This is a genomic window from Streptomyces sp. NBC_01275 (assembly GCF_026340655.1).
Taxonomy (GTDB): domain Bacteria; phylum Actinomycetota; class Actinomycetes; order Streptomycetales; family Streptomycetaceae; genus Streptomyces.
This window is the reverse complement of the sequence record NZ_JAPEOZ010000001.1, coordinates 2179352-2236315: the sequence shown is the minus strand read 5'-3', so window position 1 is coordinate 2236315 and position 56964 is coordinate 2179352. Positions and strand designations below refer to the sequence as shown.

52 protein-coding genes and 2 pseudogenes (2 of these 54 only partly in view) are annotated in these 56964 nt (G+C 72.1%); 30 read left to right on the top strand and 24 right to left on the bottom strand.

All coding sequences use genetic code 11. The annotated features are described in order from the left end of the window. The 4 genes from OG562_RS09605 to OG562_RS09590 form a co-directional block, all read right to left on the bottom strand. Positions 1 to 227: the start of a Tat pathway signal sequence domain protein gene (locus tag OG562_RS09605; protein WP_266395858.1), read on the bottom strand. Its footprint begins 526 nt before the window's first position; only the first 227 of its 753 coding nucleotides appear in the window; the start codon lies at positions 225 to 227; its stop codon lies off the left edge, out of view. Then, a complete protein-coding gene (locus tag OG562_RS09600; RefSeq protein WP_266395856.1) occupies positions 224 to 574 on the bottom strand; it encodes a hypothetical protein in 351 nt (116 codons plus the stop codon). The genes OG562_RS09605 and OG562_RS09600 overlap by 4 nt, the downstream gene beginning before the upstream one ends. Positions 575 to 856: 282 nt before the next feature. Further along, positions 857 to 1345: a hotdog fold thioesterase gene (locus OG562_RS09595; protein ID WP_266395854.1), complete on the bottom strand. Its 489-nt coding sequence runs from the start codon at positions 1343 to 1345 to the stop codon at positions 857 to 859. Positions 1346 to 1403: 58 nt separating this feature from the next. Continuing rightward, entirely contained in the window at positions 1404 to 3683 is a 2280-nt protein-coding gene (locus OG562_RS09590) for an FdhF/YdeP family oxidoreductase (protein WP_266395853.1), read from the bottom strand. 337 nt (positions 3684 to 4020) lie between these two features. Here OG562_RS09590 and polA point away from each other — a divergent pair, with 337 nt between their 5' ends. Beyond that, complete coding sequence (gene polA / locus OG562_RS09585) at positions 4021 to 6753, top strand: DNA polymerase I (RefSeq protein WP_266395852.1); 2733 nt, start codon at positions 4021 to 4023, stop codon at positions 6751 to 6753. A 374-nt stretch (positions 6754 to 7127) separates the two neighbouring features. Then, complete coding sequence (locus OG562_RS09580; RefSeq protein ID WP_266395851.1) at positions 7128 to 7595, top strand: hypothetical protein; 468 nt, start codon at positions 7128 to 7130, stop codon at positions 7593 to 7595. On the opposite strand, the gene OG562_RS09575 is transcribed toward OG562_RS09580, so the two are convergent. After that, positions 7561 to 8472: a DUF4184 family protein gene (locus OG562_RS09575; RefSeq protein ID WP_266395850.1), complete on the bottom strand. Its 912-nt coding sequence runs from the start codon at positions 8470 to 8472 to the stop codon at positions 7561 to 7563. The genes OG562_RS09580 and OG562_RS09575 overlap by 35 nt on opposite strands. 315 nt (positions 8473 to 8787) lie before the next feature. Here OG562_RS09575 and OG562_RS09570 point away from each other — a divergent pair, with 315 nt between their 5' ends. The 3 genes from OG562_RS09570 (at position 8788) to OG562_RS09560 (ending at position 11870) form a co-directional block, all read left to right on the top strand. Next, complete coding sequence (locus OG562_RS09570; protein ID WP_266395849.1) at positions 8788 to 10542, top strand: lytic transglycosylase domain-containing protein; 1755 nt, start codon at positions 8788 to 8790, stop codon at positions 10540 to 10542. 131 nt (positions 10543 to 10673) lie between these two features. Then, the gene (locus tag OG562_RS09565) at positions 10674 to 10808 is read left to right on the top strand and encodes an SPW_0924 family protein (RefSeq protein ID WP_266395848.1); all 135 of its coding nucleotides are present in this window, start codon (positions 10674 to 10676) and stop codon (positions 10806 to 10808) included. Between the two features lie 69 nt (positions 10809 to 10877). After that, positions 10878 to 11870 carry a DUF3068 domain-containing protein gene (locus OG562_RS09560; protein ID WP_266395846.1) on the top strand — a complete coding sequence of 331 codons (993 nt, stop codon included), beginning with the start codon at positions 10878 to 10880 and terminating at the stop codon, positions 11868 to 11870. Here the strand turns inward: OG562_RS09560 and hrpB are convergent. Together hrpB and OG562_RS09550 are read right to left on the bottom strand one after the other, a co-directional pair. After that, positions 11860 to 14439 (bottom strand): ATP-dependent helicase HrpB, encoded by a 2580-nt coding sequence (gene hrpB, locus OG562_RS09555; RefSeq protein ID WP_266409138.1) that lies wholly within the window; start codon positions 14437 to 14439, stop codon positions 11860 to 11862. The genes OG562_RS09560 and hrpB overlap by 11 nt on opposite strands. Before the next feature lie 137 nt (positions 14440 to 14576). Further along, positions 14577 to 15398 (bottom strand): class I SAM-dependent methyltransferase, encoded by an 822-nt coding sequence (locus OG562_RS09550; RefSeq protein ID WP_266409136.1) that lies wholly within the window; start codon positions 15396 to 15398, stop codon positions 14577 to 14579. 378 nt (positions 15399 to 15776) lie between these two features. On the opposite strand from OG562_RS09550, the gene rpsA reads away from it, so the two are divergent. The 5 genes from rpsA to OG562_RS09525 all read left to right on the top strand — a co-directional run bounded on the left by rpsA (position 15777) and on the right by OG562_RS09525 (position 21388). Continuing rightward, a complete protein-coding gene (gene rpsA / locus OG562_RS09545; protein ID WP_266395845.1) occupies positions 15777 to 17279 on the top strand; it encodes a 30S ribosomal protein S1 in 1503 nt (500 codons plus the stop codon). A gap of 406 nt (positions 17280 to 17685) precedes the next feature. Then, positions 17686 to 19212: a flavin monoamine oxidase family protein gene (locus OG562_RS09540; protein WP_266409134.1), complete on the top strand. Its 1527-nt coding sequence runs from the start codon at positions 17686 to 17688 to the stop codon at positions 19210 to 19212. A gap of 134 nt (positions 19213 to 19346) precedes the next feature. Next, complete coding sequence (locus tag OG562_RS09535; protein WP_266395844.1) at positions 19347 to 20285, top strand: PAC2 family protein; 939 nt, start codon at positions 19347 to 19349, stop codon at positions 20283 to 20285. A 51-nt stretch (positions 20286 to 20336) separates the two neighbouring features. Continuing rightward, positions 20337 to 20957 carry a dephospho-CoA kinase gene (gene coaE, locus OG562_RS09530; RefSeq protein ID WP_266395843.1) on the top strand — a complete coding sequence of 207 codons (621 nt, stop codon included), beginning with the start codon at positions 20337 to 20339 and terminating at the stop codon, positions 20955 to 20957. A gap of 50 nt (positions 20958 to 21007) precedes the next feature. Next, positions 21008 to 21388 (top strand): M48 family metallopeptidase, encoded by a 381-nt coding sequence (locus OG562_RS09525; RefSeq protein ID WP_266395841.1) that lies wholly within the window; start codon positions 21008 to 21010, stop codon positions 21386 to 21388. Between the two features lie 49 nt (positions 21389 to 21437). Here the strand turns inward: OG562_RS09525 and OG562_RS09520 are convergent, their stop codons facing one another. After that, positions 21438 to 21704: a DUF6343 family protein gene (locus OG562_RS09520; protein WP_266395840.1), complete on the bottom strand. Its 267-nt coding sequence runs from the start codon at positions 21702 to 21704 to the stop codon at positions 21438 to 21440. Between the two features lie 104 nt (positions 21705 to 21808). On the opposite strand from OG562_RS09520, the gene OG562_RS09515 reads away from it, so the two are divergent. The 5 genes from OG562_RS09515 to pip all read left to right on the top strand — a co-directional run bounded on the left by OG562_RS09515 (position 21809) and on the right by pip (position 26140). Next, positions 21809 to 22708, top strand: a complete 900-nt coding sequence (locus OG562_RS09515; RefSeq protein WP_266395838.1) for an acyltransferase domain-containing protein — start codon at positions 21809 to 21811, stop codon at positions 22706 to 22708. Positions 22709 to 22880: 172 nt separating this feature from the next. Next, entirely contained in the window at positions 22881 to 23564 is a 684-nt protein-coding gene (locus tag OG562_RS09510) for a bifunctional 2-polyprenyl-6-hydroxyphenol methylase/3-demethylubiquinol 3-O-methyltransferase UbiG (protein ID WP_266395837.1), read from the top strand. Positions 23565 to 23704: 140 nt separating this feature from the next. Beyond that, positions 23705 to 24154, top strand: a complete 450-nt coding sequence (locus OG562_RS09505) for a DoxX family protein (RefSeq protein ID WP_266395836.1) — start codon at positions 23705 to 23707, stop codon at positions 24152 to 24154. A gap of 190 nt (positions 24155 to 24344) precedes the next feature. Then, entirely contained in the window at positions 24345 to 25130 is a 786-nt protein-coding gene (locus tag OG562_RS09500; protein WP_266409132.1) for a uracil-DNA glycosylase, read from the top strand. A gap of 41 nt (positions 25131 to 25171) precedes the next feature. Continuing rightward, positions 25172 to 26140, top strand: a complete 969-nt coding sequence (gene pip, locus OG562_RS09495; RefSeq protein ID WP_266395835.1) for a prolyl aminopeptidase — start codon at positions 25172 to 25174, stop codon at positions 26138 to 26140. A gap of 37 nt (positions 26141 to 26177) precedes the next feature. On the opposite strand, the gene OG562_RS09490 is transcribed toward pip, so the two are convergent. Further along, a complete protein-coding gene (locus OG562_RS09490; RefSeq protein WP_266395834.1) occupies positions 26178 to 27644 on the bottom strand; it encodes a LamG domain-containing protein in 1467 nt (488 codons plus the stop codon). An 87-nt stretch (positions 27645 to 27731) separates the two neighbouring features. Then, positions 27732 to 28409, bottom strand: a complete 678-nt coding sequence (locus OG562_RS09485; RefSeq protein WP_266395833.1) for a GntR family transcriptional regulator — start codon at positions 28407 to 28409, stop codon at positions 27732 to 27734. A gap of 162 nt (positions 28410 to 28571) precedes the next feature. On the opposite strand from OG562_RS09485, the gene OG562_RS09480 reads away from it, so the two are divergent. From OG562_RS09480 to OG562_RS09460, 5 genes are all read left to right on the top strand, one after another. Next, positions 28572 to 30050 carry an NCS1 family nucleobase:cation symporter-1 gene (locus OG562_RS09480; protein ID WP_266395831.1) on the top strand — a complete coding sequence of 493 codons (1479 nt, stop codon included), beginning with the start codon at positions 28572 to 28574 and terminating at the stop codon, positions 30048 to 30050. 23 nt (positions 30051 to 30073) lie between these two features. Then, positions 30074 to 30796, top strand: a complete 723-nt coding sequence (locus OG562_RS09475; protein ID WP_266409130.1) for an aspartate/glutamate racemase family protein — start codon at positions 30074 to 30076, stop codon at positions 30794 to 30796. Positions 30797 to 30924: 128 nt separating this feature from the next. Beyond that, positions 30925 to 31305 carry a hypothetical protein gene (locus tag OG562_RS09470; RefSeq protein WP_266395830.1) on the top strand — a complete coding sequence of 127 codons (381 nt, stop codon included), beginning with the start codon at positions 30925 to 30927 and terminating at the stop codon, positions 31303 to 31305. 197 nt (positions 31306 to 31502) lie between these two features. After that, a complete protein-coding gene (locus OG562_RS09465; RefSeq protein WP_266395828.1) occupies positions 31503 to 32276 on the top strand; it encodes a nucleotidyltransferase family protein in 774 nt (257 codons plus the stop codon). Positions 32277 to 32686: 410 nt separating this feature from the next. Then, the gene (locus tag OG562_RS09460; protein ID WP_266395827.1) at positions 32687 to 34579 is read left to right on the top strand and encodes an FUSC family protein; all 1893 of its coding nucleotides are present in this window, start codon (positions 32687 to 32689) and stop codon (positions 34577 to 34579) included. A 12-nt stretch (positions 34580 to 34591) separates the two neighbouring features. Here the strand turns inward: OG562_RS09460 and OG562_RS09455 are convergent, their stop codons facing one another. Continuing rightward, positions 34592 to 35542 (bottom strand): endonuclease/exonuclease/phosphatase family protein, encoded by a 951-nt coding sequence (locus tag OG562_RS09455; protein ID WP_266395826.1) that lies wholly within the window; start codon positions 35540 to 35542, stop codon positions 34592 to 34594. A 397-nt stretch (positions 35543 to 35939) separates the two neighbouring features. Between OG562_RS09455 and OG562_RS09450 the strand changes: the two genes are divergently transcribed. Further along, complete coding sequence (locus tag OG562_RS09450) at positions 35940 to 36116, top strand: hypothetical protein (RefSeq protein ID WP_266395825.1); 177 nt, start codon at positions 35940 to 35942, stop codon at positions 36114 to 36116. 4 nt (positions 36117 to 36120) lie between these two features. Here OG562_RS09450 and OG562_RS09445 read toward each other — a convergent pair whose 3' ends face one another. The 3 genes and pseudogenes from OG562_RS09445 to OG562_RS09435 form a co-directional block, all read right to left on the bottom strand. Then, the gene (locus OG562_RS09445) at positions 36121 to 37983 is read right to left on the bottom strand and encodes an ABC transporter ATP-binding protein (RefSeq protein WP_266409127.1); all 1863 of its coding nucleotides are present in this window, start codon (positions 37981 to 37983) and stop codon (positions 36121 to 36123) included. A 339-nt stretch (positions 37984 to 38322) separates the two neighbouring features. Continuing rightward, entirely contained in the window at positions 38323 to 38763 is a 441-nt protein-coding gene (locus OG562_RS09440) for a hypothetical protein (protein WP_266395824.1), read from the bottom strand. 593 nt (positions 38764 to 39356) lie between these two features. Then, positions 39357 to 40088, bottom strand: a pseudogene (locus tag OG562_RS09435) (ATP-binding protein); the annotation flags it as partial. A 242-nt stretch (positions 40089 to 40330) separates the two neighbouring features. On the opposite strand from OG562_RS09435, the gene OG562_RS09430 reads away from it, so the two are divergent. The 3 genes from OG562_RS09430 (at position 40331) to OG562_RS09420 (ending at position 42381) form a co-directional block, all read left to right on the top strand. Then, on the top strand, positions 40331 to 41191 hold the full coding sequence (locus OG562_RS09430; protein ID WP_266395823.1) for a helix-turn-helix transcriptional regulator: 861 nt from the start codon (positions 40331 to 40333) through the stop codon (positions 41189 to 41191). Then, on the top strand, positions 41192 to 41446 hold the full coding sequence (locus OG562_RS09425; protein ID WP_057580268.1) for a DUF397 domain-containing protein: 255 nt from the start codon (positions 41192 to 41194) through the stop codon (positions 41444 to 41446). It begins immediately after the preceding gene. A gap of 122 nt (positions 41447 to 41568) precedes the next feature. Beyond that, the gene (locus tag OG562_RS09420) at positions 41569 to 42381 is read left to right on the top strand and encodes an SAM-dependent methyltransferase (protein WP_266395821.1); all 813 of its coding nucleotides are present in this window, start codon (positions 41569 to 41571) and stop codon (positions 42379 to 42381) included. Between the two features lie 181 nt (positions 42382 to 42562). Here OG562_RS09420 and OG562_RS09415 read toward each other — a convergent pair whose 3' ends face one another. Further along, complete coding sequence (locus tag OG562_RS09415) at positions 42563 to 44017, bottom strand: PLP-dependent aminotransferase family protein (protein WP_266395819.1); 1455 nt, start codon at positions 44015 to 44017, stop codon at positions 42563 to 42565. Positions 44018 to 44064: 47 nt separating this feature from the next. Between OG562_RS09415 and OG562_RS09410 the strand changes: the two genes are divergently transcribed. Beyond that, positions 44065 to 44649, top strand: a complete 585-nt coding sequence (locus OG562_RS09410; RefSeq protein ID WP_266395817.1) for a carboxymuconolactone decarboxylase family protein — start codon at positions 44065 to 44067, stop codon at positions 44647 to 44649. Between the two features lie 155 nt (positions 44650 to 44804). Here OG562_RS09410 and OG562_RS09405 read toward each other — a convergent pair whose 3' ends face one another. The 4 genes and pseudogenes from OG562_RS09405 to OG562_RS09390 form a co-directional block, all read right to left on the bottom strand. Beyond that, positions 44805 to 46292 carry a glutamate synthase subunit beta gene (locus OG562_RS09405; RefSeq protein WP_266395815.1) on the bottom strand — a complete coding sequence of 496 codons (1488 nt, stop codon included), beginning with the start codon at positions 46290 to 46292 and terminating at the stop codon, positions 44805 to 44807. A gap of 155 nt (positions 46293 to 46447) precedes the next feature. Beyond that, positions 46448 to 46927: a DUF1772 domain-containing protein gene (locus OG562_RS09400; protein WP_266395814.1), complete on the bottom strand. Its 480-nt coding sequence runs from the start codon at positions 46925 to 46927 to the stop codon at positions 46448 to 46450. A 284-nt stretch (positions 46928 to 47211) separates the two neighbouring features. Next, a pseudogene (locus tag OG562_RS09395) lies at positions 47212 to 47874 on the bottom strand (DUF2293 domain-containing protein); the annotation flags it as partial. A 31-nt stretch (positions 47875 to 47905) separates the two neighbouring features. Further along, positions 47906 to 48622: an NAD(P)-dependent oxidoreductase gene (locus tag OG562_RS09390; protein WP_266395812.1), complete on the bottom strand. Its 717-nt coding sequence runs from the start codon at positions 48620 to 48622 to the stop codon at positions 47906 to 47908. 100 nt (positions 48623 to 48722) lie between these two features. Between OG562_RS09390 and OG562_RS09385 the strand changes: the two genes are divergently transcribed. The 3 genes from OG562_RS09385 (at position 48723) to OG562_RS09375 (ending at position 50292) form a co-directional block, all read left to right on the top strand. After that, positions 48723 to 49220 (top strand): helix-turn-helix domain-containing protein, encoded by a 498-nt coding sequence (locus tag OG562_RS09385; protein WP_266395811.1) that lies wholly within the window; start codon positions 48723 to 48725, stop codon positions 49218 to 49220. Then, positions 49145 to 49786 carry a uridine kinase gene (locus OG562_RS09380; RefSeq protein WP_266395809.1) on the top strand — a complete coding sequence of 214 codons (642 nt, stop codon included), beginning with the start codon at positions 49145 to 49147 and terminating at the stop codon, positions 49784 to 49786. Before OG562_RS09385 ends, OG562_RS09380 begins: the two co-directional genes overlap by 76 nt. 68 nt (positions 49787 to 49854) lie before the next feature. Further along, positions 49855 to 50292, top strand: a complete 438-nt coding sequence (locus OG562_RS09375; protein ID WP_266395807.1) for a PPOX class F420-dependent oxidoreductase — start codon at positions 49855 to 49857, stop codon at positions 50290 to 50292. A gap of 31 nt (positions 50293 to 50323) precedes the next feature. Here OG562_RS09375 and OG562_RS09370 read toward each other — a convergent pair whose 3' ends face one another. Next, positions 50324 to 51451: a magnesium and cobalt transport protein CorA gene (locus OG562_RS09370; RefSeq protein WP_266395805.1), complete on the bottom strand. Its 1128-nt coding sequence runs from the start codon at positions 51449 to 51451 to the stop codon at positions 50324 to 50326. A 324-nt stretch (positions 51452 to 51775) separates the two neighbouring features. Here OG562_RS09370 and OG562_RS09365 point away from each other — a divergent pair, with 324 nt between their 5' ends. Then, a complete protein-coding gene (locus OG562_RS09365; RefSeq protein WP_266395804.1) occupies positions 51776 to 52570 on the top strand; it encodes a methyltransferase domain-containing protein in 795 nt (264 codons plus the stop codon). A gap of 224 nt (positions 52571 to 52794) precedes the next feature. Here OG562_RS09365 and OG562_RS09360 read toward each other — a convergent pair whose 3' ends face one another. Then, complete coding sequence (locus tag OG562_RS09360; protein WP_266395802.1) at positions 52795 to 53778, bottom strand: carbohydrate kinase family protein; 984 nt, start codon at positions 53776 to 53778, stop codon at positions 52795 to 52797. Continuing rightward, entirely contained in the window at positions 53775 to 54680 is a 906-nt protein-coding gene (locus OG562_RS09355; protein WP_266409125.1) for a pseudouridine-5'-phosphate glycosidase, read from the bottom strand. Before OG562_RS09355 ends, OG562_RS09360 begins: the two co-directional genes overlap by 4 nt. Positions 54681 to 54782: 102 nt before the next feature. Between OG562_RS09355 and OG562_RS09350 the strand changes: the two genes are divergently transcribed. After that, on the top strand, positions 54783 to 55211 hold the full coding sequence (locus OG562_RS09350) for a VOC family protein (protein WP_266395800.1): 429 nt from the start codon (positions 54783 to 54785) through the stop codon (positions 55209 to 55211). A gap of 30 nt (positions 55212 to 55241) precedes the next feature. On the opposite strand, the gene OG562_RS09345 is transcribed toward OG562_RS09350, so the two are convergent. Further along, complete coding sequence (locus tag OG562_RS09345) at positions 55242 to 56534, bottom strand: MFS transporter (protein ID WP_266395799.1); 1293 nt, start codon at positions 56532 to 56534, stop codon at positions 55242 to 55244. 170 nt (positions 56535 to 56704) lie between these two features. Continuing rightward, positions 56705 to 56964, bottom strand: partial view of a methylated-DNA--[protein]-cysteine S-methyltransferase gene (locus OG562_RS09340; RefSeq protein WP_266395798.1) — the end only. The gene runs 295 nt beyond the window's last position; the window shows 260 of its 555 coding nt (coding positions 296-555); its start codon lies off the right edge, out of view; the stop codon is at positions 56705 to 56707.

The window sequence follows — 56964 nt, the reverse complement described above, 5'->3', positions numbered from 1 at the left end:
CGGGGGAAGCGGGCGGCCAGAGCGGTGTGGGCCGTGTGGGCTGCGTGGGCGAGTCGGGTGCGCGGGCGGGGGTGCGGGTGTGCTCGCGGGGAGGGTGAAGGGGACGGTGACGAGGGGTCCGTGCCGGGGGACTCGGCGGTGTCCCACGCGCGCGTGGCGTCTCCGGGCTCGACGGCGTCCCACGCGTGCGTGCCCTCGCCGGGCTCCACCGGGCCGACGCCGCTCACTGCCAGGGACCTTTGCCGGGGCCGCCGGAGCGGTACCAGTCGACGCAGCCCTCGCGCGCCTCGCGGTCGATCAACTCGTCGGCCGCGTCGGCTCCTTGGCGCTTCTTCTCCGCCCGCGCGGCGTCCACGACGGCCCGCAGGATCTCGTACTGTCCGTTGGACAGGCCCATCGACTGGTAGTCCCCGTAGGTGTCGCTGTCCAGGACCTCGCGCGACCAGTGGGCGACGATGCGCGTGCAGAGCTCCTCGGGTGGCGTGGTCGAGGGGGAGGGCGAGGGGTGGGGGGTGGTGGATGGCGCGCTGTCGGCCTGCCCGGCTCCGGAGTCGCCGCAGCCGGTCGCCAACACGCCGAACAGCAACGCCAGTCCGAGCGGCCGTGCCAGTCCGAGCGGTCGTGCCCATCCTGGCGGGCGTGCGGGGCGTTCCGGTCCGGGCCGTGGTGTCCGTTCGGGCAGGAGCGTCCGGCCGGGCGGCCGGGCCGCCGTGGACCGTCCGGCCCGGGGCCGTCTCGCCCCGGGGCACGTCGCCCTTCCCGCCCGTGGGGCCCCTCCCGTTGTCATGCCCCGACGCTAGGCCGACCGGGCGGCGCGGGGCAACGCCGCCGCGCGCTCGCCGGGCCCCGGGCCGGGTCAGTCCGCCGCGCGCGCGGGCGCCGCGTCGCCGGCCGTCACGTCCCGCAGCAGACAGGTCAGCCGCGCACTGCACACCCGCCGCCCCGCCTCGTCGCTGATCACGATCTCGTACGTCGCCGTGGAGCGTCCCCGGTGCACGGGTGTGGCCACGCCGGTGACCAGGCCGGAGCGGACCCCGCGGTGATGGGTGCAGTTGAGGTCGACGCCGACGGCGATCTTGGAGCTGCCGCCGTGCAGCATCGCGCCGACCGAGCCGATCGTCTCGGCCAGCACCGCGGAGGCGCCGCCGTGCAGCAGTCCGTAGGGCTGGGTGTTGCCCTCGACCGGCATCGTGCCGACGACCCGGTCCGCCGAGGCTTCGAGGATCTGCACGCCCATACGGGTGCCCAGGTGCCCGGCGGAGAACAGGGCGGGCAGGTCGACGCCGAGCGCCGCGTACTCGTCGATGACCTCTTGCGGGAACTTCACGTACTGCTGCTCGCCCATGGGCCCCTGTCCGTTCGTCGATCCGAGTCCAGCGCTCCAGCGCTCACTGAGCAAACGCTCAGTCGGTCGACGATTGTTCCAGACGGACCACCACGGACTTGCTGGCCGGGGTGTTGCTGGTGTCGGCGGTGGCGTCCAGCGGGACCAGGACGTTGGTCTCCGGGTAGTACGCGGCCGCGCAGCCCCGTGGGGTCGGGTACAGCACGACCCGGAAGCCGGGGGCCCGGCGCTCCACGCCGTCCCGCCACTCGCTCACCAGGTCCACGTACGACCCCTCGGCGAGGTTGAACGCGCGCGCGTCCTCGGCGTTGACCAGGACGACCCGGCGGCCGTTCTTTATGCCCCGGTAGCGGTCGTCGAGGCCGTAGATCGTGGTGTTGTACTGGTCGTGCGAGCGCAGCGTCTGCAGCAGCAGGCGGCCCTCGGGCAGCTTCGGGTACTCGACCGGCGCGGCGGTGAAGTTGGCCTTGCCGGTGGCCGTGGGGAAGCGGCGCTCGTCGCGCGGGGCGTGCGGGAGGGTGAAGCCTCCAGGGTGGGCGACGCGCGCGTTGAAGTCCTCGAAGCCGGGGATCACGCGCGCGATGCGGTCGCGGATCGTGGCGTAGTCCTTCTCGAACTCCTCCCACGGCACCTTGCTGTCCTCGCCGAGGACGCGGCGGGCGAGGCGGCAGACGATGGCCGGCTCGGACAGCAGGTGGGCGCTCGCGGGGGCCAGGCGGCCGCGCGAGGCGTGCACCATGCCCATGGAGTCCTCGACGGTCACGAACTGCTCGCCACCGCCCTGCAGGTCGCGCTCGGTGCGGCCGAGGGTGGGCAGGATGAGGGCGCGGGCGCCGGTGACGACGTGGGAGCGGTTGAGCTTCGTCGAGACGTGCACGGTGAGGCGGGCGCGGCGCATGGCGGCCTCGGTGACGTCGGTGTCGGGGGAGGCGGAGACGAAGTTGCCGCCCATGGCGAAGAAGAGCTTCGCCTCGCCGTCGCGCAGCGCGCGGATGGCCCGTACGACGTCGAAGCCGTGCTCGCGCGGGGGCGCGAAGCCGAACTCCTTCTCCAGGGCGTCCAGGAAGGCCGGGGCGGGGCGCTCGAAGATGCCCATGGTGCGGTCGCCCTGCACGTTGGAGTGGCCGCGCACCGGGCACACGCCGGCGCCCGGACGGCCGATGTTGCCGCGCAGCAGCAGGAGGTTGACCACTTCGCGGATGGTCGGCACGGAGTGCTTGTGCTGGGTCAGGCCCATCGCCCAGCACACGATGGTGCGCTCGGAGGCGAGCACCATGCGCAGGGTCTCCTCGATCTCCGCGCGCGTGAGGCCGGTCGCGGTGAGCGTCTCGTCCCAGTCGGCGGCGCGGGCGGTCTCGGCGAACTCCTCGAAGCCGTGGGTGTGTTCGCCGATGAAGTCCTCGTCGAGGGCGCCGTCGGTCTCCAGGATCAGCTTGTTGAGGAGGCGGAAGAGGGCCTGGTCGCCGCCGATGCGGATCTGCAGGAACAGGTCGGTGAGGGAGGCGCCCTTGAGCATGCCCTGCGGGGTCTGCGGGTTCTTGAAGCGCTCCAGGCCGGCCTCGGGCAGCGGGTTGACGCTGATGATCTTCGCGCCGCCGGCCTTGGCCTTCTCCAGGGCGGAGAGCATGCGGGGGTGGTTGGTGCCCGGGTTCTGTCCGGCGACGATGATCAGGTCGGCCTGGTAGAGGTCCTCCAGCAGGACGCTGCCCTTGCCGATGCCGATGGTCTCCGACAGGGCCGAGCCGGACGACTCGTGGCACATGTTGGAGCAGTCCGGCAGGTTGTTCGTGCCGAGCTCGCGGGCGAAGAGCTGGTAGAGGAACGCGGCCTCGTTGCTCGTGCGGCCCGAGGTGTAGAAGACGGCCTCGTCGGGGGAGGCGAGGGCGGCGGTCTCCTCGCCGATGATGTCGAAGGCGCGCTCCCAGGTGACCGGCTCGTAGCGCTCTCCCCCTTCGGGGAGGTACATGGGGTGCGTGAGCCGCCCCTGCTGGCCGAGCCAGTAGCCGCTGCGGCCGGCGAGGTCGGCGACGGGGTGCGCGGCGAAGAACTCCGGGGTGACCCGGCGCAGCGTCGCCTCCTCGGCGACCGCCTTCGCGCCGTTCTCGCAGAACTCGGCCGCGTGCCGGTGGTCGGGCTCGGGCCAGGCGCAGCCCGGGCAGTCGAAGCCGTCCTTCTGGTTGACGCGCAGCAGGGTCAGCGCGGTGCGCCTGACGCCCATCTGCTGTTGGGCGATCCGCAGGGAGTGCCCGACGGCCGGCAGCCCCGCCGCGGCGCGCTTCGGCTCGGCGACCTGGGGGGCGTCCTGGACCGGATCAACCTTGGGCGGCTTCGTTGCCATCGCACGCTCTCCTTCGACCTGCGGTGTGTGCGTCTACTGTCTGCCGTCCGTCGCTGCCGTGTGCGCAGTGCGTCCGGCCGTGCACGGTGCGTGCCGCCGTGTGCGGCAAGCTTCCGAATCCTCGCACGCGGTGCCGACGGCGAAGGCGGCCGGGGCGCGCGGGGGGTGGAGTCAATGGTTGCGGAAGAAGCAATGGTTGCGGAAGAGGCAACACGGTGTGGAACTCGGCACGGGCCGGTCCTCGCCCGGGGCCTCCTCGGGCCGGGCTCGGCGGTGGGCGGGGGCCGAGTGTCATGGGCGGGGCGGAGTGTCAGTGGGGCGTGGCAGGATCGTGGGCGTGGCAGACACAGCATCGAAGAAGACCGACACCCCCTCCGGCGAAAGCCGCCCGCGCCTGATGCTCATGGACGGGCACTCGCTGGCCTACCGCGCGTTCTTCGCGCTGCCCGCGGAGAACTTCACCACCGCGACGGGCCAGCCCACGAACGCGATCTACGGCTTCGCGTCGATGCTGGCCAACACCCTGCGCGACGAGGCGCCCACGCACTTCGCGGTCGCCTTCGACGTCTCCCGCAAGACCTGGCGCTCCGAGGAGTTCACCGAGTACAAGGCGAACCGCTCCAAGACCCCGGACGAGTTCAAGGGCCAGGTCGAGCTGATCGGCGAGCTGCTCGACGCGATGCACGTCTCGCGGTTCGCCGTGGACGGCTTCGAGGCCGACGACGTCATCGCCACGCTTGCCACCCAGGCCGAGGCCGAGGGCTTCGAGGTGCTGATCGTCACCGGCGACCGCGACTCCTTCCAGCTGGTCAGCGCGCTCACGACGGTGCTGTATCCGACGAAGGGCGTCTCGGAGCTGACCCGCTTCACTCCGGAGAAGGTCGTCGAGAAGTACGGGTTGACGCCCGCCCAGTACCCGGACTTCGCGGCCCTGCGCGGCGACCCGTCCGACAATCTCCCCGGCATCCCCGGCGTCGGCGAGAAGACGGCCGCCAAGTGGATCAACCAGTTCGGTTCGTTCGCCGAGCTCGTCGAGCGCGTCGAGGAGGTCAAGGGCAAGGCCGGACAGAACCTGCGCGACCACCTGGACGCCGTCAAGCTCAACCGCCGCCTGACCGAGATGGTCAAGGACGTCGAGCTGCCCAGGACGGTCACCGACCTGGAGCGCGCTCCGTACGACCGCACGGCCGTCGCGATGATCCTGGACACCCTGGAGATCAGGAACCCCTCCCTGCGTGAGCGGCTCCTGGCCGTGGACCCGGGCGGCGAGGAGGCCGAGGCGACGCCGGTGGTCACCGGCGGCGTGGAGCTGGACGGCACGGTCCTGGGCACGGGCGAGCTGGCCGGCTGGCTCGCCGAGCACGGCGAGGAGCCCCTCGGCGTCGCCACCGTCGACACCTGGGCGCTGGGCGCCGGCTCCGTCGCCGAGGTCGCGCTGGCGGCGGCCCCGGGCGCGGCCGCCTGGTTCGATCCGACGGAGCTGGACGAGGCCGACGAGACCGCGTGGGCGGCCTGGCTGGCGGCCGAGGACCGCCCCAAGGTCCTGCACAACGCCAAGGGCGCCATGCGCGTCTTCGCCGACCACGGCTGGAGCGTCGCCGGCGTCTCGATGGACACCGCGCTCGCCGCGTACCTGGTCAAGCCGGGCCGCCGCTCCTTCGACCTGGACGCGCTGTCCCTGGAGTACCTGGGCCGGGAGCTGGCGCCCGCCGCCGCGGCCGACGGCCAGCTCGCCTTCGGCGCGGACGACGGGGCCGAGGCCGAGGCCGAGGCCCTCATGGTGCAGGCCCGCGCGATCCTCGACCTCGGGGGGGCGTTCGGGGAGCGTCTGGAGGAGGTCGGCGCGGCGGACCTGCTGCGCGACATGGAGCTGCCCACCTCCGTCCTCCTGGCCCGCATGGAGCGGCACGGCATCGCGGCCGACCGCGCCCATCTGGAGGCCATGGAGCAGATGTTCGCGGGCGCCGTCCAGCAGGCGGTGAAGGAGGCGCACGCCGCGGCCGGACACGAGTTCAACCTGGGCTCGCCCAAGCAGCTCCAGGAAGTCCTCTTCGGGGAACTGGGCCTGCCCAAGACCAAGAAGACGAAGACCGGCTACACCACCGACGCCGACGCCCTGGCCTGGCTCGCCGGCCAGACGGACAACGAACTGCCGGTCATCATGCTCCGCCACCGAGAGCAGGCGAAGCTCCGCGTCACCGTCGAGGGCCTGATCAAGACGATCGCCGCCGACGGCCGTATCCACACCACCTTCAACCAGACGGTCGCCGCGACCGGCCGCCTGTCCTCCACGGACCCGAACCTGCAGAACATCCCCGTCCGCACGGACGAGGGCCGGGCCATCCGCCGCGGCTTCGTCGTCGGCGAGGGCTTCGAGTCCCTGATGACGGCCGACTACAGCCAGATCGAACTGCGTGTGATGGCCCACCTCTCCGAGGACGCGGGCCTCATCGAGGCGTTCACCTCCGGCGAGGACCTCCACACCACCGCGGCCTCCCAGGTGTTCGGCGTCGAGCCGACCGCGGTGGACGCGGAGATGCGCCGCAAGATCAAGGCGATGTCCTACGGCCTGGCGTACGGCCTGTCGGCGTTCGGTCTCTCGGCGCAGCTGAACATCGACGCGGGCGAGGCCCGTGCCCTGATGGACGCCTACTTCGAGCGCTTCGGCGGCGTACGGGACTATCTGCGCCGGGCGGTCGACGAGGCCCGGGCGACGGGCTACACGGCGACTCTCTTCGGGCGCCGCCGCTATCTGCCCGACCTCAACAGCGACAACCGCCAGCGCCGTGAGGCGGCCGAGCGCATGGCCCTCAACGCGCCCATCCAGGGCACCGCGGCGGACATCGTCAAGATCGCCATGCTGAAGGTGGACACGGCGCTGCGGGGAGCGGACCTCACGTCCCGGATGCTGCTCCAGGTCCATGACGAAGTCGTGCTGGAGATCGCCCCCGGCGAGCGCGCGGCGGTGGAGGAACTGGTCCGCCGTGAGATGGCCGACGCCGTCCACCTCACGGTCCCGCTGGGCGTCTCGGTCGGCGTGGGACCGGACTGGGAGTCGGCGGCGCACTAGCCTCCGGCGGACGGGCGCGACTCACACCCCAGGCCCTGCGGAAGGGGCCCTGCCGGCACAGGCAGGTCCCCTTCCCGCCTGTGTGAGAGGGCAACCCCGACTTTTGAGGGGCGCGAGGCTGTAGCGGTATGCGGCTCCGCCGCGATCCCTGTGCGGCTCCGCCGCGTGGGCGCGACAAGCCCCCACCGGCCGGCAGCCGAACGGCACCCTGCTCCCGCCTGCTTGAGGCCCCTGAGGGCCAGCCCTCCCAAGACCGCCCCCACCGCCGCCGGGGCCGCCCAGGCGGTCACCCCGCGTACATCCCCCGAAGGGCCCTCACTCGCGTGGCCCCCGAGAACACGCCTCTCGCCGCCCCCGCCAGCCAGGATGCGGCCATGGGTATACGCATGCTCCACCGCCGGACGGCTCACGCACGCGTTCACGCCACGGCGACCTCGGACACGCAGGCCGACCCCGACGCGGCCCCTTCGGGGCGACCGCTTCCCGCCGTCGCGCCCGGCGCCGCCACACCCCGCGTCCCCAGGACCCCTGGCACGGTCCTCCGGGCGGCCGGCGCCCGCCTCCGCGGCAGGGGCGGCCGCCTCCGGGAGCTTCTGCGCCGCGACGGCGGCGTCTGGAGTCGGTGGGCCGAGCCGGCCCACGGCTACCTGGCCCTCGCCCTCAACGCCCTCAAGGGTCTCCACGCCCTCAAGGGTCTCAGCGGCCTTCGCACCCTCGGCGTCCTGGGCAGGCTCCGCGGGCCGCAGGGGCTCCGCGGGTCCCGCACGGTCCGCCGTATCCCCGTGTTCGTGGTGACCGTCAGGCCCGTCACCGAACGCCCGGACGGCTCCGCTCCGCGCTGACCTCCTTGGCCGCCGCGACCTCCGTGCCCTCGGTGACGTCCGTGAGCTCCGTCGGCCGCCCGGTGGCGGGACCCCGGGCGGCCGGACGCCACACGCGCACGCCGACGGCGTACAGCAGCAGGCCCAGCACCAGGCCCGCGCCCGCTCCGAAGCACAGCGTCGGGATCAGCTCCCAGGGCTTGGCGTGCCGTGATCCCCAGTACTCCCACCACCGTGTGGCCCGTCGCGCCGCCGCTACGAGCGCGCAGCCGCCGATGACGACCCCGGCCCGCCACCGGTCCCGGGCCGAGAGCACGGCAACCCCGACCGGCTCCCCGTCGGGCGCCCTGCGCAGCGCGTACGTCACGAACGCGGCGATCACGACGGCGGCCGCCGCCGAACCGCCGTACTGCAGATACCAGTACAGCGGTGAGCCGGCGATCTTCTCGCCGAGGACGGGGAACAGCCGCATGCCCCACCGGTCGAGGTGCGTGAACGCGTCCCACACCACGTGGGTGAGCGCGCCGAGCGTTGCGGAGGCGTACCACCACAGCAGGGTGGACGGCCGGACACGCGCGCGTGGCGCCCCGCAGCGGGTCAGGGCGGCGGTCCGGCCCTGCCGGGCCCGCGGCAGCAGCGCCACCAGCGGCTCGCGCACCAGCAGCCAGAGCCCCACCAGCGCCCAGGCGACGAGCACGTCGACCGTGAACACCCCGGGGAAGGAGTGCGTGACGTCGCCGAACTCCATGGCCCCGGGCAGGGCGCTCGCCGCGTAGTAGGTCATGTCGGGAGCGAAGGATCCGGCCACGAGGACGGCCGGCACCAGCGGGCCGCGCCCGGCGCCGTCGGCGCGCACGGCGGGCAGGACGGCCGCCGCATGGCTCAGGGTGAACGGCAACAGGGCTCCCGGAGGCGGACGTTGGCGGAAGTTGACGGACGGCGGCGGGCCGATCCGGCCCGATGATCGAAGACGCCCGGTATGCGGGACGCGGTTCCCGATGGACGGGACCCGGCCAACCGGTGAATTCGGCGCTCGAACGGGTGCCGGTGCAAACGAAGTTGTCGTAGGGTCGCCTGGGTCGCCCTGCCGTCAGGCGCGGTCGAACAACCGGACAAAATGAAGATAGAGCAGCAGACGGAACAGCAGACAGAGCAGCAGAGAGAACAGCAGACGGAGACGGGCGGTCGGGCGTCCACGGGAGGGGTTCACTTCATGTCGGCGCATTTCGGCACGAGGCTGCGCAAGGGAGCGGTCAACACGACCGTGGCCGCACTGGCGGTCGCGGCTCTGGCCGCGTCCCAGGCACCGGACGTCACGGCCGACGGCCACGGCAGGCAGACCGCCGCCGACGCCCCGTCCGCCGACACGGCCACCGGCTCCGACGGCAGCGCCACCGGCAACTCGCCGTACTACACGGACCTGCCGCCGCTGAACAGCCCGAACCCCGCGCCGAGCGAGAGCGCCTCCACCAGCCCGGTCACCACGGGCAGCGCCGAGGCCGGCATCCCCGCGACCGTCCTGGACGCCTACAAGAAGGCCGAGGCGGAGCTCGCGCAGTCCAAGCCCGGCTGCAACCTGCCCTGGGAACTGCTCGCCGCCATCGGCAAGGTCGAGTCGGGCCAGGCCCGCGGCGGCAACGTCGACGCAGACGGCACCACGATCTCGCCGATCCTCGGCCCGGTCCTCAACGGAAACGGTTTCGCGAACATCAGCGACACCGACAACGGCGCCTACGACGGCGACAGCACCTACGACCGTGCCGTCGGCCCCATGCAGTTCATCCCCTCCACCTGGGCGTGGGCGGGCCGCGACGGCAACGGCGACGGCAAGAAGGACCCCAACAACATCTACGACGCCGCGCTCGCCGCAGGCCACTACCTGTGCCGCAACAGCTGGGACATGGCCACCACGTCCGGCATGCGCAGCGCCATCCTCAGCTACAACAACTCGACGGACTACTACAACACCGTCATGTCGTGGGTGGAGTACTACCGCAAGGGCGCCCACGAGGTCCCCGACGGCACCGGCACCGTGCCCTCCGGCCGCAGCGACGACGGCAGCGGGTCCACGCCCACGTCGCCGTCCACCCCGTCGACGCCCAGCACGCCGAGCACCCCCAGCACGCCGTCGACGCCCAGCACCCCCTCGACGCCCAGCACGCCGACGCCCACGCCGACCGACACCGTCGACCACATCGAGGACGCGGGCACGGGCACGGCGAAGCTCACCGCCATGGCGGGCGACGCGTTCACCGACAAGATCAGCGCCCGCCCGGAGACGAAGGCCGGCAAGGCCGTCGCCAAGGTCAAGATCCGCTTCACGATCGTCGGCGACACCGACGCCACGTTCACCGGCGGCGAGAGCGTCGCCACGGTCCTGACCGACAGCAAGGGCGTGGCCGTCGCGCCCGCGCTCCAGGCGGGCGAGAAGACCGGCTCCTTCACCGTCCGCACCACGGTCGTGGGCCGCACGGTCTCCGCCCTCGCCTTCACGGCCACCGTCACCGCGCGCGCCGCCGACGCCCTCGCCCGCACCAGCGACACCGCGCTGACCTGCACCACGGACGGCCAGTTCGCCGACCAGGTCGAGGTGAAGGCCACCTACCAGGGCGCCGTCGCCGACAAGGTCGCGGCCACCGCCACTCTGGTCAAGTCGGCCGACGACCCGACCGCGAACGACCAGGGCCCCTACTTCAAGGACGCCGCCGGAAACCCCGTCCGCACCCTCACGGACCTCCAGACGGGCGCCGACGGCCTCCTGAAGCTGCCCCAGCTGTACACGGACGGCACCGCCGGCACGTTCCTGCTGCGCATCACCACCACCGGCGGAGCGACCCTCACGGTCGAACTCACCGTCACCGCGCCCGCGTCCACCACCCCGGCCCCGGAGCCCAGCGAGTCGTCGAGCACCTCCGCGAGCGCCTCCCCGAGCACCTCACCGAGCGAGTCGTCCACCTCCGGCTCGTAGCCCGCTTCGTACCACCACTGCGGCGCCCTTCCCGACGGAGGGGCGCCGCAGTGCTGTCCGACGTGTTCTCATCTCGCCCGCCCGTTGCTACGGTGCCGCACCTGACGCCCTGTCAGCTCTGGGAGGCCCGTATGCGCGCCCTGATCGCCGCCGCGACCGGTCTCGCCGTCGCGCTCGCCCTGGTCCTCACGCTCACCGCGGTGGGCGCGCCGACCGGCAAGACCTCCCCGAAGCCGCTGCTGACGACGGTTCCCGCACACCCGTGACCGCGTAGCCGTCTGCGACACCGCGTAACCGTTTGCGACACCGCGTGACCGTTCGCGAAGGAGGCCGAGATGCGGCGCAAGGCCAGTCTGATCCTGCTCGCCCTCGCCGTGTTCTTCGCGGCGCTGTCCCCGCTGCTGCGCTGGTACGCCTTCCCGCGCCTGGCCAAGATCCCGGCGAACGAGTACCAGACGATGGTCCTGGAGGCGAAGAACGCCACCCTCCTCGACTACGACGGCTTCACCGCCCGCACCGTCCCCAAGGTCACCATCGTGCAGACCCTCAAGGGCGACGTGGCGGCCTCGGAGAAGATCGAGAAGACGGCGGGGCGGGACGTCGTCGTCTGGGACGGCCTGTCCTACATCCAGGGACCCGACGGCAAGATGGTCTCCAAGGTCCCCGAGCGCTACATCTTCGACGCCCACACCCAGGAACCCGTGCACGCCGCCGGCGAGTCGGTCGACGGCGACCAGGTACGCCGCTCGGGCATCGAGTTCAAGTGGCCGTTCCTGACGCAGAAGCGGGACTACGAGTACTTCGACGCGCAGACCCGCACCGCCAACCCCATCCACTACAAGGGCACCCAGGACTTCCGAGGGGTGAAGGTCTACTACTTCGAGCAGACCATCCCCTGGACCAAGGTCTCCATGCCCCGGACCATGCCCGTCAAGGGCATCACCGCCGAGGACGTCGCCAAGACCGGCATCACCCGCTGGTACACCACGGTCCGCAGGTTCTGGGTCGAGCCGCTCACCGGAGCGCCCGTCTACGGCGAGGAGATCCACAAGGAGGAACTGCGCGGCGGCACCCTCCTCGGCGACCGCGCGAAGGTGACCGCGTTCGCGGGACACGTGAAGATGCGCGAGGACTACATCGAGCACACCGTCGCCCTGGTCAAGCACAACCGCACCCTGGTCCTGCTGCTGACGTCCTACCTGCCCCGCGGCTTCCTCGCCCTCGGCGTGCTCCTGCTGTCCCTCTCCCTCTACCTGGAGGCCCGAGCCCGTCGCCCGCGGCCGCCGGCCCCGCTGCAACCCGCCGCACCCGAGCCGGTCACCGCCTGAGTCGCGCGTTCGTGTGCCGGGTCGGCTCCGCGCCGGCGGGATCCTCGGGCCACGGATGCTTGGGATACCGCCCCCGCAGCTCGGCCCGCACGCCCCGGTAACCGTCCTTCCAGAAGGAGGCGAGGTCGGCGGTGACGGCCGCGGGCCGCCCGGCGGGGGAGAGCAGATGCACGAGCAACGGCACCCCCGCCACCCGCGGCGAGTCCTGAAGCCCGAACATCTCCTGCAGCTTCACCGCGAGGACGGGCCGCTCCGGATCCGCGTAGTCGATCCGGATCCTGGACCCACTCGGCACGGTGATCCGCTCGGGCGCCAGCTCCTCCAGCCGGGCCGCCTCTCCCGACGCCCACGGCAACAGCCGCCCCAGCGCCGCCCCGGCGTCGATCCGCCCGAGATCGCTCCGCCGCCGGGCCCTGCCCAGCTCCGGCTCCAACCACTCCTCCACGCGCGCGTGCAGCGACTCCTCGGACACGTCGGGCCACGGTTCCCCCAGATGCAGCTGCAGGAACGCGAGCCGCTGCCGCAGGACGCCCGCATCGGCCGACCACCGCAACAACCCCAGCCCCTCCGCCCGCAACCCCTCAAGAAGCGCATCCCGTACGAGCACGGGGTCGGCGTCCCTGAGCGGGCGCACCGCCAGCTCCACCGCCCCCAGCCGTTCGACCCGCCGCGCGACGACGTCCCCGTCGGCCCAGTGCACCTCGTCCCGCTCGTCGAGCAGGGCGCCGGCCGCGAGCCGCGCGACCTCCTCGTCCACGACCGCCGCGAGCCGCACCCGCGCGTGCCCCTTCCCGACGGGCCGGTCCGCCACGGCGACGGCCAGCCAGCCGGCGGAGCGCACGGCGGACCCCTCACCGAGCTCCGCGCGCGTGCCGGAGAGCATGAGATACGACCCGCCGTCCACCTGGGCGACCCGCTCCGGGAAGGCGAGGGCGACGACGAGACCCACGGCGTGATCCTCGCGGACGTCCGCCGCCCGCCCTTCCGCCGCCCGCCCTTCCGCAGCCGGCTCTTCCGCAGCCGGCTCTTCCGCCGTCCGCCCTTCCGCCGTCCGACCTTGCGCGTTCGTGGGGAGGACCGCCCGCAGCCGTCGCACCTCCGCCCGCCACCGAGCCCCGTACGCGTCACCCCCACGCCGGGCCCTCCGCAGCGCGGCGGCAAGATCATCGCCGTACTCCCGAGGAGCCTCCTCGCTCAACAGCGCGACCACCTCGGCGGCCCGCTCGACGCCCACGGCCGAGGCCCCGTCGAGCAACGCCCGCCCCAGCCGGGGGTGCAGCCCCAACCGGGCCAGCCGCACCCCCCGCGCGGTGGCCCGACCGGCGGAGTCGACCGCTCCGACGGCCGTCAGCAGACGGCGCGCCGCCGCCATCGCCCCGCTCGGCGGCGGATCCAGCAACGCGAGCCCGGACGCGTCCGGATCGCCCCAGCAGGCCGTCTGCAGGGCGAACGCCGTCAGGTCGGCCACCTTGATCTCCGGCGACGGGAACCGCGGCAGACGGCCGTCCTCCGCCTCCGTCCAGCAGCGGTACACCGCCCCCGGCGCCTCGCGCCCCGCCCGCCCGGCCCGCTGCCGCCCGGCCGCCTGCGAGGCCCGCACGGTCGCCAGCGCGCTCAGCCCGCGCGCGTGGTCCACGCGCGGCTCCCGCGCCAGCCCCGAGTCGACGACCACCCGCACCCCCGGAACCGTCAACGAAGACTCCGCCACCGAGGTGGCCAGCACCACCCGACGCCGCTCACCGGGCACCAGCACCGCGTCCTGCACCGCCGCCGGCGCCCGCCCGTGCACCTGGAGCACGTCCACCCCGCCGAGCTCCCCGAGCTGCCCCGCGACCCGCGCGATCTCCCCCACGCCCGGCAGGAAGCACAGCACGTCCCCCGACCGCTCGGCCAGCGCCCGCCGCACCATCGACGCCACATGCGTCAGCAGCACGGGATCCACCCGCATCCCGTGCGGCGGCCGTACGGGGCGGACGGGCGGCGCCCACACCACCTCGACGTCGAAGGAGGAGCCGTGGGCCTCGACCACCGGCGCGCCGCCCAGCAGCCGCGCCCACCCGGCTGTGTCGGTCGTGGCCGAGGCCGCCACCAGCCGCAGCTCGGGCCGCAGCGTCTCGCGCACGTCCCACAGGAAGGCGGCCGAGGTGTCCGCGTCCAGATGCCGTTCGTGGCACTCGTCGAGGACCACCACGTCGACGCCCGTCAGCTCCTGGTCGCGCTGGAGCCGTTGCAGCAGCACACCGGTCGTGACGACCTCCACGCGCGTGTGCCGTCCCACGACCCGCTCCCCGCGCACGGTGTACCCGACGTGCTCGCCGGTCCGCTCGCCCAGCAGCCACGCCATCCGCCGGGCCGCCGCCCGCGCCGCGATCCGCCGCGGCTCGGCCACCACCACCCGCCGCGCCGGCCCCTCGCCCAGCAGCCCCGCCAGCGCCAGCGGCACCAGCGTCGTCTTGCCGGTGCCGGGCGGCGCGGCGAGCACGGCGGTGCCGTGCCCGTCCAGCGCGTCGTTCAGGGCGGGCAGGGCGGCCCGTACGGGCAGCGCCTCCAGGGCGTCGTCACGGGGGATCACGCCCCCTAGTGTCGTACGCCCCGGAAAACGCCCCCTACGCGCGCGTGCCCCCGCGCGTGCCTTGTTACTTCGTCACTTATTTACTTACGCACGTCGGCCGGTCCGGTCACGCACGCCGGCCGGTCCCGCGGCGGTCAGTCCCGTTCGCAGACGAAGATCGCGGTGCCCGGGATGAGGTTTCCGCGCAGGGGGGACCAGCCGCCCCACTCGGACGAGTTCCAGGCCGGCCACTCCGGCTCGACCAGGTCCACCAGACGGAAGTCCGCCGCCACGACGTCGCGGACCCGGTCGCCGATCGTCCGGTGGTGCTCCACGTACATCGCGCGGCCGTCGTCGCCCTGCTCGACGTACGGCGTGCGGTCGAAGTAGGACGAGGACACCGACAGGCCCTCGGGACCCGGCTCGTCCGGGAAGGCCCAGCGGATCGGGTGCGTGACGGAGAAGATGAAACGGCCGCCGGGGCGCAGGACCCGCCGCACCTCGCGCAGCACCAGCACCGGATCGGCGACGAAGGGCATCGCCCCGTACGCCGAGCAGGCCAGGTCGAAGGAGCCGTCCGCGAAGGGCAGAGCGCCCGCGTCGGCGCACACCAGGGGGAACGCCCCGCCGATGCGCAGCGCGTGCTGGAGCTGGCGGTGGGACAGGTCCAGGGCGACCGGACGCGCCCCTTGGGCGGCCAGCCAGCGCGCGCACTGGGCGGCGCCGGCGCCGATCTCCAGGACGGACTTGCCCTTCAGCTCCTCCGGCGGGCCGAGCAGCTCGGCCTCCACCTCGTCCAGGCCCTCGGGACCCCACACGAAGCGGTCGTCGCCTAGGAACGTGCCGTGCTCGATCTGGTATTCGTCCGCGTTGCGGTCCCACCAGCCCCGGTTGGCCCGGGAGCTCTCCGCGACTCCGGCGTCGCGGCGGGTGGCTTCCGGCTCGAAGGCCGGCTCGGACGATCTGGGCTCTTGGATGATCGGCTCCCTCGTCGTACTCTTCCGTCCAACCCGCCCGACGGTGCCACCGAGGTGTCACCGAAGGGGCTTCCTGCGGCCTGCGTGGCCTCAGGAGACAAGTTGTGTGCCGGGTATGCGGCGATCCGCCCCGGGTGTGCGCCTTCGCGCATTGACCCTGTCCGGCTGCCCCCGTATGCTACAAGTTGCGCTGCGGGCCTGCGCACCTCAGACCTAGCAGGCTGCGCTCGCATCTGTTGTAGTCCCCTCGGTTTTCGAGGCGCCATCACCCTTGTCTGGTGAGGCGTTTCCTTGGCTGTCCGGCTTCTTCAGAGCGATACGGGCTCCCGGCGTAGCAGTACCTACGACTTCAATGTCCGTACCGGAGCCCTTTCCCACATGACGAGCAGCACCGAGACCACCTCTACCACGCCGCAGGTAGCGGTCAACGACATCGGTAACGAGGAAGCCTTCCTCGCCGCGATCGACGAGACGATCAAGTACTTCAACGACGGCGACATCGTCGACGGCGTCATCGTGAAGGTCGACCGGGACGAGGTCCTGCTCGACATCGGTTACAAGACCGAAGGCGTCATCCCGAGCCGCGAGCTCTCGATCAAGCACGACGTCGACCCGAACGACGTCGTCAAGGTCGGCGACGAGATCGAAGCCCTTGTTCTCCAGAAGGAGGACAAGGAAGGCCGCCTGATCCTCTCGAAGAAGCGCGCCCAGTACGAGCGCGCCTGGGGCACCATCGAGAAGATCAAGGAAGAAGACGGGATCGTCACCGGTACCGTCATCGAGGTCGTCAAGGGTGGTCTCATCCTCGACATCGGCCTCCGTGGCTTCCTGCCGGCCTCCCTCGTCGAGATGCGCCGCGTCCGCGACCTCCAGCCCTACGTGGGCAAGGAGCTCGAGGCCAAGATCATCGAGCTGGACAAGAACCGCAACAACGTGGTCCTGTCCCGCCGTGCCTGGCTCGAGCAGACCCAGTCCGAGGTCCGCCAGACGTTCCTCACGACCCTGCAGAAGGGTCAGGTCCGTTCCGGTGTCGTCTCCTCGATCGTCAACTTCGGTGCGTTCGTGGACCTGGGTGGCGTCGACGGTCTGGTTCACGTCTCCGAGCTCTCCTGGAAGCACATCGACCACCCCTCCGAGGTCGTCGAGGTCGGCCAGGAGGTCACGGTCGAGGTCCTCGACGTCGACATGGACCGCGAGCGCGTCTCCCTGTCGCTGAAGGCGACCCAGGAAGACCCGTGGCAGCAGTTCGCCCGGACCCACCAGATCGGCCAGGTCGTGCCCGGCAAGGTCACGAAGCTGGTTCCGTTCGGTGCGTTCGTCCGCGTGGACGAGGGCATCGAGGGTCTGGTCCACATCTCCGAGCTGGCCGAGCGCCACGTGGAGATCCCGGAGCAGGTCGTCCAGGTCAACGACGAGATCTTCGTCAAGGTCATCGACATCGACCTCGAGCGTCGTCGCATCAGCCTCTCGCTGAAGCAGGCCAACGAGTCCTTCGGCGCCGACCCGGCCTCGGTCGAGTTCGACCCGACGCTGTACGGCATGGCCGCGTCGTACGACGACCAGGGCAACTACATCTACCCCGAGGGCTTCGACCCCGAGACCAACGACTGGCTCGAGGGCTACGAGACCCAGCGCGAGGCGTGGGAGGGCCAGTACGCCGAGGCGCAGACGCGCTTCGAGCAGCACCAGGCTCAGGTCATCAAGTCCCGCGAGGCCGACGAGGCCGCTGCCGCCGAGGGCGGCGAGGCTGCTGCTCCGGCCGCGGCCGGTGGCGGCGGTGGCGGTTCGTACTCCTCCGAGGGTGCGGACACCTCCGGTGCGCTGGCTTCGGACGAGGCGCTTGCCGCGCTGCGTGAGAAGCTGGCGGGCGGCCAGAGCTGAACGGCTGCCGCTGAGGCTTAGCAGGTAACTGAGGGCCCGTACCTTTCGAGGTACGGGCCCTCGGTGTTGCTGCGGAGCAGGGTTGCCGGTTGGCTGCAGGCCGGTGGGGGCTGGTCGCGCCCACGCGGCGGAGCCGCATGTCGATACAGCCCCGCGGTCCTGAAGGACGGGGCGCTGCCCTCACGCTTCTCGAAGCTCGGCCCGATCGGCGGTCGAGAACGCGGGCTTATAGAAACGTGCGGGATACACGAGTAACTGACGGGGCGTAACTCGTTGCTGGGAGGCTTCCTCGGTCTTCGTTCAAGATCGAAAGGGGAGTCCTGTCATGGCACAGCCTCACATCGGGTCCGGAACGAGTCGGCGGGCGTTTCTGCGGAACGTCGGCCTCACCGGTGGCGCCGGCACCATGTTCGCCACCATGGGAGCCCTCGGCCTCGCCCCCACCGCCCAGGCCGCCCCGCGCGAGACGCCGTTCCGCGCCCTCAGCGCGAGCGACTTCCATCTCACCGGCCGCGCCGCCGCGAAGGTCGTCATCGTCGGCGGCGGCATCGCCGGCCTCACCGCCGCCTACGAACTGGGCAAGGCGGGCTACGACTGTACGGTCCTGGAGGCCAGGGACCGCACCGGCGGCCGTAACTTCACCGTCCGCGGCGGCGACACCACGACCGACCTGTACGGCAACAAGCAGACCGCCCGCTTCGCCGACGGCCACTACATGAACGCCGGGCCCGCCCGGATCCCCCAGTGGATGGTCACCCTCGACTACTGCCGCGAACTCGGCGTCCCCCTGGAGGTGTTCACCAACGTCAACGCCGACGCGTACCTCTACAACGAGTCCGCAGGCATGACCGCGCCGCAGCGCTACCGCACCGCCAAGGCCGACGTCTACGGCTACGTCTCGGAGTTGCTCGCCAAAGCCGCCCACAAGGGAACCCTCGACCAGGAGTTGACGGCCGAGGACCAGGAACGGCTCATCGACTTCCTCGCGGACTGGGGCGAACTCGGCGACACCCTGACGTACGAAGGCGGCGAGCGCCGTGGGTACACGACGGTCCCCGCCGCGGCCGGGACCCCGGGGGTGCCGCTCGGGGACGTCCCGACCGCCTCCGCCGTGTTCGCCAGCGGTGTGGGGCGCTACTTCTCCTTCGAGTTCGGCTTCGACCAGGCCATGCTGATGTTCCAGCCGGTCGGCGGCATGGACCGGATACCCCGGGCGCTCACGCGTGCGGTCGGCGCCCACCGCATCCGCACCGGCGCGGCCGTCACCAAGATCACCGACACCGGCGACGGCGTCACCGTCACCTACACCCGCGGCGGCCGCACCTCGGTCGTCCGGGCCGACTACTGCGTCGCCGCCCTTCCGCCCAACATCCTCGCCAAGGTGCCGCACAACCTGGGCGCCGGCGTACAGAGCGCGCTGGAGGCCATCACGCCGTCGTCGGCGGCCAAGATCGGCCTGGAGTACCGGTCGCGCTGGTGGGAGCTGGACCACCGCATCTACGGCGGCATCACCGAGACCGACCAGGACGTCACCCACATCTGGCACCCGTCGTACGGCTTCCACGGCGAACGCGGCGTCCTCATCGGCTACTACAACTACGGCGCCGACGCGGACTCCTACGCGAAACTCAGCCCCAAGGGCCGCGAGGCGCGGGCGGTGGCCGCGGGCGTGAAGATCTACGGCGCGAAGTACCGCACCGAACTCGCCTCCTCCTTCTCCCACCACTGGCGCCAGACACCCCACCTCGAGGCCGCCTGGCACAGCACCCCCGGCGGCCCGGACGACCCCCGCTACAAGCCCCTCAACGAGCCCACCGGACGCGTCCACTTCGCCGGCGACTGGCTCAGCTACACCGACGCCTGGCAGCACGGCGCCTTCACCTCCGCGCGCAAGGCCGTGACCGCCCTCCACACGCGCGTGCTGGCTTCGTGACGCCACGCGCGCGTGGCGTCGTTCGGCCGTCAGCCATGAGAAGCCGGTAAGAGCCACTGATCAGGGACGTGGGCCGGGAATGCCCACGTCCCCGCGCGCGTTGTGCAGTAGGAACACGAGGAGGAGCGGTCCAAGTGCTTGATCCGCAGGGTTTGTACGCATGGGAGCCGAAGGGCTTGGCAGTCGTCGACATGGCGCTCGCCCAGGAGTCGGCCGGACTTGTCATGCTCTACCACTTCGACGGATACATCGACGCGGGCGAGACCGGCGACCAGATCGTCGACCGGCTCCTCGAATCGCTGCCCCACCAGGTCGTCGCCCGCTTCGACCACGACCGGCTCGTGGACTACCGTGCCCGCCGCCCGCTGCTGACCTTCAAGCGCGACCGGTGGACCGAGTACGAAGAGCCGGCCATCGAGGTGCGGCTCGTGCAGGACGCCACCGGAGCGCCCTTCCTGCTGCTGTCCGGCCCCGAGCCGGACGTCGAGTGGGAGCGCTTCGCCGCCGCCGTGCAGCAGATCGTGGAACGACTGGGCGTCCGCCTGTCCGTGAACTTCCACGGCATCCCCATGGGCGTCCCGCACACCCGCCCCGTGGGCCTCACCCCGCACGGCAACCGCGCGGACCTCGTCCCCGGCCACCGCAGCCCCTTCGACGAGGCCCAGGTCCCCGGCAGCGCCGAGGCGCTCGTCGAGTACCGCCTGATGGAGGCCGGCCACGACGTCCTGGGCGTCGGCGCGCACGTCCCGCACTACATCGCCCGCTCGCCCTACCCGGACGCGGCCCTGACGGTCCTGGAGGCCATCACGTCCGCCACCGGACTGGTTCTGCCGAGCATCGCGCACGCCCTGCGCACGGACGCGCACCGTACGCAGACGGAGATCGACCGCCAGATCCAGGAGGGCGACGAGGAGCTCACCGCCCTGGTCCAGGGCCTGGAGCACCAGTACGACGCCGCCGCCGGCGCCGAGACGCGCGGCAACATGCTGGCCGAACCGGTCGACATCCCGTCGGCGGACGAGATCGGTCTGGAGTTCGAGCGGTTCCTCGCGGAGCGTGAGGGCGAAGGCTGAGCCGGGGGCCTGTCGGGTGCGTTGTCAGCGGCAGGCCCTAAGCTTCCGCTCATGCTGACAGTTGGGCTGACCGGCGGGATCGGCGCCGGCAAGAGCGAGGTGTCGCGGCTGCTCGTCGAGCACGGGGCCGTGCTCATCGACGCGGACCGCATCGCACGCGAGGTCGTCGCGCCCGGAACTGAGGGCCTCACGGCCGTCGTCGACGCCTTCGGCACGGACGTCCTCGCCCCGGACGGCAGTCTCGACCGCCCCCGGCTGGGCTCCCTCGTCTTCGCCGACCCGGAGAAGCTGGCCCTCCTCAACTCGATCGTGCACCCCTTGGTGGGCGCCCGGTCCCGTCAGCTGGAAGCGGCCGCCCCCGACACGGCCGTCGTCGTCCACGACGTACCGCTCCTCGCGGAGAACGCCCTCGCCCCGCTCTACGACGTCGTGATCGTCGTCGACGCGAACCCCGAGACCCAACTCGACCGGCTCGTCCGGCTGCGCGGCATGACCGAGGAGGACGCACGCGCGCGTATGGCCGCGCAGGCGACGCGCGAGAAGCGCCGGGAGATCGCCGACATCGTGATCGACAACGACGTACCGCTGGCGGACCTGCGGCGACGGGTGCAGGACGTGTGGGCCGATCTGGTGCACCGGGCGCGCGCGGGGCGGCAGTCGGCTCAGGAATAGCGTTCCTGGCCGCGCGCGTTGAACCCTGCCAGCGAGGGAAGGATTTTTCCGTGCCCGATACCAGCGGTTCGACCGGACGTAGTCCGGAGACGCATGTCATCGACTTCCGCGCCGCGGAGCAGCTGCTCGCCGCGCGGGACCCGCGGGGCGCGGTGAAGCTGCTCGACGGTGTCATCGCCGCGCACCCCGAGAACACCGCCGCCCGGCTGCTGCGCGCGCGTGCCTTCTTCGCCGCCGCACAACTACGGCCCGCCGAGCTGGAGTTCACCGTCGTGCTGGAGCGGGAGCCGGACAACGCGTTCGCGCACTTCGCGCTCGCCCGCACCTACGAGCGACAGGGACGCGGCGACCAGGCCAAACGCCACTTCCGCCTCGCCGCGGCGCTGGACCCCAACCCGCAGTACCTGAAGGCGGCCCGCTTCGACTCATGAGAACAGCCCCAGGGGAGGGGCGGCAGGATCGGGGGGAGGACCCGGGCGGTCAGGGGTGGCGGTGCTCCGGCGGCCGGTACGGCGGGATGTCGCGGCCCGGCTGATAGTGCGGGCCCTGCCGAAGGTGCCTGAGGATCAAACTGAGATCGACGGTGACCACCAGCCACAGCAGCCCGCAGGCGACAGCCCACCCCGGGCGTCCCACGAGAGCGAACGCGACCGTCCCGAAGATCGCCCAGGCCAGCCCCCACACGCTGAGCCACAGGCGCATCCTCAGCGCACTGCGCGCTGTCACCGGCTCACTGCCCGTACGCATCGGGATCACCACACCTCCCTTGAAACGTACTCTTCGGCCCGGACGTTCTCCAAGAAGTCCCGGCACCGGGATTCCGACGCAGAAACGAAGAAGGGGTCCGTCGCGTGCTGCCGGAAGCCGACGAACTGGCCGAGGTGCTCCTCGACCTCGCAGTGCCGCACCAGGACATCGACGAAGCCGTACGGCTGAGCCGACACGTCAACGACGATCCGGAAGCGCTGCGGTTCCTGGAGAACACCGTCGCGGACCTCGTCGAGGATCTGGGCGGGATCCGGGGGACGGTCCCCGTACCGGCGCTCCCCGACGCGCCGGAGGCCCTGGCCCGCTTCTACCCCCTGTACGTCTTCGTCGCCGCGCTGCCGTATGTGCGGGCCCACCATCGCGAGCGGGGCATCCCGGAGGAGGTCGGCCGGCGGACCCTCGCCGACGTCGGCCGGGGCGTCGCCGCGCACCGCCGGTGGCACGGCACGGGCGGGATGCTGTCCCCGCGCTGGCGGACGCTGCACTTCCGCGGCGAGCTGTACCAGCTGGGGCGACTGCAGTTCCAACGCGGCACCGTCGGCGGGTGGACGAGCGGCTCGATCGCGGCGGGCGGGTTTCCCCTCGGGCCCGGCGACCCCGGCCTCGGCCTGCACGTGCCCGACTTCATGGGCCCGCTGACCCCCGAGGCCGTCGACCGCTCCCTCGCGCTGGCCCGCGCGTTCTTCGCCCGCCACTATCCCGAGGAGCCCTATGCGGTGGCGACCTGCGGCTCGTGGCTGCTCGACCCGCAGCTCAAGCGGTACCTGCCCGCCGACTCCAACATCGTCCGTTTCCAGGAGCGGTTCCAGGTGAGCCGCCTGCCGGCGGAGCCGGAGGACGCGGTGCCCGTCCGCTTCGTCTTCGGCACCGACGAGGTACCCCTGGACCGGCTGCCACGCCGAACCGTCCTGCAGCGCGCCGTCGTGGACCATCTGCGGGAGGGCGGCCACTGGTACGTCGGGCACGGCTGGCTCGCGCTGTAGCCGCACGGCGGGCGGCGGGCACCAGACGGACGGTTCAGCCGGTGGGCCGGCCGGATGGGCGTGCGCCTGCCCGACGTTGCTCGAACGCGGGGTCATCCTTCGAACGAGTGAACTGTCCGAGAAGGGGAACGGCCGGACGCCGACCGGCCGTTGGACGGGCATGCGAGGTGAAATGCGAGAGGGATACGAGGGAACAGGTCCCGGTGCGATCACCCCGGACGGCTGCGCGGTCGAGCTCTACACGCGCCTGCCCGTACGGGACGAGCCGGACGTCATCTCCGCGGCGGTGCCCGCGGGCGCGCACATCCTGGAGCTGGGCAGCGGGGTCGGGCGAGTGACCCACGCCCTGCTGGACCGCGGGTTCACGGTCACGGCGGTGGACGAGTCCGCCGAGATGCTCGAGCGCGTCCGCGGCGCGCGCACGATATGCAGCCCGGTCGAGGACCTGGACCTCGGCGAGACGTTCGACGTGGTGATGCTCGCCTCGTTCCTCGTCCACAACGGAGACGTCGAGCTGCGCCGACGCATGCTGCGGGCCTGCGCTCGGCATGTCGCGCAGGGCGGCTGCGTGCTGATCCAGCGAGAGGGGGAGGACTACCACACCAACCTGCCGCGTGAACGCGTCGATCCGAGCGGCTTCACGTTACGGATGCTCTCGGCGGAACCGGTCGGCGACGGCGTCCACTCGGTACGCGCGGAGTATGTGTTTCCGGACGCCATATGGACCCAGACGTTCGTGTCCCGCCCCCTGACCAGAGAACAGTTCGAAGAGGCCCTGGCGGAGGCGGGGCTCAGGGTCGATCGCTATCTGACGGAGGACCGGATCTGGGTGAGGGCGGTGGCTGTCGGGGATTAGAGAGGCGGCACGGGGGAGGGACGGGAGCGGGAGGGGAGGAGGGGCACGGGGAGAAAGTGTGGCGGGCGGCGATGAGTTCGGGGACCGGAGGCGGTCCACCTTCCTGACAGCACCACGGACCGCTTCCCACAGGAGACCCCATGTCCGAGACCACGGCTTCGATCACCTCCACCCTGCCCGCCGCGTCCGCGTCCGCGACCGTGCGGGGGCGGCGCACCCGGATCGCCCTGCGGGGGCTTCAGGTGCTGCTCGCCCTCTTCTACGGGGTCGCGAGCGCGCTGCCGAAGCTGATCGCGCACCCGTCGGCGGCCGAGGCCTTCGACAAGATCGGCTGGGGCGGCGCGGGCATGTACACCATCGGCGCCCTGGAACTGGCCGGCGCGATCGCCCTGCTGGTTCCGGTGCTGCAGTCAGTGGCGGCGGTGGCGTTGAGCGCGCTGATGGTGGGCGCGTTCGTCGTCCAGGTCGCCGTCTTCGACGGCCAGAACGCGGCGACACCGCTCATCCTGCTCGTGCCGCTGGGGTGCGTCGCCTGGGCGCGACGGGGGTCCAACGGTGAGCTGCTGAGGTTGGTGCGGCGGGCGGTGTGACACGGCGGGGGCAGGGGTCCGGCACAGCGGCCGAGCGTCCGGGCGGCAGACGGACCCCGCGCCGACTCTCCGCCCGCCGACCCGGCCGTACGGTGGAGGCATGGACGCCTCCCGCGGCTCGGACGCCTTGCATGGACCGGATGCCTTGCATGGGCCGGGTGCCTTGCCTGGGTCGGGCGGTCCGCACGGCGTGGAGTCCTCCGCCGCACTCGACGATCTGGACCGCCGTGTCACGGGCTGCCGGGCCTGTCCTCGGCTGGTCGGCTGGCGGGAGGAGGTGGCTCGGGCCAAGCGGGCCGCCTTCGCCGACTGGACGTACTGGGGGCGGCCGGTGCCCGGCTTCGGTTCGGTCGATGCCCGGCTGCTGATCGTCGGGCTGGCCCCGGCCGCGCACGGGGGCAACCGCACGGGCCGTATGTTCACCGGTGACCGTTCCGGGGACGTGCTGTATCGGGCGCTGTGCGACGTGGGGCTCGCCTCGCAGCCGACCTCGGTCTCCGCCGACGACGGCCTGGAGCTGTACGGGGTACGCATCACCGCGCCGGTGCACTGCGCGCCGCCCGAGAACAAGCCCACCCCGGGGGAGCGGGACGCCTGCCGCCCTTGGCTGGTCGAGGAGCTGCGGCTGCTGCGGCCGACGTTGCGGGCGGTCGTGGTGCTCGGCGCTTTCGGCTGGCAGGCCGCGCTGCCCGCGTTCGCCGAGGCGGGCTGGACGGTGCCGCGTCCCCGGCCTGCCTTCGCGCACGGGACGCGGATCACGCTGGACGGGACGGGCCGCCATGGTCATGACCATGACAGCCCGGACGGCAGGGCGGGGAGGGCGGGTGGGGAGGGTGGGGGTGGGGGAGACGGCGGTGGGCTCGAAGTCTTCGGCTGCTTCCACGTCAGCCAGCGCAACACCTTCACCGGTCGGCTCACCCCCGAGATGCTGCGGGACGTCCTGCACACGGCGGGCCGGGCGGCTGGGCTGCCGTAATCCGTACGACCACCGGGGCGTGCGGACTATACGGTGCCCTGATGGGCCTGTATCCGGAGATCGAACCGTATGACCACGGCATGCTCGACGTCGGGGACGGCAACCGCGTCTACTGGGAGGCCTGCGGCAACCCCCGGGGCAAGCCCGCTCTGGTGTTGCACGGCGGGCCGGGTTCCGGATCGTCCGCGTACTTCCGGCGGCTCTTCGACCCGGCCGCCTACCGGATCGTGCTGCTCGACCAGCGCGGCGCCGGGCGGTCCACCCCGCACGCGAGTGCGTACGGCACCGACATGGGCGTCAACACGACGGACCGGCTGCTGGCCGACCTGGAGCTGCTGCGCGGCCGGCTGGGGATCGGGCGGTGGCTGGTGTGGGGCGTGTCGTGGGGGTCGGTGCTGGCGCTGCGGTACGCGCAGACGCATCCCGGTGCGGTGAGCGAGCTGGTGCTGGCCGGGGTCGCGACCGGATCCGACGCCGAGGTGGAGCTGCTGACCAGGGGGCTGGGCACGGTGTTCCCGGAGGCGTTCGAGCGGTTCCTGGCCGAGCTGCCGGAGGGCGAGGCACGGGACGGCAACCTCGCGGCCGCGTACAACAGGCTGCTGGAGTCGCCCGACCCCGGGGTGCGGGAGCGGGCGGCGCGGGCGTGGACCGACTGGGAGACGGCGATGATTCCGGCGCCGCCGAGATCCGTCGAACGGTTCGAGGACCCGGAGTTCCGCAAGGGCTTCGCCCGCACCGTCACCCACTACTTCGGCAACGGCCACTTCCTGGGCGCCGAGACCGAGGGGGAGGGCGTCGTCCTGCGCGACGCCCACCTCCTCAAGGGCGTCCCCGGCACCCTCGTCCAGGGCAGCCTCGACTTCGGCAACCTCCTCGGCATCGTCTGGCGACTGCACCACGCCTGGCCGGACAGCGAGTTGGTGATCGTGGACCAGGCCGGTCACGGCGCGGGCGCGCCGGGCGTGGCGGAGGCACTGGTGGCAGCCACCGACCGATACGCCCGGCGCTGAGGCAGGGGGCCAGGGGCCAGGGGGACAAGGAGGGCGGTCACATGATCCGTGCCGCCGCGATCGGCCGCTGGGCGACGGTGTACGTCTTCGCCGACCCGGTGTTGACGCTCCACCGGTAGCGGGAGAACTCGCCGGTGGCGTCGGCGGCGTAGAACATCATGTGGCCGATGCCCACGCCCTCGAAGTCGTCGGTGTCGGCGCTGCCGCCCATGCGGGTGTCGGGGTACAGGGCGTAGCCGCCCAGACCGTAGACGCCGTGCGGGTCGGAGGTGCAGTCGGCGACCTCGACGGCGTACTGGGTCTCGCCGGCGAAGTTCAGAGCGCCCGTGTAGACGCCCTTGATCTGGCGGACCAGCACGATGTGCCCGGTGTTGTCGGCGTCGGAGCCGTTGTAGTCCACCGCGATCAGATCACCCGGCCGCAGGTCGGCGACCTTGCGGATGCGCTGGAAGCGCGGGCCGCCGGTGCCGTCGGTGAACGCCTTGCGGTAGTCGGCGGCCTCCGGGATGCGGTCCTGGAAGTACTGGCGGAAGTAGTCGTCGGTCGCCCATCCGTAGGTGTGGCGCAGCACCCAGGTGACGAACGACGAGCAGCGGGCGCGCGCGATCCAGCTCGGCAGGTCGTCGGGCCGCCCCCAGACGACGTTCGAGGCCGCGCCGACGAGGTAGACGTTGTTGGCCCGGGCCGTCCGGCCGCTGACCAGCGCGATCTCATCGGTGCTCAGGGCGCGGCCGTACGCCCGGACGTCGTCGATCGAGCCCTTGAAGCGGTTGGCGTACGCGCCGTCCCAGCGGGCCCGGCCCACGTTGAAGCCCTGCGTCGCGGCCCATGACAGCGTGGTGTCCGCGCTGCCCTCCAGGACGCCGTCGACATACAGCTGGATGCGGGCGCCGTCCCAGACTCCGGTCAGGTGGGTCCAGCGGCCCAGCGCGACGGGGGTGGCGGCGAGGGCGGAGACCTTGACGCTCTGGTCCTCGCCGCGCACCTTGAACGCCCAGGCCGCGGCGGTGTCGTCGTACTGCAGGAGGAAGCGGCTGCACGAGGCGCCGTCCTGGCTGACGGCCGTGTACATGTTCGCCGGGTCGGCGTCGTCGGCCAGCCGCAGCCAGGCCGAGACCGTGAAGGGGGCGGTGGTGTCCAGTACGGAGGTCGTGGCGGCGTACGCCCCGGAGGTCCCGTCGAGGCTCAGCTCGCCGCCCGCCCGCAGCGTCGTCCAGCTCGCGCCGGAGCCGAGGGCGACGGGACGCTCGCGGCCGGAGCGGTCGGCTCCGGTCCCGTCCAGCGGCCAGTGGCCCGTCAGACCTGTGGGCAGATGGCCGGCCGCCAGCAGACGCTGGTACTGCACCAGTTGCTCGGCCTCGGCCAGATGCGGTGCGGTGACCGGTGTGAACGGGGTGTCCAGCGGGGCGTCGGCCGCGGCGTTCCCGGCGCCGCCGACCACACCGGTCACGGCGCCGGCCCCCACGAGTGCGGCTCCGCCCAACAGCCCACGTCTGCTGACCATGTTCTCTTTCTCCGTCCCGTTTCCGTGCGCACGTCTGTGCGTGCGAGGTCGGCAGAGTCTAGGCAGTGGTCGGCCGTGTCCGAGCGGTCAGGCAGAGGTCGGTCGTTCGGACGGGGACTCGAACAGGTGCCGCACGGTGGAGCGGTAGTTGGCCTGGACGTGGCTCAAGGCGTGGGCGCGGGCGCGGTCGGGGTCGCCGGAGGCGATGGCGTCGTACAGCTCCTGGTGTTCGGTGAGGAGTTGGGGCCATTCCTCGTTCTGGCGGGTGAGCCAGCGCAGTCGGCCGTCGACCGGTTCCATCACCGAGATCAGCAGGCTGTTGCCCGCCATGGCCAGGATGCCGTCATGGAAGCGGGTGTTGACGTCGGTGATCGTCTCGGCGTCTCCGGCCGCGGTCGCGGTGGCCGTCCGGTCGAGGAGCTTCCGCAGCTCCGCGAGGGCCTCCGGGGTCGCCCGTGACGCGGCCAGCCCCGCCGCGTACACCTCCAACGCCTCGCGCAGCTCGAAGAGTTCCTTGACGTCGTCGGGGGTGAGTCGGCGTACGACGGTGCGGCGCGCCGACTCGAAGAGGACGAAGCCGTCGGAGACCAGGGCCCGGATCGCCTCCCGGACCGGTACCCGCGAGACCCCGAACCGTTCGGCCAGCTCGCGTTCGACGAGCCGGTCGCCGGGGCGCAGCCGGCCCGCGATGATGTCCTGCCGCAGCGTGGCCAGGACGCGCTCGCGCACCGCGCCGAGGGGTTCGATCTTCGCCGTGGAGCTCATGAGATCCATCTTCGCCGACGCGAGGGGGCTTTTACCGAGCCGTAACGGGTCGGACATCGGTCAGAGCCCTTGACGGCGGGACCATGACCGCAGTTTGGTATACCAAACGACCGGAAAGTAGCCCTCCGCCACCCCCTCGCTCCCGTCGTCCATGGAGGCCCCGTGTCCCTCGCCGACCGCGCCGAAGCCACCGGCGCACCAGCGTTCGTCCCCGACCCCCGGCTCACCAACGAAGACCTCGCGCCCGCCGGGAAGCGCAACTGGAAGGTCTTCGACCTCTTCGCCATGTGGATGTCCGACGTCCACAACCTCGGCAACTACACGTTCGCCGCGGGCCTGCTGGTCCTCGGCATGAACGTGTGGCAGGTCTTCACCTCCCTCCTCGTCGGCTTCGTGCTCATCTACATCGGCATGAACTGGATGGGGAGGATCGGCCAGCGCCACGGCGTCCCCTTCCCCGTGGTCAGCCGCATCAGCTTCGGCGTCTGGGGCGCCAACATCCCGGCCCTGATCCGGGCCGTGATCGCCATCATGTGGTACGGCATCCAGACCTACCTCGCCTCCGTCGCCGTCAACGTGATGCTGCTGGCGGCCTGGCCCGGCCTGGAGTCCTGGACGCACAACTCGTTCCTGGGCCTCGACGCGCTCGGCTGGATCTCCTTCCTGTCCCTCTGGCTGATCCAGGCGGTGATCATCAGCCAGGGCATGGAGTCGGTGCGCAAGTTCCAGGACTTCTGCGGCCCGGCGATCTGGCTGGTGATGATCGCCCTGGCGATCTGGGTCCTGTCCAAGGCCGGCTGGACCATCTCGCTCACCAGCACCCCGCACCCGGTCTCCGTCGGCGAGCAGTGGCGGCAGTGGTTCGGCGCGATCGGCCTGATCCTCGCCACCTACGGCACGCTGATGCTCAACTTCTGCGACTTCTCCCGCTTCGCCCCCGACTACAAGACGGTCCGACGCGGCAACTTCTGGGGCCTGCCCCTGAACTCGACGGCGTTCGTGGTCGTCTCCGTGATCGTCACCGCCGGCTCGCTGGAGGTGTTCGGCGAGGCCATCACCGACCCGGCCGAGCTCGTCGCCAAGGTCGGCAACACCTGGGTGCTCGTCCTGGGCGCGCTCACCTTCGCCGTCGCGACCATGGGCGTCAACATCGTCGCCAACTTCGTCTCACCGGCGTACGACCTCGCCAACGTCTGGCCGCAGAAGATCACCTTCAAGGTCGGCGGCATGATCAGCACGGTGGCGGCCCTGGTGGTCACCCCATGGAACCTGTTCTCCAACCCCACGGTCGTCCAGTACTTCCTCGGCGGCCTCGGCGCCTTCCTCGGCCCGCTGTTCGGCGTGATCATGGTCGACTACTACTGGGTCAAGCGCGGTCGCGTCGACGTGGACGAACTGTTCGACGCGACTCCCGGCGCCCCCTACTACTACCGCAAGGGCGTCAACCCCAAGGCCCTGTGGGCGTTCCTCCCCTCCGCCGGGGTCGCCGCCGTGCTCGCGCTGGTCAAGACCTTCAGCGACGTGGCCCCTTACTCCTGGTTCATCGGGACGGCCCTCGGGGCCGGTCTGTACGTGCTGCTGTGCCGCGACGAGCGCGCGGCCGGATCCGCGGTCGCCGTCGAGAAGCCCCTGGAGGTCTGAGAGACGTGAGGCATGTGCGGGACGTGCGGATCGTCGTCACCAACTGCAACACCACGCAGGAGATGACCGAGGAGATCGTGCGAGGCGCCCGGGCCGCGGCAGGCCCGGGCACCACCGTGACCGGACTGACCCCCACCTGGGGCCCCGAGTCCGCGGAGAGCTGGCTCGACAGCTACCTCTCCGCCGCCGCCGTCATGGACACGCTGCGCACCTACGACGGTCCGCCCTACGACGCCGTGGTCATGGCCGGCTTCGGCGAGCACGGACGCGAGGGCGTCCGGGAGCTGGTGGACGTACCCGTCGTCGACATCACCGAGGCCGCGGCCCACCTGGCCTGTCTGCTCGGACGCCGGTACGGGGTCGTCACCACGCTGGAACGGTCCTGCGGCCAGATCGAGGACAGCCTGGAACTGGCCGGAGTGGGCCGCAACTGCGCCGCCGTCGTCGGCACCGGACTCGGCGTCCTCGACCTGGGCGACGCCGACCGCACGGAGGCGGCCTTCCTCGCGGCCGCCGAGCAGGCCCGGGACGCGGGCGCCGAGGTGCTGGTCCTGGGGTGCGCCGGGATGACGGGACTGCAACGGGCGGTGGGCGAGAAACTGGGCCTGCCGGTCGTGGACGGCGTCGGCGCGGCGGTGAAACTGGCGGAGGCGCTGGTCGGGATGGGACTGCGGACGAGCCGCACGGGGAGCTTCGCGAAGCCGGTGCCCAAGCGAAGGGCGTGGGGGCCGGGGGAGCCTCGATAACCACTGGACAGCCGTGGACACCGCCCACGAGGCTTTCTCCCATGCGCAGCAAGCATCGAGGCCGTTTCACGGCAGCGGACTTCTAGCGGGCGGCGCCGGACCCTCCGGCGCGCCCCTGGAGGTCTGCCATGTCCCGCACCGTCCATCACATCCGCCCCCGCCACCGCGCCCACCACTGCCCGGACGGCTGCCGTCCGATCCTCTTCACCGGCCATCACCTCACCGAACTCCGCTACAGCGAGCAGGAGTCGAGCCGCGCCCGACGCGAACGACGCCGTCCGTCCCCCGTCCCGCTGGTGCGTGCCTTCAGCGCCTACACCTTCCCCCGCACCCTGAACGAGACCGTCGACGGCCCGTACGAGTCCCGGGCGCGCGCCGCCCTGTCCGTCTTCCGTGCGACCGCCCTCCTGCACCTGCGCGCCGCCCCGCCCGGCGACCTCCTCACCGCCGCCGAGGAACTGGACCACCCTCCGACCCGCCACCGGCACAAGAACATCTGGGATTTCTGAGGGAAGCACCGGAGCACTGGAGCACTGGAGCACTGGAGCACCGGAGCACCGGAGCACTGGAGCACCGGAGCACCGGAGCACCGGAGCACCGGAGCACCGGAGCAGCGGAGCAGCGGAAAAGTGGAGCAGCGGAGGAGTGGCGAAGAGGGTGAGCGGACGAGCGGGCGAACGGGCGAACGCAGAATCGGAGCCGCCCCATGCCCGCCACCCCCGACCACGCCTTCCTGCGGACCACCGCCGACCGCCTGGCCGCTCTCCCCGGCGTGCGGGCCGTCGCCCTCGGCGGATCCCGGGCCCAGGGACACCACCGCCCCGACAGCGACTGGGACCTCGCCGTCTACTACCGGGGCTCCTTCGACCCCGACGATCTCCGGGCCGTCGGGTGGGAGGGGGAGGCGTCCGAGATCGGCGGCTGGGGCGGCGGGGTCTTCAACGGAGGGGCCTGGCTGACGATCGACGGCCGCCGCGTCGACGTGCACTACCGGGACCTCGACGTCGTCGAGCACGAACTGGCGGAGGCGGAGCAGGGGCGGTTCCGGGTGGAGCCGTTGATGTTCCACCTCGCCGGCATCCCGAGTTACCTCGTCGTCGCCGAGCTCGCGGTCAACCAGGTGCTGCACGGCCCGTTGCCGCGTCCGGCCGGGTATCCCGAGAAGCTCCGCGAGGCCGCGTGCGAACGGTGGTACGGCACCGCGCGGGCGACGCTCGCCTACGCGGTCGCCGGCCACGCGCCCCACGGGCGGCGCACCGAGGCCGCCGGCGCGCTGGCCGTCGCCGCCGCCCAGACCGGGCATGCCGTGCTCGCCGCGCGCGGCGAGTGGGTGACGAACGAGAAGCGGCTGCTGGAGCGGGCCGGGCTGAGACGGGTCGACGAACTCGTCGCGGACGTCGGGAGCGGGTCCGTCGCCGAGGCCCTCGAACGGGCCCGAGCGCTCTTCGAGGAGACGGTGACCGGGGCCAGGGCGGGGTGAGGACGGGCCAGGACGGAGCCATGACGAGCCAGGACGGAGCCATGACGGACCCATGAGGGAGCCCTGACGGCGTTGCGTTCATAAAGAACTCGGGTTCCGAGCCCGGTGTCACCTCGCCGAAACCCAACCGCCCCACCCTCTCCAGGATCTCCCCGTACCGTGGACACCACAGCCGACAGCCCATGGCAACCAGCCGACAGCTCGTGGCCGACAGCTCACAGCCCCGGCCACCGTCGCCCGAAGGCACACCCCGCCCTCGTCACGACAGGAGCTTCGTGTCCCCGCGCCCGCCCGCTCCCCCTTCCACTCCTGCACCCCCTGCGCCGTCCGTTCCCGCTCCCGTTCACGTTCGCGCACTCGCCGCACTCCCGCCCTGGCTCGCCCACGCCCTGCGCGCCCAGCGCGGGCCCGTGCCCTGGAGCGCGGTCACGCGAGGCGCGCTGGCGGCGGGGCCCCTGTTGCTCGTGGCCGTTCTCACCGACCGTGTCTCGCTCGGCGTCATCGCCGCCATCGCCGCCATGCTCGCCGGGATCAACGACCGGCCCGGCAGCCGACGGACCGCCGTCAAACGGCTGGGGGCACCCGCGCTCGCCGGGGCGGGCGGGCTGCTCGTCGGGACGTACGCCGGGGACCACGTCGGAGCCGTCGCGCTGACGGCCCTGCTCACCGGGCTCGGGCTGCTGGCCGGCGGGATGAGCGCCATCGGACCCGTCGCCTCCGGGGGCGGGACGCAACTGCTGGTCGCCGCCGCGATCGGGGCCGGGATGCCGGCGCCGGAGGCCGGCTGGACCCGGGCCCTCGCCTTCCTCGCCGGCGCCGGATGGCTGCTGGCGCTGCGGCTCGCGCTGCCCACGCCCGGCTCGCTGACCGGCGACTTCCGCTTCGACGGGGAGCGGGACGCGGTGGCCGGCGTGTACGACGCCGTCGCCACGCTGCTCGCCGCCGCAGGCACCCAGCACGCCACCGCCCGCCGCGCCGCCCTCACCGCCGCCCTCGACCACGCCCAGGACGCCCTCGCCGGACCCCGGCTGCGACGCTTCGCCAGCTCCGCGACCGAACGGCGACTGCACGCCCAGTACGCCGCCGCCCTGCCGCTGGCCGAGGCCGCGACCGCCCTCGCCTGGGCCGGGGAGTCCGTCTCCGGGCGCGCCGCCGAAGGACCCCGACGGCTCGCCGCCGCCGTACGCGAGAACACGCACACCGGGCCGTTGCCCGCGCCCTCCCGGTCCGCGCCCGCGCTGCGCGCCCTCGACGACGCCCTGCTGCACGCCGCCGACGCCTTCGACCAGGGGAGCGCGACCGATCTGCACACCCGGCGGAGGGGTGCGAGGGCCTTGCTGCGGACCGCCTTCGGAGCCGGCGGGCGCGAGTACGGGCTGCGGGTCGCCCTCTCCTTCGGGGCCAGCGCCGGCATCGCGCAGGCCCTGCACCACTCCCACTGGTACGGGCAGCACACGCACTGGTACTGGCTGCCCGCCACCGCCGTCTTCCTGGTCAAGCCCGACCTCGGGCCCCTGGCCTCGCGGGTGCTGTCCCGGGCCGCGGGCACCGTGCTTGGGGCGCTCGTCTTCGCCGGGTTCGCCGCCGTGCTGCCGAGGCCGGAGGGGCTCGTGGCGCTGGTCGCCGTCTGCGGGGCGCTGGTCCCCGTCTCCACCCGGCACTTCGCCGCCCAGACCGCCGTCGTCACCGCCCTCGTGCTGTCCCTCGTGATGGTCGGCGGGGAACCGCAGGCCTCCGCCAGCCGGATCGTCGAAACCCTGCTGGCCTGCGCGATCGTGCTGATCGTCGGACATCTGCCGATGCCGGGGCAGCGCGGCGGCCAGGTGCGCGCCCGGCTCGCCGCCGCCGAGGCCGCCGCGCACGCCTACCTCGCCCATGTGCTCGACGGCTCCGACACCACTGACACCACTGACACCACTGACAATGCTGATAACGCTGACAACTCCGGCGGCTCCGGTTGCTCCGACGGCTCAGGCGGTTCCGGGGGCTCCGAGGACCGCGCCGAGCGCTGGACCCTGCGCCGCGAGGCCTACCGCACCCTCGCCGAGGCCCGCACCGCCATAGCCCTCTCCGCCCATGAACTGCCCGCCCTCGCCCGGCACACGGAGGGCACGGACGAGGTCGCCGCGATCCTGGAACGGCTCGTCGACACGACCACCGCCTGCGCCGTCCACCTCGACGACACCGGCCGGCTCACCCCGGGACATCGGCAGCGGCTCGCCGAACTCCTCGCCGAACTCGCCGCAGCACGCGAGAAGGTGGGGCTGCCGACTCCGGATCCGGCGCTGCCCATCGCCGGGTAGCGCAGGCGGGCGTCAACCGATCCGCACCCACACCGGCGCATGGTCCGACCCCGGCTCGCTCCGGCGCGCCGCCGGGTCCGCGCCCACCGACGGGAGCCGTAGCTCCTCCTCGGTCCCGGTCCCGGTGCCCGCCGCCGTCACCCGGTGGACCAGGCGGTGACTGGCCAGGACGTGATCGATCAGCTCGCGGCGACCCGAGTCGATCCGCGAGTAGCGCCGGTCGGCGGGGATCAGCGGGGCGACGTCCCACAGCCGGGCCGCGTCGCCCTTGTCGGCCTGGGGATAGCCGGGCGTGCCGATCTCCGAGCCGGGCGGGCCGAGCAGGATCTGCGTGGTCGCCGCCTGCACCTCGTCGTTCAGATCGCCCAGCACCGCCACGTCCCGCTCCCGGCCGTCGCCGGCCAGCAACTCGTCGGCGAGCGCGCGCAGCGCCGTCGCCTCGGCGGCCCGGCGGTACAGGGCGTACGCGCCGTAGCGGGCCCGTTCGCCCTCGTCGCGCGGGAAGAAACGATCACCCGGATACGTCAGCAGCTTCGACTTCAGATGCGCCACCGCCACCCGCAGCGGCCCGGCCTCCGTGACCGTCTCCACCGCCAGGAACCCGCGGCCCGTCCCCTCCACGGTCGCCCCGGAGTCGTCCGACTGCACCGGGCGCAGCTTCGCCGGCAACGCGCGCGTGTCGGCCAGCACCTCCAGCGGCGTACGGCTGACCACGCCGACCCGGATGCCCCGGCCGTCGGGGTGCGACGACAGCGCCGTGTGCCAGGCGCCGCCCACCGTCTCCAGCAGGTCCGCCAGCGCCTCGGGCTCGCCGACCTCCTGCACACCGAGCACACCGGGATCCAGCGCGGCGACCACGACGGCGAGCGCGGCGAGCTTCGCCTCGTACGCGGCCTTGTCCTGCGGGCCGTACGGTCCGCCGGGCCGGTACAGGTTCTCGAGGTTCCAGGTGCCGAGGAGCATGCCGGGCTCCCTCCAGGAGGCGTCGTGGCCCAGGGTGCCCGCTCGGCCGGGCTCCGCGACAGGTCCGGGACGAGATGCGGGCCACGGCTCACCCGGGGGCACGACATCGTCGTACGTCGACGCAGTGACTCCTTCTGACGCCTGACGCCTGACGCCTGACGCCTGAAGACAGGAGCAGGAGTACGACACCCGGAACGCGGAGGACGAGCACGCGTGCTGACACGAAGGGTGCGTTCTCTGACACGGAGGGTGCGTCGTATGAGCGGAAGGTGACGGAATGCTCACATTCCGCGCCGGCCCCGTGTCGACTACGTCTCAGTACCGTCACCGGGCGAGGCGTCGGGCCTCTCAGGAGCGTTAACTCCTACAAGCACGACGCTTATCGGAGGTGTGCGAGATGGTGAACGGGCGAACCGTGCTCGAACGCTTTCCCGCGGGTGGGCCGCGCGGATCGTGGCCGGCGGAGGAGTTCGCGCACGCGCGGCGCATGGAGGGTCTGGCCGCCGAGGTCGTCATGGACCTTGCGACGGACACGTTCCTGGTGGTCGTCCGGGGCGGCGACGCACTCGAGTGAGCGGTCAACCCACCTTTGACGGGGGTCCTTGCGCGGTGAACTGCTCCGCCTGGAGCGTGTACAGCTCGGCGTAGACGCCCCCGCCCGCCAGCAGTTCGTCGGGGGTGCCGGACTCCACCAGCCGGCCCTGGTCCAGGACGTGCACCAGGTCCGCGTGCCGGACCGACGCCAGCCGGTGGGTGATCAGCACGACCGTCTGGCCGCTGTCGGCCAGCGCGCGGATCTTCTCGAAGACCTCCAGCTCGGCCCGGGCGTCCAGAGCCGCCGTCGGCTCGTCCACGATCAGGATGCGCCCGCGCCGGTACGCGGCCCGTGCGATGCCCAGGCGCTGCCACTGGCCCCCCGACAGCTCGTGCCCGCCGCTGAAGTGCCGGGCGAGCAGGGTGTCCAGGCCGCGCGGCAGGTCCGCGACCACCTCCTCGGCGCCGGCCTCGGCGATCGACGCGGCCAGCCGCTCCTCGGTCAGCGGCGCGGAGGACCGGCCGACGGCGACGTTGACCCGGGCCGTGAACGGCCAGCGCTTGAAGTCCTGCGCCAGCATCGCGATCCGCTCGGCCAGTTGACCCCGGTCCGCCTGCGCCGCGTCCACGTCGTCCCACAGGATCCGTCCGCGATCCGGCTTGTACAGCCCCGCCAGCAGCTTCACCAAGGTCGTCTTGCCCGAGCCGTTCTCGCCGACGAGCGCGATGATCCGGCCGAGAGGGAGGGCCAGGGTGACGTCGTCCAGGGCGGGCCGGGTCGACTCCCCCGGATAGCCGAAGGTGACGTTCTCGAAGCGGATCTCCCGCGGATCCTCCGGCAGGGCATCGCCGCCCACCGGGATCGCCCGTTCGGCCGCCTCCACGTACAGGCGCTGGAGATCGCCCACGAACAGGGCTTCCTCGTGCAGCTGGTTGACCTCCAGGACCAGGGTGTTCAGGCTCGCGGAGCCGCTGCGGATCGCGATCACGGCCGTGCCCGCCACCGCCAGCGCCATCGTCCCGGTCAGCAGCAGCCCGCCCAGCGTGGCGTACGTCGCCGCCGTCGCCAGGCCCGTCCAGGTCGCCGCGATCAGCCCGGTGCGCGCCGCGAGCCGGGCCAGCCGGGCCTGCTCCGCCTCCGCGGTCTCCGACATCGCGCGGAAGTGCCGCAGCAGGAAGGGGCCGACGCCGTGGACGCGGATCTCGGGGGCGGCCTCCGGCTCGGTGAGCAGGCTCGCGATCAGATGTCCCGCGCGCGCGTGCTGCACCCAGGTGTGGAAGGACTCGTAGCGGCGCCGGGCGTTGGTCAGGGCGCTCCAGGCGCTGGGCAGGGTCATCGTCACCAGCAGGGGCAGCAGCAGCGGGTGCAGCACGGTCAGCACGCCGGCCGCCGCCACCAGCGAGATCATCGCGTTCACCACGCGCGTGCCGTACATGATCATCCGGCGGGCCGAGGCGGCGCCGTACTGCGCGGTGTCCAGCAGCTTGTGGAAGGCGTGGTCCTCGATCGCGGCGAGCTCGACCGCCGCCGCCCGCTCCAGATACAGCTCGGTCGCCACCCGCTCCACCTTGGGCTCCAGCCGCCCGGTGGCATATGTCGACGCGGCCCGCAACACCGCCCCGACCAGGAGTACGACGGCCATGGCGGCCAGCGCGGGAGCGGCCCCGCGCAGCCGGTCCTCGATGGGGCCGCCGCCGATCAGCCGGCCCAGCACGGAGTTCACCGCGAGCAGGCCCACCGCCTGTGCCGCGCCCCGGGCCACCTCCGCGGACAGCACGACCCTGGCCGCCTGCGGATCGGCCTCCCGGGCGAGCCGGAGGCTGGCGGTGAGCAGCGAGGGCAGCCGGGTCACCATGGCGCGGAAGCTCAGCTCCAGGAACGCGTCCCGGTGCTGGTTCCAGCCCATGTCGTAACGGAGAGGGCCGCCGAAGAGCAGCCGCTCCGACTCGGACACATCACGCTCATGACCATGGTCCTGCTTGGGCTCCTGCCCGGGTTCCCCCTCAGGTTCCCGCTCGGGTTCCTGCTTGTGCTCGCGCTCCTGCCCGCTGTCCTGCCCGTGCTGGTCAGGGCTCTGCTGCTGCGGCACCTTCCGCACCGTCGACCTCCCCCGATCGTGGACGAACGGCCACTATCGCGGGAGGGGATGCATGAGGACAGGGCGCAGGAAGGGAAGAACGTGCGCGCGGGCGTGCGCCGGGGACGGGGGTGCCGTAGGGAAGCGGGCCGGATTTCGGCAGCGGCCCTACGCGCTGATGGGCCGTGACCAGGCGGGCGTCGTGCCCGTGATGCGGCACAGCGTCAGATAGAGGGGGATCGGCGGGGTGTACGGGAGCGTGCCGTCCGGTCGGTGGATGAGGCCGGGGGCGTGCAAGGCGTCCGGGACGATCGCGCCCGTCGCGTAGCGCGCGGGGGCCGGCCACTCCAGGGCGTAGTCGGAGTCGGACGGGACGATCCACCACCAGTGCGTCTCGTCGGAGTAGACGCAGCCCACGCGTGGCAGCCGGGGCATGAGCAGCGGGCCGATCCCGGCCGGGACGGCCACGGCGTCACAGCCCAGCGGGGCCGTCATGCCGTCGGGCAGGCTCAGCCGGCGCAGCGGCGCCGGGGCGTTGCCCAGGCCGCGCCGCAGACGGACGAGTGTGTCGAGGTTGAGCACCGGACTCCGGCCGGGCGCGGGGCTCATGTTCTGCCCCGGTTCCCCGTGGGTCCCGTGGTTTCCGTTCCGGGGTGCGCCCGCCAGGCGGACGACTCGCCGTCGACGGTCGTGGAGCGGGCGGTCGTGCGGCCGTCGTGGTCCGGGGCCGCCCGATGCCACTGCGGGGAGACGCGGGGGACCAGGCCGTCGGGGGCGAGGTAGGGACGTCGTACGGCCGAGCCGGTCGCGTCCGGGTGTAGAGCGGTCACTTCCGGGCGTATGCCCGTCACTTCGGAACGTATGCCGGTCGTGTCCGGGCGGGTCCTGGTCGCTTCTGGGCGTGCGCCGGTGGTCTCCGGGCGGGTGCCGGTCAACTCCGTGCGTACACCGGTCGACTCCGGGCGGACGGCGGTCAACTCCCGGCGAGTGTCGGTCGTGTCCGGGCGTATGGGGGCGTCGTGGTGCGTCTGGTCGGGCCGGTGGGTCTGCCCGTCCGGGCGCACTCGGCGCTCCCGGTGCGCTCGCTCGGGCCGAGGGGTCTGTTCGGGCCCGTGCGCCTGTTCGGGAAGGTGCGCCTGCTCAGGGATGTGCGCCTGTTCGGGTCGAGGGGTCTGCGCGGGCCGGTGGGCCTGTTCCGCGGGCTCGGCCTCGTCCCCCGAGTCGTCCGCCGGACCAGGCTTCGGACGGGCGCCCCAGCCGAGGTCGTTGGACGGCGCGGCGAGGTCGGTGCGGGGCTTGACCAAGGAGGCGTCGGGCTCGGTCGGTTCGGCGTCGGACCCGGACAGGCCGGAGTGCCGCACCGTTTCTTCACGTGGCGCCTCGGCCTGGCGGGGCAGGTCGGCCCAGACCAGCAGGCCGGGCCCGTGCTCCTGGGCGCCCCAGGCGTGACAGAGGGCCTCGACGAGGAGCAGGCCCCTCCCGTGCTCCTCTTCAGGGCGCTGCGGGGAGGGATGCGGCTCGCCCGGCGCGCAGCCCTCGTCGCGCACGGCTATGCGCACCACGTCGTCGCCGTCGTGCAGCTCGCAGACGACGACGCTGCTCGCGGTGTGCACGATCGCGTTGGTGACCAGCTCGGATATGACCAGGGCAGCCGTGTCGCAGGTGTCCTCGCACACCGACCAACCGCTCAGCCGAGCCCTGACCAGGCGTCTGGCCTGGGCGGGAGAACCCGGATGTGCGGCCAGTTCGAATCGGAACCGGCGCTCGGCAGCGGCCTGGTCGAGGCCTGCTCCCTCCCCCACTCTCGAATGCGCTCGAGCGGGGGTACCCCCACCGGCACCGAGACCCTGGGGGCGGCCTGCGGCGGCGTCTGTTCCTAAGGGCGCGGACGGAATCACGCTTGCCACTATCGCCCCGCCGTGAACACTTGGCAAGTGTCACTCTGAAAAATGCAGAGTGCTGTGTGACGCGGTGAAGGGCCGTGGCACACTGCTCGCAACAGCACGTTGAACGGCGCCAATCCGGGATCACCGACGATCCGTACGTATTCGTACAGATCTTCGAATGGGTCTTCGAGTGGCGCCGTAGGGCTGTCAGGATTCCTTTCGTGACCCGCCGGTCGGGGCCCAGCGTGGCCCGGACGACCGGCCGGCCGGGCTCTTCGGGGAGGTGGAGCGTGAGCGAACCGCGGTCCGCGCCGACGGTGGGACAGGTGGTCCTCGGTCGGCGCCTGCTGGACCTGCGGGAACGCGCCGGGCTCAAGCGTGAGGAAGCCGCCCGCATCCTCCGCGTCGCCCCCGCCACGGTCCGCCGTATGGAGATGGCCGAGGTATCCCTCAAGATCCCGTACCTCCAGCTGCTGCTGAAGGCCTACGGCGTCACCGACGAGGAGGCCGAGGGCTTCGTCCAGCTCGCCGAGGACGCCAACAGGCCCGGCTGGTGGCAGCGGTTCCACGACGTCCTGCCCGGCTGGTTCTCCATGCACGTCAGCCTGGAGGGCGCCGCCGCCCTGATCCGCCAGTACGAGCCCCACTTCGTCCCCGGCCTGCTCCAGACCGAGGACTACGCGCGAGGAGTCCTGAAGTCCGGCGCCATCGGCCAGACCCGGCCCGAGGACATCGAGCGCCTCGTCGACCTACGCATGCAACGCCAGGAACTGCTCACTCGTCCCGACGCGCCCCGGTTGTGGGTCGTGATGGACGAGACCGTGCTGCGCCGCCCGGCGGGCGGCCCGGAGGTGATGCGCGCGCAGATCGACAAACTGCTCGAAGCCACGAACCTGCCCAACGTGACGCTGCAGGTCGCCCCCTTCTCCTCGGGGCCGCACCCCGGCACGTACGGACCCTTCGTGCTGTTCCGATTCGCCATGCCCGAACTTCCGGACATGGTCTACAGCGAGTACCTGACCGGCGCCGTCTATCTCGACGCGCGCACCGAGGTGGCAAGCCACCTGGAGGTCATGGACCGCATGGCGGCACAGTCCGCTACTGCACATCGCACGAAGGAGATCCTCCGGGATTTCCGCAAGGAGCTGTGAATGGATCGCATCAAGCCGCGCAAACGGGTCTACAACGGCATGCCCGCGCGGGACTTGGGCAGCGAAGGCTGGCACAAGCCGTGGAGCGGCGGCAACGGCGGGAACTGCCTGGAGGCGATGAAGCTCGCCGACGGCCGGATCGCCGTCCGCCAGTCCACCGACCCGGACGGTCCGGCGCTGATCTACACCACCGACGAGATGACGGCCTTCATCGAGGGGGCCAAGGCGGGGGAGGCGGACTTCCTGCTGTCATGAGGTGACCGTCCCTCCTGGGGCGACCGTCTTCCCCTTGCCCTCCCCTCCCCTTGCCCTTCTCTCGCTCAACTTCCTTAATTTGGTGCTGAATTGATTAACTCTTGCGTCTTACGGAGTGCTTCATGACCGGGCTGGACTCCGCACCCGCCGTCGAGATCGACACCAGCAAGCCCCATCCCGCACGCATGTACGACTGGTACCTCGGCGGCAAGGACAACTACCCCGTCGACGAGGCCATGGGCCGCCAGATGCTCGCCCTCGACCCACGCGTACCGGTGATGGCACGAGTCAACCGCGCCTTCATGCACCGGGCGACCCGCTGGCTCGCCGACAACGGTGTCCAGCAGTTCCTGGACATCGGCACGGGCATCCCCACCGAGCCCAACCTGCATCAGGTCGCCCAGCAGATCGAGCCCCACGCGCGCGTGGTCTACTGCGACAACGACCCGATCGTCCTGGCCCACGCGGCCGCCCTGCTGCGCAGCACGCCCGAGGGCGTCACGGAGTACCTGCAGGCGGACGTCCGCGACCCGGCCGCCATCGTCGAGGGGGCCAGGAAGATCCTGGACTTCGACCGGCCGGTGGCCCTGTCACTCGTCGCCCTGCTGCACTTCGTCTCCGACGAGGACGGCGCGCACGAACTCGTCGGCCGGCTGCTCGCCGAACTCCCCTCGGGCAGCTACCTGACGATGACCCACGCCACCGCCGACTTCTCCCCGGAGGAGTCCGCGGCGGCCACGGAGAAGCTCAAGGCCGCGGGCGTCACCCTCGCCCTGCGCTCCCGCGAGGAGATAGCCAGCTTCTTCGACGGCCTCGACCTGGTCGAACCGGGAGTCACGGTGGTGCCCGACTGGCACCCCGAACTCGGCGAACCGGTCCCCGGACAGGACGACGGCGTCATCCCGGGCTACGGGGCGGTGGGGCGTAAGCCGTAAGCCGCGAGCCGCAAGCCGGGATCACAGGTGCTGTGGGCCGCCCCTTGTCCGGGGGCGGCCCACGGTGCTTGTGCGACGACACCGGACGCCGAGCACCGCCGTATATCGGCCGTACGGGGACGCGCGGCGGCCCACCGCTGCGGCCCCCACCGCTGTCACCGCTGTGGCCTACCGCGACGGCCTACCGCGGTGGCAGTACGGCGCACAGCGCCTCCAGCGCCGCCCCGTAAGCGTGCTCCGACGGCGTCGCGTAACCGACCACGAGCCCGTCGCCCACCGCCATGTCCGCCTCCCGCGCCTGCGGATGCCGGAACTCCGCGAGCCCGTCCAGCGCCACCCCGTGCCAGACCGCCGCCTTGACCGCGGACCGCTCGGTGCCCGGCGGCAGCCGCAGCACCGCGTGCAGCCCGGCCGCGACCCCGGTGACCTCGATGTGCGGTGCCTGCGCGGCCAACACCCCGACCAACCGGTCCCGCCGACCCCGGTAGCGCTGCCGCATCCGCCGTACGTGACGGTCGTACGCCCCGGACACGAGGAAGTCGGCCAGCCCCAGCTGGTCAGGGACGCTCGCCCACGCCTCCCGCTCGCCCTTGGCCGCGAGGACGCCACCGACGTACCGCTCCGGCAGCACCATCCACCCCAGCCGCAGCGCCGGCGACAGACTCTTGCTGACCGAGCCCAGGTAGATCACCCGCTCGGGGTCGAGTCCCTGGACGGCGCCGACGGGCTTGCGGTCGTAGCGGAACTCCCCGTCGTAGTCGTCCTCCAGCACCACCGCGCCACGCGCGCGTGCCCAGTCGATCACGGCGGTCCTGCGGGACGCGTGCAGCGGACCACCGGTCGGGAACTGGTGCGCGGGCGTGAGCAGCACGGCCCGCTCACGCCCCAACCGCTCGACGCACGCCCCCTCCTCGTCCAGAGGCAGCGGACGCGTCCGCACCCCCGCGGCCGTCAGCAGCTCACGGTGGAAACCCAGCCCGTACGCCTCCACAGCGAGCGGACCGCTCAGTACGCCAGACGTTCCACCGCCGGCCAGGCCCTGGCCGAACAGCAGCCGCAGCGCATGGGCGACGCCCGAACAGATCACGATCCGCTCCGGCTCGGTGCGCACCCCACGCACGCGTGCCAGATACTCGGTCAGCGCCTCGCGCAGTTCACGGCGCCCGGCCGGGTCGCCCGGCCCGAACACCTCGTTCGGCGCCTGCTGCAGAGCCCGCCGGTAGGAGGCCAGCCAGGCCGCCCGAGGGAACGCCGACGCGTCCGGAGTGCCCTGCCTCAGGTCATGCAGCGGGCCACGCGCGCGTAGAGGCGCCTTTACGGGGACACGGTCGGCGGGGCGCAGCGGTTCGGCCCGCTCGGCGACCCGTGTACCAGAGCCTTGACGGGCGGTCAGCCAGCCCTCCGCGACGAGTTCGGCGTACGCGTCGGCGACCGTGTTGCGGGCGACGCTGAGGTCGGCGGCGAGCGACCGGTACGGCGGCAGTCGCGTACCCGCAGCGAGCCGCCCGTCGCGCACCGCCTCCCGCAACGCCCGGATGAGCGCGGCCCGACGCCCCCCGGGTCCAGACAGCTCCAGACGCTCCAGATGCAGATCGACACCGATCCGCTCCGCGGAATTGACCCACGATTCCACCATGGAAATGCACCCTACAGGGGGTCTTTCAGGCCCGTAGGTTGAAGGACATGACGACGAACACGATCGACACGACGAACACGATCGACACGACGAACGCCGCTGCTACGACCGCTTCTGCGACTTCTGCGACTGCTGCTACGACCGCCGCTCCCGCCGCGGCGATCGCCGCCGCCGAGGCCGCGCGGACCCGGCTGGACTTCGGGAAGTCCGCCAGGAAGGCCTTCCGCGCCCTCATCGGCTTCGACGCCGCCGCACGCGAGGGCCTCGACCCGGCCCTCGTCGAACTGATCCAGATCCGCGCCTCGCACCTCAACCACTGCGCCTACTGCCTGCACATGCACACGGGCGACGCCCGCAAGGCCGGCGAGAGCGAGGACCGGCTGCACCTCGTCGCCGTCTGGCGCGAGGCCCGCCACTTCTTCACCGAGAAGGAACAGGCCGCCCTGGCCCTGACGGAAGCGGTCACCCTGGTGGCCGACGCGGGAGTCCCCGACGACGTCTACGCCGAGGCCGCCGCCCGCTTCGACGACCAGGAACTGGCCCAGGTGCTGGCCCTGATCTGCACGATCAACACCTGGAACCGGGTGGCCCTGGCGACGGGGAAGGTCGCAGGGACGGACGAACGCCGCTGAACGCAGGCCCTGGGTCTCCGCGGGCCTCCGGCCTCTGCGGATCCGGGCCTCCTCGCCTGGGCGAACCCGGGCCTCCATGTCTGGGTGAACCCGGGCCTCCTCGCCTGGGTGAACCCGCGCCTCCTCGCCTTGGTGAACCCGGGCCTCCATGTCTCCTACACGGTCATGGGACGGTCGTACGGCCCGATCGGCGTCGGCAGTCGGGAACTCCCCGTCAGATGACGGTCGACGGCCGCCGCCACCGCCCGCCCCTCCGCGATCGCCCAGACGATCAACGACTGCCCGCGCGCCGCGTCCCCCGCGGCGAACACCCCGGGGACGTTCGTCGCGAAGCCGCCGTCCCGGGCGATCGTGCCGCGCGGATCCAGCGCCAGCCCGAGCTGCTCCACGAGCCCGTCCTCCCGGTCGGGCCCGGAGAAGCCGAGGGCGAGCAGCACGAGGTCGGCGGGCAGCGCCCGGCCGGTGTCCGCCACCGGCCGCCGCCGCGCGTCGACCTCGACGAGATGCAGCGACCGCACATGCCCGCTCTCGTCGCCGGTGAAACGGAGCGTGGACGCCGCGAACAGGCGCGCGTCCGCGTCCGCCGCCGGCGCGGACTCCAGGTCACGCGCCTCCTCGTGCGCCGCCGACAGCCGATAGAGCTTCGGATACGTCGGCCAGGGGTCCACGTCCTCGTCGCGCTCCGCGCCGGGCTGCGCATAGATGTCCAGCTGGGTCACGGACGCGGCGCCTTCCCGCACCGCCGTGCCCAGACAGTCCGCTCCCGTGTCACCGCCGCCGACGATGACGACGTGCCGTCCGGCGGCCGACATCGGGGAGGACTCCAGATCCCCCTCGCACACCCGGTTGGCCAGCGGCAGGTACTCCATCGCCTGATGGATACCGGTCAACTCCCGCCCCGGAACGTGCAGTTCCCGCCACTCGGTGGCCCCCGTGGCGATCACCACGGCGTCGTAGCGGGTCCGCAGATCCGCGGCCATGACATCCCGCCCGATCGTCGTCGACGTACGGAACTTCGTGCCCTCCGCCCGCATCTGCTCGATCCGCCGCTCCAGATGGCGCTTCTCCAGCTTGAACTCGGGAATGCCGTACCGCATCAGGCCGCCGATCCGGTCGTCCTTCTCGTAGACGGCGACCGTGTGCCCGGCACGGGTCAGCTGCTGCGCCGCGGCCAGTCCGGTGGGTCCGGAGCCGATCACCGCCACCGTCTTCCCGGAGAGCCGGTCCGGCGGCCGCGGCGGCGCGAACCCGTCCGCCCAGGCCCGGTCCGCGATGGCGACCTCGACGTTCTTGATCGTGACGGCCGGCTGGTTGATGGCGAGCACACAGCCCGCCTCGCACGGCGCCGGACACAACCGCCCGGTGAACTCAGGGAAGTTGTTCGTCGCGTGCAACCGGTCGCTCGCCGCCCGCCAGTCCTCCCGCGACACCAGATCGTTCCACTCGGGGATCAGGTTCCCCAGCGGACAGGCGTCATGGCAGAACGGTATGCCGCAGTCCATGCAGCGGTCGGCCTGCTTGCTGATGAGGGGCAGCAGCGCCCCGGGGACGTACACCTCGTCCCAGTCCCGGACCCGCTCTTCGACGGGCCTGCGGGGCCAGTCCCGGCGAGGCGTGGTCATGAATCCCTTGGGATCGGCCATGGCCGTCTTCCTTGCCTACGTGCGACAGGCCGTGCGTCATCGGGCGGCACTCTTTCGGCCACGATACGTCCCGTCGGCCACACACGCAGAGCGGGCGGACAGCGCTTTCTCCCGTCCGTGCTCTTTTCCGTCCGTGCTCACTCCGGTCCGTCCGCTCAGATCAGGGCGAGGACGTACACGATCGACGCGGTCGCGGACGCGACCGCCCGCACGTGGTTCCACCTCGTCCACTCCCGCACATACGTCGGCCAGTACGCGGCGGCCTCCGGCGTGCCCGGCTCCAGCTTCATCAGCGTGTCGTTGCGCGGCACGTTCGCCACCACGGTCACACCGAACGAACCGAACAGATACAGCGCGCTGCCCAGCAGCAGGTGAACCGTCCCGTCGTCCGGCCACAGCACGAACGTCACCACCGCGATCACCGCGCACACCACCGCCGAGCCCAGGAAGAGGACCATGAACGCCGGCGTCATCGCCGAGGTGTTGATCGCGTTCATCACCGCGACGCCCTGCGCGGGCGGCAGCGCGGCCAGGCCCCGCATGACCAGCAGCGAGAAGGCGCAGAAGACCCCGGCCATCAGCCCCGTCGCCAGTGCGCCCACCAGCGCGAGCACCAGATACGGTCCATCGATCATGACTACGTCAACTCCCCGTGTAGAGCGGAGATCCTGCCGGGTACGGCCCGTCACCTCAAGTGAAACGCCGGACATGATCGGTGACCATGGCCATGGCTCACGGGGACATGCTCGGGCGTCTGTGGGGCTGTCCTGGAGGGCTGTCCTGGAGGGCTGTCCTGGGGAGGAGTGTCCTGCCTGGGGGCCTGGCCTATGGGCCTGCCTATGGGCCTGGCCATGGGGGCTGTCCTAGGGGGGGGCGGGCCCCCTCCCCCCCTCCCCCCACCCCGCCCCTCCCGCCACCCCCGCACCCGCCCCTCCACCTCCGCCGCGATCCGCCGTCTCGCCTCGTGCCGGGGCACCCCGCTCATCAGCAGTGCGTCGTACGGCGTGTCCAGGTGCCGTACGGACGCCACGACCGCGGAGACGACCGCCCCTTCGGACAGCGCCCGCCCGGCCGCGCTGCGTCCCACCCGCCCGCTGCCGCGCGCCGAGGCGTGAGCGGCGATCGCGCGTGCCCGGTCTCCCGGGCAGCCGGGAAAGAGCCGCAGGATCTCCGTCGCGAACGCCTCCGCGAACCGCAGGTCCTCCGCGGCCCGCCGCCGGGCGTCCCGGACCCGGCGCCGCCGCCGTGCCTCGGCGTCCGCCAGGCACCGTTCCTCGGCCCGGGCGAGCCCCGCCTCCTCGACGAGGACGCCCTGCCGCTCGTACCGCCCCTTGCGCCGGTTGAACCGCAGCACCACCGCGGACAGCGTGCTCTCCTCCCGCGACCTGCGCGTCAGCGCGGTGTCGCCGCGCGGCAGGAACACCAGGTGTCCGAGATCGGCGCAGTCGAGGCAGCGCGGTCCTCCGTCCTCCTGGACCAGCATCCGCATCGGCCCACGACGGCATCCCGCGCAGTGCCTGCGCCGAAGCGGTTGGACGACGAGAAGCTCGGTACGGTGCGGGGGAGTTGCCAGGGCTGTCATAGAGGCTTCATTCCCCCTGGTGGGGGCGTCACTACGTGGCCTTCGCGTTCTCCTGTGCCTTCTCCTTCTCCTTCCTTCTGGGGCCGTACACCGACACCCGCGTGCGGTGCAGTGTCGGCTTCTCGATCTCGTCCAGTACCGCTGCCGCGAGGTCCGCGTACGACAGCCCGGGGATCCCGTCGGGCATCCGCTCGTCGCCGAATCGGTGGCGTCCGGTGCGTGGGCCGTCCGCTTCCAGTCCGCCGCCGGGTGTGAGCATCACCCAGTCGACGTCACCGTTCCCTGCTTTCCGCAGCCGGGCGAGACCTGCCGTGTGCGCCAGGGCGAACGGCCGTATCTCCGGCGGGAACGCCGTCGGATCGTCCATGACCGGCCGTCCGTCCGGTCCCAGCAGGTTCGCGAACAGTCCCACGGCGACGAGCCGCCGTACCCGCGCGTCCGCCAGTCCGTCGAGCAGCGCGTCCGCGGCTTTCACGAAGAAGGCCGGGTCGAGCGTGGCGAACCCCTGTTCCGGCCCGCTGAACGGGGACACCGCCTGCACCGCGGCGATGTGGCCGCCCGCGACGTCCTCGACCGACCGGCGGTCGAGGACGTCACCGCGGACCACCGTGACGCCGGGCGCCCCGAGTCCCGCGTACCGCTCCGGGTCCCGTACCGCGGCCGTCACGGTCAGCCCGCGTCGGCGCGCCTCCGCCGTCACTGCTCGCCCGGCCCGTCCGCCGGCTCCGAGGACGACGATCCCAGCCATGGCCAACCCCCTTTTTCGGGCACCGGATTTCGGCGCCCGCCCCGGACGTTAGGAGCCGGGGGGCCGGTTACCGCAACGGTATCGGCGCTAACCTCGGCGGATGACCGACGTGCCGGCCCGTACCGACGGTGCACAGCCCGCTCCGCTCGACCCCGACCTGTTCGACCCCGTCTGCCCGTCGTCGGCGATGCCCTTTCGCGTCGGTGACAAGTGGACCGGCATGGTCATCCGCTGTCTTGAGGGCGGCCCGCGCCGCTTCACCGAACTGCGCGTCCCGCTCAGGGCCATCACCGCCAAGGTCCTCAGCGAGACCCTTCGCGCGATGGAACGCGACGGTCTGCTGACCCGTACGGCGTATGACGAGAACCCGCCTCGAGTCGAATACGCCCTCACCCCTCTCGGCCGTACTCTCGTCCCCCTCCTCGACGCGGCCCGCGCCTGGAGCGCGACCCACCTTCCACAGCTGCTCGCCGCCCGCAGCGCCCACGAGCCCGACGCGTCCGGGTCGGCGTCTGACGCATCATGGGCCGTGTGCGACTCGAAGCGATCACCTGGGAACGGCTCGGCGACCTCCTCGCCGAGCGACTGCTCGACCTGAAGCCCGACGACGGCAGCCCCTGGCCGCGCATCGCCTTCGACGGCGCCCCGGCGGCCCGCCCGGGAGAGCTCGCCGACCGCGTCGCCGAAGCGCTGCGCATACGCGGCCGGCCTTCTCATGTCGTGGACACGCACGGCTTCCTGCGTCCGGCCTCCCTCCGCCTGGAGTACGGCCGCCACGACGTGGAGGCCTACTACAACGGCTGGTTCGACACCGGCGCGCTGTGGCGCGAGGTGTTCGGCCCCCTCGAACCCGGTGGCGACGGACGGATCCTGCCCGATCTCTGGGACCCTGTCACCGACCGCGCCACTCGTAGTTCCTACGTTCAACTCCCGCCCGGTGGCTTTCTGTTGCTGCACGGCCCCCTCCTTCTGCGCCACTGGTTCCCCTTCGATCTGACCGTTCACGTCCTCCTTTCCCCGGCGGCCCTGCGGCGGCGCACTCCGGAGGCCGAGCAGTGGACGCTGCCCGCCTTCGACAGCTACACGCAGGAGACCGACCCGGCGGCCACGGCAGACGTGGTCGTCCGTGCGGACGACCCGCGCCACCCGGCGTGGAGCGGTTGATCCGGCATTGATCAGGAGATCCGTCGAACCGCTTTTAAATGCACGCGCATATAACTAGGCTGGCGGTCATGCCGATCCCCGCAAGCACTCCTGCCTCGCCCGTTCCCTTCGACGACTCGGTCCGTGACCTCCTCGACGGCAGGAACTTCGCCGGCGTCGCCACCCTCGGCCCCGACGGAGCCCCGCAGAACTCGGTGGTCTGGATCAAACGCGAGGGCGACACCGTCCTCTTCTCCTCCACCGAAGGACGCCAGAAGGTCCGCAACCTCCGCCGCGACCCCCGCGTCAGCCTGTCGGTCTACGACCTCGCCAACCCCTACACCTCGGTCGAGATCCGCGGCACCGCCGAGATCCTCCCGGACCCCGACAAGCGGCTTCCGCACGAGCTCTCGCACAAGTACCTCGGCATCGACCCGCCCGCGGAGAAGGACGAGGAGGTACGCGTGATCATCCGCATCGTCCCGCGGAAGGTTGTGGGGTTCTCTGCTGAGCGCCTGAGCCCCTGAGTGTGGGGCTCACGCCCGTCGCAACGGTCGTTCAGAGCCAGCCGTTGCGACGGAAGCCGCGGTACAGCACCAGGCACGCCGCGGATATCACGCCGAGGATCAACGGATAGCCGAACTTCCAGTGCAGCTCCGGCATGTGATCGAAGTTCATGCCGTACACGCCGCAGACCATCGTCGGCACCGCGATCACCGCGGCCCAGGCCGTGATCTTCCGCATGTCCTCGTTCTGCGCGACGGTGACCTGCGCCAGGTGCGCCTGCAGAATCGAGTTGAGCAGCTCGTCGAAGGCGGCGATCTGTTCCGTGGCTCGCAGCAGATGGTCGGAGACGTCCCGGAAGTACGCCTGTATCTCCGGGTCGACCACCCGCACCGGCCGGTCGGCGAGATCCAGCAGCGGGCGCTTCAGCGGCACCACCGCCCGCTTCAGCTCCAGGAGTTCACGCTTGAGCTGGTAGATGCGCCCCGGGTCGGCCCGTGCGCCGTTCTCGGCGAAGACGTCCGCCTCGACCTGGTCGATGTCCCCCTGTACGGAGTCGATCACGTTGAGATAGTCGTCGACGACATGGTCCGCGATGGCGTGCAGCACCGCCGACGGCCCCTTGGCGAGCTGACCCGGATCGGACTCCAGCTCCTCGCGCAGCGGGCCCAGCGAGCCATGCCGTCCGTGCCGCACCGTGACGACGAAGTCCCGGCCGACGAACACCATGATCTCGCCGGTGTTGACCACCTCGCTCGTCGCCGTGAGCTCCTCGTGCTCGACGTAGCAGACCGTTTTGAACACTGCGAACAGCGTCTCGCCGTACCGCTCGACCTTCGGACGCTGATGGGCCTCGACGGCGTCCTCGACCGCCAGCGGATGCAGGTCGAAGAGCTCCGCGATGCCCGCGAACTCGTCGTTCGTCGGCTCATGGAGGCCCAGCCAGACGAAGCCGTGGCCGCTCTTGCGGACCCGCTCCACCGTGTCGACCAGATCCGTGCCGACGGTGGCCCGGACGCCCTCCTGATACGTCACGCAGTTCACCACGGAGGAACCCAGCGGGGAGCGTGCGTGGTGACTCAGGTCGACGCGCGCACGCCGTCGGCCCAACCGCGCCACCTTGCGTAGGCCGCCGACCCTTCCGAGGCCGGTGACCTTCCGCAGATTCCCTGCCATGGTCATCTGGATCTCCTTGCGTACAGCTCCTCGCGCCGCATTCCTGCGCCTGCCCGGCAAGTCTGCCAGGCTCGCGTATGCCGTGGGTAAGCCTGTGGAAAGGGAAGGTTCCGCTTTGTTCCCGCCTGTGGACAAAGGTGTTTCGGACGGCACGCGAGACGGATTCCCGGCCTTCCCGGACACGGTTTCCAGGCCCTCGCGACACGGTTTCACGGCCTTGCCGGACCAGGGTTCCCGGTGGTCGGGAACGTCACCGCCACCCGCGATCCCTGTCCCGATCCGGTCGCGTCGACCGCCTCCGACAAGCCGGACAACTGGGATGATCGCTGTATGACGCGAACCGACGGGTATCTCCTCGACAACCGGCAGAACGAGGCGAGGGAACGCTTCGACGCCTTCGCAGCCCTCTTCGACCCCACGACGTTCCGCCACCTCGAAGAGCTCGGCATCGGCCCCGGCTGGCGCTGCTGGGAGGTCGGCGCGGGCGGCACCTCCGTGGTGTCCTGGCTGGCGAAGAAGGTCGGACCGACCGGCAAGGTCGTCGCGACCGACATCGACACCACCCAGCTGGCCCCGGCCGCCCGCCCGCCGGTCGAGGTACGCGTCCACGACGTCGGCGTCGAGGAGCCGCCCGGGGAGAGCTTCGACCTGGTCCACGCCCGGCTCGTCCTGGTCCATGTGCCCGACCGGGAGCGGGCGTTGCGGTCGATGGTCAGGGCTTTGCGCCCCGGCGGACGGCTCCTGGTCGAGGATGCCGACCCCGCCCTGCAGCCCTTGCTCTGCCCCGACGAGCACGGCCCGGAACAGCAGCTGGCCAACCGGCTGCGGCACGGCTTCCGCACACTCCTCGCGGACCGCGGCGCCGACCTCTCCTACGGCCGTAAGCTCCCGCGTCTGCTCCGCGAGGCCGGGTTGCACCGGGTCGAGGCCGACGCCTATTTCCCGGTCACCTCGCCGGCCTGCGCCGCCCTGGAATCCGCGACGGTCCGCCAGATCCGCGACCGACTCGTCACCGCCGGCCTCGCGACCGACGCCGAGATCGACCGACACCTCGCCCACGTCGCCTCCGGCAGCATGGACCTGGCCACGGCTCCGATGATCTCGGCGTGGGGACGGAAGGAGTAGGGGACCGACCGGGACTTCGAGGCACGGGCCGGGGACTTCGAGGCACGGGCCGCTCCGGGCTTCGGGGCACTGGTCGTCCGGGGGTTCGGGCACGGGTTGTCCCGGGCTGCCGGTCACGAAGGTTCGCGTCTCAGGGGCGGGCGGGGCGCGCAGCTGCCGTTCTTGCGGGCGGTCCGCCTCCCCCTCCCCACTTCCTTCTCCTCCCCACTCCTTCACCCTTCCTCTCAGCCGAAGCGTGCCGCGCGCTCCCTCGATGCCGTGTCCTCGTCGAGCGCGGGAGGTCTGCCGCCCACCCGTTCCACCGCTCGCGCCCCCGCCCGGCACCCCTCGGCCGCCGCGGCTGCGGGCTCGGTTCCCGCGAGGAGGGCGGCGAGGAACGCGCCCGTGAAGGCGTCCCCGGCACCCGTCGTGTCCCGGGGCGTCGCCGGTACGGCGGGGACGTGGGTGAGCACGGTGCCGTTGCGGGCCACCAGCGCGCCGTCCGCGCCCTGCTTGGCCACCACCAGCGGGATGCGCCGGCTCAGTTCGGCCGCCGCGCCTGCCCCGTCGTGCAACCCGGTGAGCAGACACGCCTCGTCACGACTGGGCAGCAGCACGTCCACCCCTTGAACGAGGGCCAGGAAGCGGTCGACGCCCAGGTCCACCAGGAAGCCCGCCGAGGCCGGATCGAGGCTCACCGGAACCCCACGCGCGCGTGCCGACGCCAGCGCCGTCCGCACCAGCTCGCGCCCGGATTCGGAGAACAGCAGGTAGCCCGACAGGTGCAGCCGCCCGACTCCGTCCAGAAGGCCCTCCGACCAGTCGGCGGGCTCGAGCCGCAGGGAGGCGCCGCTGTCGGTGAGGAACGTACGCTCGGCCGCGGCCCCCGCGTCGACCAGGCAGATCACCGTCCCGGTCGACGCCTGCGGGTCGACGACCAGCCGGGGCCGCACCCCGCAGGCGATCAGCTCCCGTTCGTGCCAGGCCACCGCGTCCGCGCCCACCCGGCCGAGCAGCCGTACGTCCGCACACCCCCCGTGGGCCGCCCAGCACGCCACGTTGGCGCCCGCGCCGCCCGGCACGGTCCGGATCACGGCGGCCGTGTCCGTCCCCGAGGCCAGCGGCCCTCGGTGCCGGGCGACCACGTCCGTCACGACGTCCCCGACGACCAGCAACGCCCCGCCCGACGGGCCCCCGTCTTCCGCTCCGGCCGCCCGCCGATCCGTCACGCCCCGGCCCACGCCGACGCGATCCGCCCCGCCAGCCGCACATTGCCGCGCACCGCCGCCAGGTTGGCGCTCAGGGACGCCCCGTCGGTGTGCCGCACCAGGTAGTCGAGCAGGAACGGGGTGACGCCCTGGCCGCTGACGCCCGCCTCCTCGCACGCGTGCAGCGCGTCGGTGAGCACGCGCGCGTGCAGTGCGGGATCCAACTGCTCCTCCTCGGGGACCGGGTTGGCGACGATCAGCGTCGACTCCGGCACCCCGAGCGCGTCCTGGGCCCGCATCACGGCGGCCACCTGCTCCGGAGTCTCCAGCGTCCAGTCCACCGGATGCCCCGAGTCGGACAGATAGAAGCCGGGGAAGCGGTCCGTGCCGTACCCGGCGACGGCGACGCCCAGCGTCTCCAGCCGCTGCAGGGTCGCCGGAACGTCCAGGATCGACTTCACTCCCGCGCACACCACCGTGATCCGGGTGCGCGCCAGCAGCCCCAGGTCGGCCGACTCGTCCTGGGTGACCGTCCACTCCCGGTGCACCCCGCCGAGCCCGCCCGTCGCGAACACCCGCACGCCCGCCAGCGCCGCCAGCAGCGCCGTCGCCGACACCGTGGTCGCCCCGCTCGCGCCCGAGGCCACCGCGAGCGGCAGGTCGCGATGGCCCAGCTTGCGGATGCCGTCCTCGTTGGCGACCCGCTCCAACTGCTCCTTGTCCAGGCCCACATGGGGCCGCCCGTCCAGCACGGCGATCGTCGCCGGGACGGCGCCCTCCGCGCGGACCACCGCCTCGAGTTCCAGCGCCACCTGCAGGTTGCGCGGGCGCGGCAGCCCGTGGGCGATGATCGTGGACTCCAGGGCCACCACGGGTCGACGCGCGTCGACCGCTTCCCGTACCTCTTCCGACACCACCAGCACCACGCGCCCGCCTCCTGTCCTTCGGTCTCCCCTCATCTCTGGCGGGCGGCGCGCCCGGTCAAACCCTTGCCACCTGTGGGGGAGGACACCAGCCTGGAATGCATGACGGACAACACGGCACGTCTCGACCACATCGTCCTCTGGGTGCGCGATCCGGTCGCCGCGGCACACTTCTACGAGGACGCCGTCGGCCTGGAACCGGTCAGGCTCCGCGAGTACGCCGAGAGCGAGGCGCCGTTTCCCTCCGTACGCATCAACGACGAGGCCCTTCTGGACCTCATGCCGCTGGCCACGGCGGAGCGCATGACCATGCTCCCCGGCGCCGCGGACAGTTCGGGACACCCCGTGAACCACGTCTGCCTCGCCCTGCCGTCCGACGGCTTCGACGCGCTCCGCGCCCGCCTGGAGGAACGCTCCGTCCCCGTCTCGGACATCGCCCACGGCTCCTTCGGAGCCCGCGGCAAGGCCACCCGGAGCTTCTACTTCCGCGACCCGGACGGCAACGTCTTCGAGGCACGGCACTACGACTGACGTACGCCGGAGGCGGCCACGCCCGCTTCCTCAGCCGCCCGTCGGCGTCCCGTCGGCGGGGACGCCTCTGACCCGGGTGAGCAGCACCAGGGCGGCCAGCGGGACGAGCAGAGACGCCGCGGCGAGATTCAGCCAGGCGTAGCTCGCCTTCGCGACGACGAGCCCGGCGATCGCCCCGCCGAGGCCCGCCGAGGTGTTCATGGCGAGGTCGGAGAAGCCCTGCGCGGCGGCCCGCGCGGACTGCGGCACCGCGTCCGTCAGCAGTGCGGAACCGGACACCAGCCCGGCCGACCAGCCCAGGCCGAGCACGAAGAGACCGATCGCGGTCTGGCCGGGACGGCCGCCTGCCGTCCCGGCCAGGAACAGCGCACAGGCCAGCAGCCCCGCCGCGAGCCCTGTCACGGACAGTCGCCCCACCCGGTCCGCGAGCCGTCCCATCAGGGGCGCGAAGGCGTACATGCCCGCGATGTGCCCGCTGATGACCAGTCCGATCAGATCGATCCCTGCCCCGTGGTGGGAGAGGTCGACCGGAGTCATCGACATGACCGAGACCATCGCCGTGTGCGACACGGCCACCGTCGTCAGCGCGAGCCGCGCACGGGGCGAGGCGGCGACGGCCGACAGACCGGCGCGCAGGGAACGGGCCTCGGGGGAGCTCTCGTCCTCCGGAGCGAGCGCCCGCGCCGTCAGCAGCGGATCCGGGCGCAGCAGGACCGCCACGACGACCGCCGCCATGACGAAGATCCCGGCCGCCCACAGGAACGGACCCGCCGTCGCGGGTATCCCGAGCCCTGAGACGCTGCGGCCGGCGGGCGCGGCGATGTTCGGGCCCACGACCGCACCGAGGGTGGTCGCCCAGACGACGTGGGAGATGGCGCGGGCCCGTCGCTGCGGCTCCGCCAGGTCGGCGGCCGCGAACCGAGCCTGCAGGTTGGCCGACGAGGCCGCGCCGAAGGCGGCCATGCCGCCCAGCAGCAGCGGAAAGCTTCCGATCCGCGCCGCCACCACGACGACCCCGGCGCCCAGGGCGCCCACGAGATAGGCCAGCACCAGCCCCGGCCGACGGCCGCGCGCGGTCATCAGGGCGGCCATCGGCATCGACAGCACGGCCGTACCGGTGACGGTCGCGGTGGGCGCCAGCCCGGACAGCGCCTCGGTACCGCTGACCTGCCGGGCCAGTACGGAGGCCAGCGCGATGCCGGTGGCGACGCCGAGCCCGCCGAGGATCTGGCTCGTGACCAGGACCGCGGTCGTACGGCGCCGCAGGGCCGGCAGCGACTCGGCGCCGACGGGCGCCACGGTGGAGCGCTCGACGGCGGTCACGGCCCGTACCCCGATGCTCCGTGGCTGTGCCGACGCGTGTGAATGGTGGTCACCGGCGCAGTCTCCCCCCTGCCGTCCGCCCCGCCCAGACCTCGGAAGAGTCCCGTAGAACAGCCCATCGGAACAGTCCCGCGGCCCAGCCCCTCAGGACAGTCCCGCGGCCCAGCCCCTCAGAACAGCGGCTCGGGCAGGACCCCTTCCAGCGCGAGCAGCTTCCGCTTGGTCTCCAGACCGCCCCCGAAGCCGCCGATGCCGCCGTCCCTCTCGACGACCCGGTGGCAGGGCACGACGACCGGCAGAGGGTTGGCGCCCATCGCCGTTCCCACCGCCTGCGCCGCGCCGGGCTGCCCCACCCGGTGGGCCAGATCGCCGTAGCCGACGACCGCCCCGTACGGGACGCCGGAGGCCAGTTCGCGCAGCACCTGCCGGT

Coding starts and splice junctions, on each gene's coding strand:
- OG562_RS09595 (WP_266395854.1), bottom strand. CDS start 1,345: ATGGGCGAGCAGCAGTACGTGAAGTTCCCGCAAGAGGTCATCGACGAG.
- OG562_RS09590 (WP_266395853.1), bottom strand. CDS start 3,683: ATGGCAACGAAGCCGCCCAAGGTTGATCCGGTCCAGGACGCCCCCCAG.
- OG562_RS09580 (WP_266395851.1), top strand. CDS start 7,128: ATGGGTATACGCATGCTCCACCGCCGGACGGCTCACGCACGCGTTCAC.
- OG562_RS09570 (WP_266395849.1), top strand. CDS start 8,788: ATGTCGGCGCATTTCGGCACGAGGCTGCGCAAGGGAGCGGTCAACACG.
- OG562_RS09565 (WP_266395848.1), top strand. CDS start 10,674: ATGCGCGCCCTGATCGCCGCCGCGACCGGTCTCGCCGTCGCGCTCGCC.
- OG562_RS09560 (WP_266395846.1), top strand. CDS start 10,878: ATGCGGCGCAAGGCCAGTCTGATCCTGCTCGCCCTCGCCGTGTTCTTC.
- rpsA (WP_266395845.1), top strand. CDS start 15,777: ATGACGAGCAGCACCGAGACCACCTCTACCACGCCGCAGGTAGCGGTC.
- OG562_RS09540 (WP_266409134.1), top strand. CDS start 17,686: ATGTTCGCCACCATGGGAGCCCTCGGCCTCGCCCCCACCGCCCAGGCC.
- coaE (WP_266395843.1), top strand. CDS start 20,337: ATGCTGACAGTTGGGCTGACCGGCGGGATCGGCGCCGGCAAGAGCGAG.
- OG562_RS09520 (WP_266395840.1), bottom strand. CDS start 21,704: ATGCGTACGGGCAGTGAGCCGGTGACAGCGCGCAGTGCGCTGAGGATG.
- OG562_RS09510 (WP_266395837.1), top strand. CDS start 22,881: ATGCGAGAGGGATACGAGGGAACAGGTCCCGGTGCGATCACCCCGGAC.
- OG562_RS09505 (WP_266395836.1), top strand. CDS start 23,705: ATGTCCGAGACCACGGCTTCGATCACCTCCACCCTGCCCGCCGCGTCC.
- pip (WP_266395835.1), top strand. CDS start 25,172: ATGGGCCTGTATCCGGAGATCGAACCGTATGACCACGGCATGCTCGAC.
- OG562_RS09490 (WP_266395834.1), bottom strand. CDS start 27,644: ATGGTCAGCAGACGTGGGCTGTTGGGCGGAGCCGCACTCGTGGGGGCC.
- OG562_RS09485 (WP_266395833.1), bottom strand. CDS start 28,409: ATGAGCTCCACGGCGAAGATCGAACCCCTCGGCGCGGTGCGCGAGCGC.
- OG562_RS09470 (WP_266395830.1), top strand. CDS start 30,925: ATGTCCCGCACCGTCCATCACATCCGCCCCCGCCACCGCGCCCACCAC.
- OG562_RS09465 (WP_266395828.1), top strand. CDS start 31,503: ATGCCCGCCACCCCCGACCACGCCTTCCTGCGGACCACCGCCGACCGC.
- OG562_RS09455 (WP_266395826.1), bottom strand. CDS start 35,542: ATGCTCCTCGGCACCTGGAACCTCGAGAACCTGTACCGGCCCGGCGGA.
- OG562_RS09450 (WP_266395825.1), top strand. CDS start 35,940: ATGGTGAACGGGCGAACCGTGCTCGAACGCTTTCCCGCGGGTGGGCCG.
- OG562_RS09445 (WP_266409127.1), bottom strand. CDS start 37,983: ATGGGCTGGAACCAGCACCGGGACGCGTTCCTGGAGCTGAGCTTCCGC.
- OG562_RS09440 (WP_266395824.1), bottom strand. CDS start 38,763: ATGAGCCCCGCGCCCGGCCGGAGTCCGGTGCTCAACCTCGACACACTC.
- OG562_RS09425 (WP_057580268.1), top strand. CDS start 41,192: ATGGATCGCATCAAGCCGCGCAAACGGGTCTACAACGGCATGCCCGCG.
- OG562_RS09420 (WP_266395821.1), top strand. CDS start 41,569: ATGACCGGGCTGGACTCCGCACCCGCCGTCGAGATCGACACCAGCAAG.
- OG562_RS09415 (WP_266395819.1), bottom strand. CDS start 44,017: ATGGTGGAATCGTGGGTCAATTCCGCGGAGCGGATCGGTGTCGATCTG.
- OG562_RS09410 (WP_266395817.1), top strand. CDS start 44,065: ATGACGACGAACACGATCGACACGACGAACACGATCGACACGACGAAC.
- OG562_RS09405 (WP_266395815.1), bottom strand. CDS start 46,292: ATGGCCGATCCCAAGGGATTCATGACCACGCCTCGCCGGGACTGGCCC.
- OG562_RS09400 (WP_266395814.1), bottom strand. CDS start 46,927: ATGATCGATGGACCGTATCTGGTGCTCGCGCTGGTGGGCGCACTGGCG.
- OG562_RS09390 (WP_266395812.1), bottom strand. CDS start 48,622: ATGGCTGGGATCGTCGTCCTCGGAGCCGGCGGACGGGCCGGGCGAGCA.
- OG562_RS09385 (WP_266395811.1), top strand. CDS start 48,723: ATGACCGACGTGCCGGCCCGTACCGACGGTGCACAGCCCGCTCCGCTC.
- OG562_RS09380 (WP_266395809.1), top strand. CDS start 49,145: ATGGGCCGTGTGCGACTCGAAGCGATCACCTGGGAACGGCTCGGCGAC.
- OG562_RS09375 (WP_266395807.1), top strand. CDS start 49,855: ATGCCGATCCCCGCAAGCACTCCTGCCTCGCCCGTTCCCTTCGACGAC.
- OG562_RS09370 (WP_266395805.1), bottom strand. CDS start 51,451: ATGACCATGGCAGGGAATCTGCGGAAGGTCACCGGCCTCGGAAGGGTC.
- OG562_RS09365 (WP_266395804.1), top strand. CDS start 51,776: ATGACGCGAACCGACGGGTATCTCCTCGACAACCGGCAGAACGAGGCG.
- OG562_RS09350 (WP_266395800.1), top strand. CDS start 54,783: ATGACGGACAACACGGCACGTCTCGACCACATCGTCCTCTGGGTGCGC.